Genomic DNA, 55155 nt, shown 5'->3' on the forward strand with positions numbered 1-55155 from the left:
GCCTTCCTCTACCTCGCATCGATTCCGATGTGGCTGGAATGAATGTCGATTCGCCCTAGCGCGGTCGTCAGCCTGGTCGGGAAAAGGAGCGGGGAGCCCGCCCGGCATGACCGGGCCGCACCGCCGATGGATTGGCGGCAAGGGTGCGGGATCGGGCGGCCGCATGCGGAGGGACCGAGGCGCGCCGCGCAGGCCGTTGCCTGCCCGCCGGAACGAAAAAAGGCCGCCCTTGCGGGCGGCCCTTTCGTCGACGCCGGAAGCCAGCGCGGAGTCTCGTGGTGGGCGGTACAAGGTTCGAACTTGTGACCCTTGCCGTGTGAAGGCAATGCTCTACCGCTGAGCTAACCGCCCCAAGAGGGCGCGCATCTTAAGCGCCGCATGGTCCGAGGGTCAAGCGATTCGCCGCACCTGCGCATCGCCTAGACTTGCGGGATGTCCGACGACCTCATCCTTTACCACAACCCGCGCTGCTCCAAGTCCCGCGCCGCACTCGACCTCCTGCAGGCGCGCGGCCTCGCCCCCCGGATCGTCCGCTATCTGGAGACGCCGCCGACTGCGGCCGAACTCGAGCGGCTCCTGGGCCGCCTCGGCCTCGACGATCCGCGTGCGCTCATGCGCCGCGGCGAAGCCGAGTACGCCGAGCTCGCGCTCACAGCACCGGAGCGCACCCGCGCCGAGCTGCTCGAAGCGATGGCGGCGCACCCGCGCCTCATCGAGCGTCCCATCCTCGTCCGCGGTGAGCGCGCCGTGGTCGCCCGCCCGCCGGAACGCGTGGCGGAACTGCTCGACTGAAGCCTGCCGTCGTGCATCCGGCCGCGGAGAACGCCGCTCCGGATGCCGCAGGCGCTATCCTCTCGCCACCGCGACATCCGCCCGGATGGCGAAATCGGTAGACGCAGGAGACTTAAAATCTTCCGGCCGCAAGGTCATGCCGGTTCGAGTCCGGCTCCGGGCACCAAGGCGCACTTCCTGCTGACGATGCAGGATCGCGTGACCGGGAGCCTCGGGATCGACCGTTTGGCGAGCAGCTTGCCGCACGGCAGCTCTGACCGGATGTCATGCTGGGCGTTGCTCATCCGTGGCAGTGGCGGCTCATCCAGAAGCCCGCGAGGTCCATTCTGATCTGTTCGGTTTACGGACAGTGACCGATCCGGGTAGGGGCGGCGTTGCCGCCCCTGACGAGGTTACGGAATGATGCAGCCGTTACTCTGCATGCATGCCGTGTACTCGAGCCAGCAGAGGTGGATGTTCTCGCTGGTGCTGGATGCCTCGCACGCGATGCGCTGCATTTCGCACTCGCGGCACGAACTCGACGTCGCGCTTGCGGCGCCGGCACCGAAGGCGACGACGAGGCCGAACAGAGCTACTTTCATCTTCCTGGACATACGGATCTCCTGAGCTGCCGGCCGCAGGCGCGGCGATCGCGGGCCTGAAGCGGGCGAGGGACATCTCGGACCGGCATTGCACCGGGTGCCGCTCCATGCGGCGGTTCGAAGCTAGGAGCAGCGCGCCGCAGCATTCCGTGACCGGCGTCGCAGACGCGACACCACGCCGCTCGCGGCGGTCGCGAAGGCGCGCGCGCAGCGGGCACCCGGGTCGAAGAACGAAGCCGCACCGGGCCCTGCCCGGGCGTTCAGCCGATGCGGCGCAGCAGGGGCCGGGCCGGTGGCACCACGGCGGGGCCCAGGGTTTCGGGGCGGGTGAGTTCGCGGGCGATCTCGCGGCGGACGTGGCGGAGCGCCTGCTCGCCTTCGGCATTGAGGTGGACGCGGTCCCCTGCCCGCTCGATCAGCGGCGTGCCGCGTTCGAGGACGTCGAGCACGCTGCGGGGCAGCGCTTCGCCCTCGTCGACCGCCTGCAGCAATGCGCAGAAGGCGGTCTGGTACTTCGTCAGCATCATGGTCTCCGGCAGCCGGAGCTGCTCCGGCGTCTGCTGCGCATTAGCCGCGATCGGACGTGCAGGCGCAGTCACGGGTGGCGCCCGCGCCGCTCAGCCCTGGGCGCCGCCGGGGAAGCGCATCACCGAGGCGATGTTCGACTTGACCTTGGCATAGCCGAGGATCGCGCTGGAGGCGGCGGAGTCCTTCCATTCGGCGTACTGGCGGTCGAGGTCGGCGCGCTCGTCGGGCGAGAAGTGACGCTCGAAGGCCTGGAAGAAGTCGTTCTCCTCCTCCTCGATGTGGTGGCTCAGCAGTTCGCGCAGGACGTTGACGGAGCCGGCGAACTGGCGCGAGTCGATGTCGATCGCCTTGATGTCGGGCAGGACGGCCATCTCCACCGCCCGGTGCTCCTGCAGGGCCTCGGCGTACAGCAGCAGCTCCTCGTGGGAGGCGCGTTCGGCGAAGGCGGGATAGAAGACGATCTCCTCCCACTTCGCGTGCGGGACCAGGTGGGCTTCGATCCGGCGGAGGAGATCCTTGCGGCGGTCCTTCTCCCGGTCCTCGGTGCTGCAGATCTCCGAGAGGAGCGCGAGGAGGTCGCGGTGGTCGGACTTCAGGGTGTCGAGGATGTCGCCCATGGCTGCGTGGCTCTGGCTCGGGGATGCCGCACCTTCCCAGCGCCGCCGTGAATGGGCCGTGCCCGGCGGGGCACCCGCCATCACGGGACAGGCCGCCCGGAGGCGGCCTGTCGTCGTGTCGGTACCGGGATGCGGGCTCAGGTGTCCGCGGGCTCCGGATCCGCCGCCGGCGGCTCGGTGCCCACCGGCGCATCCTCGCCCGCCGCCACCGCCTCGTCCTCGAGGTCGGTCGGCAGTGCGTTGACGCGCTCCACCGCCTGCAGGCGCTCGTTCTCGCCGAGGCGGATGAGGGTGACGCCCTGCGCGTTGCGGCCGACGTGCGAGACCTCGGAGGCGCGGGTGCGGACCAGGGTGCCGCCGTCGGAGATCAGCAGGATCTCGTGCTCCTGGGTGAGCTGGATGGCCCCGACGAGCTGGCCGTTGCGGGCCGTCGTCTGGATGGCGATGACGCCCTGGGTGCCACGGCCCTTGCGCGGGTACTCGGATTCCGAGGTGCGCTTGCCGTAGCCGTTCTCGGTCGCGGTGAGGATGTCGCCGTTGCCGTCGAGCACGATCAGGCTGCGGACCGTCTCGCCCGGCACGAGCTTCATGCCGCGCACGCCGGTCGCGGTGCGGCCCATCGGGCGCACGCCGTCCTCGGAGAAGCGCACCGCCTTGCCGTTCGAGGCGAACAGCATCACGTCGCGGGTGCCGTCGGTGAGCTGGGCATCGACCAGCGCATCGCCCTCTTCCAGGTTGATCGCGATCTTGCCGCGCTGCAGCTGGTAGGCGTACTCGGTCAACGGGGTCTTCTTGACGGTGCCGTTGGCCGTGGCGAAGAACACGAAGCAGTCCTCGCGGTACTCGCGCACCGGGAGCACGGCCTGCACCTGCTCGCCCTCGGCGAGCGGGATCCAGTTGATGATCGGCCGCCCGCGCGCGTTCGGGCCGGCCTCCGGGATCTGGTAGACCTTGAGCCAGAACACCCGGCCGGTGCTGGTGAAGGTCAGCAGCGTGTCGTGGGTGTTGACCAGCCACAGGCGGTCGATGAAGTCCTCTTCCTTGGTCGCCGCCGCCGCGCGGCCGCGGCCGCCGCGCTTCTGCGCGCGGTAAGCGCTGACCGGTTGGCGCTTGGCGTAGCCGGCGTGCGAGAGCGTGACCACCACGTCCTCGGGCGCGATGAGGTCGAGCATGTCGAGATCCTCCTCGGCCGGGCGGATCTCGGTGCGGCGCGCGTCGCCGAACTCGGCCTTGAGGTTCTCCAGCTCCTCGCAGATGACCTCGAGCAGGCGCTCGGGGTTCTCGAGGATCTCGATCAGGCCGCGGATGGTCTCCAGCAGCTGGCGGTACTCGTCGGTGAGCCGTTCCTGCTCCAGCCCCGTGAGGCGGTGCAGGCGCATCTCCAGGATCTCCTTGGCCTGGACCTCGGTGAGCTGGTAGCCGCCCTCCAGCAGGCCCACGCCCGCCGGCAGGTCTTCCGGCTTGGACGCGTCGGCGCCGGCGGCGTCGAGCAGGCTGCGCACCATGCCCGGCTCCCAGCGCCGCGCCAGCATGCGCTCGCGCGCCTCCTGCGGGTTCGACGAGGTCTTGATCAGCTCGATCATCTCATCGATGTTGGCGAGCGCGACCGTCAGCCCCTCGAGGATGTGGGCGCGGGCGCGGGCCTTGCGCAGCTCGAAGATGGTGCGGCGGGTCACCACCTCGCGGCGGTGGCGTATGAAGGCCTCGATGATCTGCTTGAGGTTCAGCAACTGCGGGCGGCCGTCGACCAGCGCCACCATGTTGATGCCGAACACGGACTCCATCGGGGTCTGCGCGTAGAGGTTGTTCAGCACGACCTCGGCCGACTCGCCGCGCTTGACCTCGATGTAGATGCGCATGCCGTCCTTGTCGGACTCGTCGCGCAGCTCCGAGATGCCCTCGATCCGCTTTTCCTTGACCAGCTCGGCGATCTTCTCGATCAGCCGCGCCTTGTTGACCTGGTAGGGGATCTCGGTGACCGCGATCGCCTCGCGGCCGGTCTTCTCGTCCACCTCGATCTCGGCGCGGGCGCGCATGCGCACGCGGCCACGGCCGGTCTGGTAGGCCAGGTGGACGCCAGAGGTGCCGTTGATGATGCCCGCGGTCGGGAAGTCGGGGCCCGGGATGTACTGGATCAGGTCGTCGATCGACAGCTCGGGGTCGCGGATCAGCGCGAGGGTGGCGTCGATCACCTCGGAGAGGTTGTGCGGCGGAATGTTCGTCGCCATGCCGACCGCGATGCCCGCGGAACCGTTGATCAGCAGGTTCGGCGCCCGCGAGGGCAGGACGCTCGGCTCGAGCTCCTTCTCGTCGTAGTTGGGCTGGAAGTCGACGGTTTCCTTGTCGATGTCGGCGAGCAGCTCGTGCGTGAGCCGCGACATGCGCGCCTCGGTGTAGCGCATCGCCGCGGCGGAGTCGCCGTCGACCGAGCCGAAGTTGCCCTGGCCGTCCACCAGCATGTAGCGCAGCGAGAACGGCTGCGCCATGCGCACCAGCGTGTCGTACACCGACGCGTCGCCGTGCGGGTGGTACTTACCGATGACGTCGCCGACGATGCGCGCCGACTTGTAGTAGGGCTTGTTGCTGTGCGCGCCGAGCTCGTTCATCGCGTACAGGACGCGGCGATGGACGGGCTTGAGGCCATCACGAACATCCGGGAGGGCGCGGCCCACGATCACGCTCATGGCGTAATCGAGGTAGCTCCGGCGCATCTCGTCCTCGATGTTGACCGGAATGATTTCCTTCGCGTGCTCGACCATAGAAATCCGTTGTTGCGCAGGCACTTGCCTGCTCCCCATGCGGGTGGAAGACGCGCCTTCCGGAAAGGCCGGCGCGTCGACGTGCAAAGCGCGCGATTGTAGCACGCCGGGCCCTCCCGCCCGGTCGCGGAGCCGCGCCGGAGCGGGCTCCGCGGCGCGCGGATGCTGCGCCGCAGTACGTCCGGTGCGCGACCTCGGAGGGCGCACGCTCTACCATCGAGGGCTGACCATCGCCGCCCTCCCCATGACCGACGCCCTCTCCGGAACCGACGGCCTGCGCATCGAGCGCGACGGCGCCGTCGCCCGCCTCGTCCTCGCCCGCCCCGCCCTGCACAACGCCTTCGACGACGCCCTGATCGCGGCGCTGACGGCGGCCCTCTCCGCGCTCGATGCCGATCCGGACGTCCGCGCGGTGGTGCTCGCCGGCGACGGCCCCTCGTTCTCGGCCGGTGCCGACCTCAACTGGATGCGGCGCATGGCCGTGGCCTCCGAGGAGGAGAACCGCAGCGACGCTGAGGGCCTCGCGCGGCTGATGCGCAGCCTGGATGCGCTCTCCAAGCCGACCATCGCGCGCGTCCACGGCGCCGCCTTCGGTGGCGGCGTCGGCCTCGTCGCCTGCTGCGACATCGCGATCGGCGTGCCGGAGGCGAAGTTCGGCCTGACCGAGACACGGCTCGGGCTCGTCCCGGCCGCGATCTCGCCCTTCGTCGTGGCGGCCATCGGTGCACGCCAGGCCCGCCGCTGGTTCCAGACCGCCGAGGTCTTCGACGCGGCGGAGGCCCATCGGATCGGCCTCCTGCACCAGGTGGTCGAGCCGGACGCGCTCGACGCCGCGGTCGCCCGCCAGTGCGCGCTGCTCGCCAAGGCGGGGCCGCTGGCGGTCGCCGAGGCCAAGCGCCTCGTCGCACGCGTCGCCGCCGGTCCGGCCGCGCCGGGGATGGATGCCGCGAACGCGGCGCTGATCGCCCGCCTGCGCGTCTCGCCCGAGGGCCAGGAGGGCCTGGCCGCCTTCCTCGACAAGCGCGCCCCTGCCTGGACCCCGACCCCGTGACCACCGAACGCGGAGCCCGCATGTTCGACACCCTCCTCATCGCGAACCGCGGCGAGATCGCCTGCCGCGTGATCCGCACCTGCCGCCGGCTCGGCATCCGCACCGTGGCGGTCTACTCCGAGGCCGACGCCGACGCCCAGCACGTGCGCCAGGCCGACGAGGCGCACTGCATCGGCGGCCCGCGTCCGGCCGACAGCTACCTGCGCGGCGACGCCATCCTCGAGGTCGCCCGCGCCAGCGGCGCCCAGGCCATCCATCCCGGCTACGGCTTCCTGTCCGAGAACGCCGACTTCGCCGAGGCGGTCGAGGCCGCCGGGCTGGTCTTCGTCGGCCCCCGCGCCGCCTCCATGCGGAAGATGGGCAGCAAGGCGGGCGCCAAGGAGCTGATGCAGGCCGCGGGCGTCCCGGTCGTGCCGGGCTACACCGGCGAGGACCAGGACCCCGGGCGCCTCCGCGCCGAGGCCGACGCCATCGGCTATCCGCTGATGATCAAGGCCGCGCACGGCGGCGGCGGCAAGGGCATGCGCATCGTGCGCGCGGCGGAGGACTTCGCCGCCGCCCTGGAGAGCTGCCAGCGCGAGGCGCGGAACGCCTTCGGGCGCGACCGCGTGCTGCTGGAGCGCTACGTCGAGCAGCCGCGGCACATCGAGATCCAGATCTTCGGCGACGCCCACGGCGGGGTGATTCACCTCGCGGAGCGCGAGTGCTCGGCCCAGCGCCGCTACCAGAAGGTGCTGGAGGAGTCGCCCTCGCCCTTCCTGACGCCCGCCTTGCGCGAGGCCATGGGCGCGGCCGCGGTGCTCGCCGGCCGCGCGATCGACTACGTGAACGCCGGTACCGTCGAGTTCATCGTCGGCCAGGACGGCGGCTTCTACTTCATGGAGATCAACACCCGCCTGCAGGTCGAGCACCCGGTGACGGAGATGGTGACCGGGCTCGACCTCGTCGAGTGGCAGCTCCGGGTCGCCGCGGGCGAGGCCCTGCCCCTGCCGCAGGACGCGGTGACGCAGCGCGGCCACGCCATCGAGGTGCGCCTGTACGCCGAGGATCCCGACGCCGGTTTCCTGCCCGGCTCCGGGCGCCTCGACCGCCTGCGCCTGCCCGCACCGGACGCCCACGTGCGCATCGATGCCGGCGTGGTCGAGGGCGACACGGTGACCATCTTCTACGACCCGATGATCGCCAAGCTGATCGTCCACGACGCCGATCGCCCGCGCGCGCTGGCGCGCCTGCGCGAGGCGCTGGCGGCCTGCGAGATCGCCGGTCCCAAGTCCAACGTCGAGTTCCTCGAACGGCTGGTCCGGCACCCGGCGGTCGTCGGGGGCACCATCGACACCGGCTTCCTCGACCGCCACCTGGACGCCTTCGTCTCGACGGCCGGGGATGCCGATCGGGAGCTGCTGGTCGCCGCCGCGGTCGCGCGTCTCATCGATCAGGAGCGCGCGGCGCGGCGCGATGCCCTCGCCGCCGGCGAACCGGACTCGCCCTGGGCGCTCGGCGACGGCTGGCGGCTGGGCCATCGCGGCGGCCGCGCGCTGGCCTTCCTGCACCGCGACGCGCGCGTCGACCTGTACGCGCAGGGCAGCGGCGGCAGCTACCGCATCGAACTCGACGACGAGGTGGCGCAGGTGGACGGCGCGCGCCTGGAGGACGAGGTCCTCAGCCTGCGGATCGACGCGGTCGGCCGCCGCTTCCGGGTCGCCGACGGCGGGCGGCAACTGCTGGTGCACGACGGACGCCGGCGGTTGCGCGTGGAGGCGGTGCCGCTCCACCAGCAGGCTTCCGCCGCCGGCGGTGCGGGTGCCGACAGCGTGCTCGCGCCGATGCCGGGTCGGGTCGTGGTGGTGAAGTGCGCGCCCGGCGATGCCGTCGAGGCGGGTCAGGAGGTCATGGTCATCGAGGCCATGAAGATGGAGTTGAGCCTGAAGGCGCCCCGCGCCGGCGTCGTCGCCGAGGTGCGCGGCGCCGCAGGCGACTTCGTCGATGCCGACGCCGTGCTCGTCCGTCTGGACGCGCAGTGATCCCGCGCGCCCTCCCGCCCGTATGCCTTGCCGCCCTGCTCTCGGGCTGCATCGCCCTCGAGGTGCCGGCCGGGCGACTCGGCTGCGATGCGGACCTGGTGGGAGCCTGGCGGTCCGGCGCGCTCTCGCGGGTCATCGGCGGGAGCGAGAACGCCATCGTCACCGTCGACGCCGACTGCAGGATCGCGCTGCCGAACGGACGCGACGCGGTCCACGCGACGCTGCGCACCCTGCGGGTCGGGGACGCACGCTACTTCGCGCTGACGGCGGCGGATGCCGCGCGCCTGCTGGACGATCCACGGACCGTGGAGAGGCTCGGCGCGACGCGGATGCTGCTGCACCCTTACGCCCTCCGGGACGGCGCGCTGGTCGTCGAGGAGCTGGACGCGCAGGGCCTGACGGACGCTCTCGCCGCCGGCACGCTCGCAGGCGCGCGCCTCGGTCCGTGGACGGTGGCGCTCGATGCGGACGGCGACATCGACACGGTGCTGGCGTCGCTTCCGCCGATGCCCGCCGCGACGCGATCGTCCTGCAGCGCGCGGACCCGACCACGACATCCATCCCCGGAGCACAGCCATGAACGATTCCGTCCGCATCGTCGAGGTCGGCCCGCGCGACGGCCTGCAGAACGAGAAGACCATCGTTCCCGCCGCCGACAAGATCGCCCTGATCGACCGCCTCTCGGCGACCGGCCTGCGCAGCATCGAGGCGACCAGCTTCGTCAGCCCCAGGTGGGTGCCGCAGCTCGCCGACGCCGCCGAGGTCTATTCGGGCATCGCGCGGCGCCCGGGCGTGCGCTACCCGGTCCTGGTGCCGAACGAGACCGGCTACGACCGCGCGCGCGCGGTCGGCGTGGAGGAGGTCGCGGTGTTCACCGCGGCATCCGAGGCCTTCAACCAGCGCAACATCAATGCCAGCGTCGACGCCTCGCTCGAACGCTTCGCGCCGGTGCTGGAACGCGCGCGTGCCGACGGCGTGCGCGTGCGGGGCTACGTCTCGACCGTGCTCGGCTGCCCCTACCAGGGCGAGGTGCCGGTGGCCGACGTGGTGCGCGTGGCCGAGCGCCTGCATGCCATGGGCTGCTACGAGGTCTCGCTGGGCGACACCATCGGCATCGGCACCCCGCGCAGGGCGCGCGAGATGCTGCGTGCGGTGGCCGCGGCCGTGCCGATGCCGGCACTGGCGGTGCATTTCCACGACACCCGCGGCCAGGCGCTGGCGAACATCCTCGCCTGCCTCGAGGAGGGCGTCCGCGTCGTGGATGCGGCGGTGGCGGGCACCGGCGGCTGCCCCTACGCCACGGGCGCCAGCGGCAACGTCGCGACCGAGGACGTGGTCTTCATGCTCGACGGACTGGGCATGGCCACGGGCGTGGACCTCGACGGCCTCATCGACACCGGGCGCTGGCTCTCCGCCCTGCTGGGGCGGGAGAATGGCAGCAAGGTCGGTCGTGCCGGACGCTCGGGCACCGCCGGCTGAGCCGTCCGCCCGCAATGGGCTTCCCCGCGGAACTTCCCATGTCCGACACCCTTCCGCCTCCGGGCGCGCCGGCCGACGCCGCGGGCGACGCCGCGCCGCTGCTCCGCCACGGCACCATCCGCGTCGCGCAGGCGGGCGACGCGGAGGCGGTGCAGGCGATCTACGCGCCCTGCGTCCTCGATTCCGCCCTCACCTTCGAGACCGAGGTGCCGGACGTGGCCGCGATGCGCGCGCGCATGCTCGGGCGACTGGCGACGCATCCCTGGCTCGTTCTGGAGGAGGACGGTCGCGTCCTCGGCTACGCCTACGCCTCGCGCTTCCGCGAGCGCGCCGCCTACGACTGGATCGCGGAGACCTCCGTCTACACCCACCCGGACGCGCGCCGCCGCGGCGTCGCGCGGCGCCTCTACGCGGCGCTGTTCGACGCGCTCGCATTGCAGGGCATCACCGAGGCGGTGGGGGTGATCACCCTTCCCGGCCCCGGCAGCGTCGCGCTGCACGAATCGATGGGTTTCGCCGCTGCGGGCGTCTGGCGGGCCTGCGGCTACAAGCTCGGGCGCTGGCACGACGTGGGCGTATGGCAGAAGACCCTGCGCGCGCAGAGCGACCCGCCGTCGCCGGTGCGGCCCTTCGCGGCGCTGATGGACACCCCCGAACTGCTCGCCGCGCTCGCCTCCCGGTAACCGGGCGCCGGTGCAGGAGCGGCTTCAGCCGCGACCAGCCTTCCGTATGAAGGGCCGTCGGATCGCGGCTGAAGCCGCTCCCACGGAGGCGGACGCCGCCTATCGGTCGTCGTCGCCCATGATCGGCTGCACCGCCCGGCCCCCGTGGCGCACGCGGACGGTAGAATCCGCGCCCCACCGTCCGACAGGAACCGCCCATGCAGCTCGAAGCCGTCCGTGCCGTCATCACCGGAGGCGTCTCCGGCCTCGGTCTCGCCACCGCCGAGCACCTCGTCGCCCAGGGCGGACGCGTGGCGCTGTTCGACGTGAACGCCGAGAAGGGCGCGGCCGCGGTCGAGGCGCTCGGTGCCGACAAGGCGCGCTTCTTCGCGACCGACGTCACCGACGAGGCCGGCGTGGCCTCGAACGTCGCCGCCGCCAAGGACTTCCTCGGCGGGCTCAACGCCTGCGTCAACTGCGCCGGCATCATCGGCGCCGGCCGCGTCCTCGGACGCGAGGGCGCGATGCCGCTGTCCACCTTCAGCACCACGGTGATGGTCAACCTGGTCGGCAGCTTCAACGTCGCCAAGGCCTGCGCCGAGCACTTCCAGCACAACGAGCCCGGCGTCGACGGCGAGCGCGGCGTGGTCGTCAACACCGCGAGCGTGGCGGCCTTCGAGGGCCAGATCGGCCAGGCGGCCTACTCCGCGTCCAAGGCCGGCATCGTCGGCATGACCCTGCCGATGGCGCGCGAGTTCGCGCGCTTCGGGGTGCGCGTCATGACCGTGGCCCCGGGCATCTTCTGGACGCCGATGGTCGACGGCATGCCCGAGAACGTGCAGACCGCGCTGGCCGCCTCCATTCCGTTCCCTGCGCGCCTGGGCCGTCCGGAGGAGTTCGCGCGGACGGTGGCCTTCATCCTCGCCAACGGCTACCTCAACGGCGAGACCATCCGCCTCGACGGCGCCGTGCGCCTCCAGCCCAAGTAACCGACCCAGCCGAAGCACCGGATCCCCGCACCCATGAAAGCCTCCGAGATCAAGAAGGGCAACGTCGTCGAGCACAACGGCGGCGTCTACCAGGTCCGCGACATCGAGCGCAGCAGCCCGCAGGGCCGCGGCGGCAACGTGACCTTCCGCTTCACCCTCTACAGCGTGCCCGGCGGCACCAAGCTGGACCTGAGCCTGCGCGCCGAGGACGAGCTCCGGGAGATCGAGCTGAGCCGTCGTCAGGCCAACTTCTCCTACAAGGACGGCGATGCCTTCGTCTTCCTCGACGCGGAGGACTACACGCCCTACCAGCTGGACGCCGACGCGGTGGGCGAGGACGCCGGCTACATCACCGACGGCCTCGAAGGCTGCTACGTGCAGATCATCGACGACACGCCGGTCGCCCTGCAGCTGCCGCAGACCGTCGCGCTGCAGGTGACCGACACCCCGCCGGAACTGAAGGGCGGCACCGCGACCAAGCGGCCGAAGCCGGCGACCCTCTCCACGGGCATCGAGATCATGGTTCCCGAGTACATCACCAACGGCGAGACCATCCTGGTCAACACCACGACCGGCGAGTTCGCGGGTCGCGCCTGAGGAGCGCGAGGAGTGGGCAACGAGGGGACGCGTCGCGGCGCTGCACTCGTTTCTCACTCCTCTTCGTTCTCTCCTCGAACGCGCGCGAGGAACTTCTGCGCCATGCGCCGGATCGACGCATCCGCGCCCGGGTCGGCGGCGAGCGCTTCCACCGGGCGCCACGCCAGCGCCAGCGACTCCGCGTTCGCCTCGCATGCCTCGCCGGCGGTCGCGCGCACCACGTAGCGCACGTCGTAGTGCCAGTGCTCGGGTTCGTCGCCGCGGGCCGGGATGCGGTGGCGGTCGATGTCGAGGATCGGTCCCTCCAGGCGCAGGCCGTCCAGGCCGGATTCCTCCTCCGCCTCGCGCAGCGCCACGCGCTCGAGATCCGGATCGCCGTCGGCATGTCCCCCGAGCTGGAGCCAGCGGCCCAGCTTGCGATGGTGCATGAGCAGCACGCGGGCGCCGTCGGCGCTCACCACCCAGGCGGATCCGGTGAAGTGGCCGACCGCATGTTCGCGCCTGAAGACCTCGGCGGACGACGCAAGGAAACGCCGGAAGTCCTCGACCTGCAAGCGTTCTTCGGGATGGCGGCGCGCGTACTCGGCGAGCGCGGCGGCGAGCGGCAGGTGCTGTGGAGACATCGGGAGGCAGGTGCGGCAGGAACGACGCAGCGCAGCATACAGCCGTGTACCGCACCTTACGGCCTTGTGACCGTTTCCACGCTTGGGCTAAGGTCGGCCGGTTGCCTAACGCAACTTTCACGCTGCACTGCCAGCGCGGTCGTCACGCCAGCCGGGGAGCCCGATGTTCAAGAACCTTCTCATCACCAAGCCGATCGAGGCGCAGCCGCACGTCGACGCCGGCGAGCCTGTCGAAGGCAGCCTGCACGGCGAGGTCGCGCTCAAGCGCACCCTCGGCGCCAAGCACCTGGTCATGCTGGGCCTCGGGGCGGTGATCGGCGCGGGCATCTTCGTCATCACCGGCACCGCCGCCGCCAACCACGCGGGCCCAGCCATCATGCTGAGCTTCGTGATCGCGGCCTTCGCCTGCGCCATGGCGGGCCTGTGCTACGCCGAGTTCGCCGCGATGATCCCGGCCTCGGGCTCCGCCTACAGCTACACCTACGCGACGCTCGGCGAGGCGCTGGCCTGGTTCGTGGGCTGGAGCCTGGTGCTGGAGTACCTGTTCGCGGCCTCGACGGTCGCGGTCGGCTGGTCGGGCTACACCGTCAGCTTTCTGGAGAGTTTCGGCGTCCACCTGCCAGCGGCGCTCACGCAGGCGCCCATCGACTTCTGCACGCACGAGGACGCCTCGGCGGGCCTGTGCGAGTTCGGCAGCTTCGTCACCACCGGCGCCCTGTTCAACCTGCCGGCGGTGCTGATCGTCGGTGCGGTCGGCGCGCTGTGCTACGTCGGCATCCGCCAGTCGGCCTCGGTCAACGCCATCGTGGTGTCCATCAAGGTCCTGGTGATCCTGCTTCTGATCGCCTTCGGCGCGTTCTACGTGAACGCCGAGAACTGGCTGCCGTTCATCCCGGAGAACCAGGGCGGCGACCGCTTCGGCTGGGAGGGCGTCCTCCGCGGCGCCTCCATCGTGTTCTTCGCCTACATCGGCTTCGACGCGGTCTCGACCGCGGCGCAGGAGGTCAAGAACCCGCAGCGCGACATGCCCATCGGCATCCTCGGCTCGCTGGCGCTGTGCACCCTGCTCTACATCGCCGTGGCCGCGATCCTGACCGGCCTGGTGCCCTACACCGCCCTCGGCACGGCCAAGCCGGTGGCGACCGCGTTGGAGATGTACCCCAGCCTCGCCTGGCTCAAGACCTTCGTGGAGCTCGGCGCCATCGCCGGCCTCACCACGGTGATCCTGGTCATGCTGATGGGCCAGCCGCGCATCTTCTACTCGATGGCGAAGGACGGCCTGCTGCCGAAGTTCTTCGCGGCCGTGCACGCCAAGTTTCAGACCCCGCACAAGGGCACCGTGCTGGTCGCCATCGTCGCCGCGATCATGGCCGGCGTGCTGCCGATCCAGCTGCTCGGCGACGTGGTGTCGATGGGCACCCTGGTCGCCTTCGCCACCGTCTGCTTCGGCGTGATGGTGCTGCGCCGCACCCAGCCGAACCTGCACCGTCCGTTCCGCGTGCCGGCGGTGTATGTCGTGGGCAGCCTCGGCGTGGCGGCCTGCCTGGGCCTGGTCGCGATCATGCCGATGCTCAACTGGATCGTGCTGGTCTGCTGGACCCTGATCGGCTTCGCCATCTACTTCTCCTACGGCTACAAGCGCAGCAAGCTGCGCCTGGCCGGGCGGACGTCCCGCGACGTGGGCTGATCCCGCGGGGAATGGACACGACGACGGCGCGGACATCCGCGCCGTCGTCGTTTTCGGACCGGGAGCGACCAGGAAAGCGATTGCGCCTTCCGCGCCTGCACCGGCGCGACGGGCACGGGGCACGGGGGCACAGGACATGGGGGCACGCTGTGCTGCGCCCTAAGCCCTAAGCCCTAAGCCCTAAGCCCCAAATTCCACCTCAACGCTCGAAGCGCTCCAGGTCCGCGGGGCCGAGTTCGCGGACCAGGCGGAAGCCGACGTCGTCGAAGCCGTGCGGCACGTCAGCTTTGCCCGTCCCTGCTTTCGTCGCCGTCGTCGGGGTCCACGCCCAGGGCCTCGACGCCGAGCAGGTCCCGGGCGGACTCGACCGGCACCGCCTCCACGCCGCGCAGCCGGCGCTCGATGGCGCGCGTGCGCACGCCCGCGCTCTCGATGGAGTTGGTGGCGGCGGCGAGCTGCTTCTTCACCTTGTCGAGCACGCCGCCGAACTTGCCGAACTCGGTCCGGACCGCGCCCAGCACCTGCCAGACCTCGCTCGACCGCTTCTCGATGGCCAGGGTGCGGAAGCCCATGCGCAGGCTGTTGAGGATGGCCGCCAGCGTGGTCGGCCCGGCCACCACCACGCGGTGCTCGCGCTGGAGGCTCTCGATCAGGCCCGGACGGCGCAGCACCTCCGCGTAGAGGCCCTCGGTGGGCAGGAACAGCAGGGCGAAGTCGGTGGTGTGCGGCGGCTCGACGTACTTGGCGGCGATGGACCTGGCCTCCTCGCGCACGCGCCGTTCGAGCGCCGCGGCGGCGGCCGCGACCGCCTCGGCATTGGCGGCGTCCTGGGCCTCGAGCAGGCGCTCGTAGTCCTCGCGCGGGAACTTCGCATCGATCGGCAGCCAGCACGGCGCGTCGCCGTCGCCGGCCTCGCCCTGCCCCGGGAGCCGGATGGCGTACTCGACGCGCTCGCCCGAGCCCGGTCGCGGCGCCACGTTGGCGGCGTACTGGTCCGGCGTGAGCACGTGCTCCAGCACGCTGCCGAGCTGCACCTCGCCCCAGATGCCGCGGGTCTTGACGTTGGTCAGCACGCGCTTGAGGTCGCCGACGCCGGTGGCCAGCGCCTGCATCTCGCCGAGGCCCTGGTGGACCTGCCGGAGCTGTTCGGAGACGACCCGGAAGGACTCGCCCAGCCGCGCCTCCAGCGTGGACTGCAGCTTCTCGTCCACGGTCTGCCGCATCGACTCCAGCTTGGCGGCATTGTCCTGCTGGATGTCCTTCAGCCGCGCCTCGAGCGTCGCGCGCACCTCGGCGAGCCGCCGCTCGGTGCCCTCGCCCAGCCTGTCGAAGCGCGTCTGCAGCGTCTCGCCGAAGCGCCCCAGGGTCTGCGCCGCCTCGGCGCGCCCGGCCTGCGCGTCGCGCGTGAGGGTCTGCCGCAGTCCTTCCAGGCCGCCCTCGGTGCGTTCGGTGAACTGTCCCAGCCGTTGGTCGAAACCCTCCAGTCGCGCGCCCAGCTGGGCGGTGAGCTGCTCGAACTGGCGCTGCAGCTGGCCCTCGAACCGCGCCAGCTCGCCCTGAAGGTCGGCGCGGGCCTGGCGCTGCTCCTCCCGGAGGGTGCGCTCCAGCCGCTCGCCATCGCCCTTGAGCGCGTCCAGGCGGGCCAGCAGCGCGGGATCGGCCGGTGCCGGCCGCCGCCGCAGCTGCAGCGCGGCCAGGACCGCGACCGCGAGGCCCAGCAGCAGGCAGAGAACCAGGAGGAGGGAGACGTCGGGCATGGCGGGAACGGGTCGGGAGCCGGACAGAACAGTCTACGCGCGGCCGTCTCATCCCCTGCGACCGGGACGAAGCATTGCGCGTCCCGACGCCATGCGCACCGGCGCGCCGGTACACTGCGCGGCATGTCATCCCTCCCCTATTCCAAGGCCGCCTTCGACGAGGCGGCGCGCGCCCTCATCGCCACCACGGCGGAGCTGGCCGCGCTCGGCTGGACGCCGGCCACCAGCAGCAACTTCTCGCTGCGCCTCGACGACCGCCACGCCATCATCACCGCGTCCGGACGCGACAAGGGCCGCCTGACCGAGGACGACTTCCTCGTGGTGGACCATGCCGGCGCGCCCGTCGCCACCGCGCTCAGGCCCTCGGCCGAGACCCTCCTGCACACCCAGCTCTATGCGCGCGGCGCCGCCGGCTGCGTGCTGCACACGCACTCGCGCACCCAGACCGTCGCCTCGCGGCTGTTCGCCTCGGCGGGCGCGTTGCGCATCGAGGGCTACGAACTGCTCAAGGCCTTCAGCGGCAACAGCACCCACGAGACGGCGATCGAGATCCCGGTGCTGCCCAACACCCAGGACATGACGGTCCTGGCCGCCCAGGTCGAGCCGCTGCTCGACGCCGGCCCGCTGTGGGGCTACCTGATCGACGGCCACGGGCTCTATGCCTGGGGTCGCGACATCGCCGAGGCGCGCCGCCACCTCGACGCCTTCGAATTCCTGCTCGCCTGCGAGCTCGACCTGAGGAGACTCTCATGAGCCGTCTTCGCATCTTCGCCAACGACAACCCCGCCACGCCCGAACTGGACACCTCCGACCACGCCGTCATGGCGGAGGAGCTGAAGAAGATCGGGGTGCGCTTCGAGCAGTGGAAGGCCTCGCAGCCGGTGAAGGCCGGGGCCAGCCAGGAGGAGGTGCTGGCCGCCTACCGCGCCGACATCGATCGCCTGGTCGCCGAGAACGGCTTCAAGTCCGTCGACGTGGTCAGCATCGCTCCGGACAACCCGCAGCGCGAGGCCATGCGCGGCAAGTTCCTCGACGAGCACTTCCACAAGGAGGACGAGGTGCGGTTCTTCGTCGACGGCTCCGGCCTGTTCACCCTGCACGTCGACGGCAAGGTCTACGAGGTGGAGTGCGTCAAGGACGACCTGATCGCCGTGCCGGACGGCACCCGCCACTGGTTCGACATGGGGCCGGAGCCGTCCTTCGTGGCGATCCGCTTCTTCACCGAGCCGGACGGCTGGGTCGGCCACTTCACCGGTACCGACATCGCGCAGAAGTTCCCGCGCTACGAGCGCGGCGCCCGATGAGCGGCGGCAAGCGCACCATCCTCACCGACGTCGAGGGCACGACCAGCTCGATCGCCTTCGTCAAGGACGTGCTGTTCCCGTACGCGCGGCAGGCGCTGCCGGCCTTCGTGCGCGCCCGCGGCAAGGATCCGGAGGTCCGGCGCTGGCTCGACATGGCGGCGACGGACGCCGGCGGCCTGTGCAGCGACAACGTGCTGGTCGAGGTGCTGCAGGGCTGGATCGACGACGACCGCAAGCACACCGCGCTCAAGGCCCTGCAGGGGCTGATCTGGCGCGAGGGCTACGCCAGCGGCGCCTACGTGGCCCACGTCTACGACGATGCGGCGCACAAGCTGCGCGAGTGGCATGCCGCCGGGCATCCGCTGCACGTGTACTCGTCCGGTTCGGTCGAGGCCCAGCGGCTGTTCTTCGCGCACACCGCGGCAGGCGACCTGTCCGCGCTGTTCGGCCACCACTTCGACACCGCCATCGGCGGAAAGCGCGAGCCGGCGAGCTATGCGGCCATCGTCGAGACGCTGGGCGTGCCGACGGAGACCGTGACCTTCCTGTCCGACGTGGTCGAGGAACTGGACGCCGCGCGCGAAGCCGGGTTGGAGACCGTCCTGGTGGACCGTCGCGAGGACTATCCCGAACCGCGCGAGGGCACGGCGACCCACGGCCACCACCGCGTCGAGAGCTTCGCGGAGATCGATCCCAACGTGACGGTGCCCGACCCCGCGTGAGCGCCGTGCTGCCCGCCGGCGCGGACCGCGCCGGAACCGCCGGCGGACGCCTGCTCGCGCAGGCGCTGTCGCTCGGCATCCTGCGCCGCCCGCGGCGACGCCTGCCCGAGGCGGGCATCGGCACCGCGCTCGTGGCCGCGCTGGCGGCGGCGCTGCTCGCCTTCGGGCTCGACACCCTCGCGACGCCCGCGCCGCGGCTGTTCCTGCCGTACGCGATCCACGGCCATGCGCTGGACGCGCTGGCCGCCCTGCTGGCGGGCTGGCTGGTGGCGCGGATCCTGGGTCGCCCGACCCGCGCGCTGGCCATCGCCGCGGTCCTGCTGGTGGCGCAGTGGCCGGTGATCCTGCTGATGTGGGGCGCGGGCAGGATCGACGCGCTCGCGGGCCATGGCGAGCTGCTGTTCTGGAGCGGGGTCGCGCTGGACCTCCTGGTCCTCGCCTGCATCGTCGCGCACGCCGCGGCGGGCGCCGACATCCTGCGGCGGATGGCCGCCTGGCTCGTGCTCGTCCTGCTCTGGCTCGCGCCGTCGTTCGTGTTGCCCAACGAGGGCTTCTGGTACGCGCTCGACGAGGACCAGGCGCAGGGCGAGCCGGCCGGCGCGCCGGCCTTCGACGCGGAGGTCGCCATCTACCGCCAGCAGGCGCTGATCGAGGCCTCCCTGGCCGCGCTGCGCCCGCAGACGCCGGGACGGCCGGACCTCTACGCCATCGGTCTCGCCGGCGACGGGCGCGAACGCGTCTTCCGCAACGAGGTGGACTTCCTTTCGGGGCTCCTGGGCGCCCGCTTCGGCGCCGAGGGGCGCGTCCTGCGCCTGGTGAACTCGCCGGAGACGGTGGACAGTCTGCCGCTGGCCAGCCTCGGCGCGCTCCGGCAGGCGGTCCAGGGCGTGGCGGCGCGGATGGACCGAGAGGAGGACATCCTCCTGCTGTTCATGACCAGCCACGGGCTGCCCGGCGGCCGCTTCCACATCGACATGGCCCCGCTGCCGCTGGTGCCGATCACGGCACCGGACCTGCGCGCCGTCTTGGACGATGCAGGCATCCGCTGGCGGGTGATCGTGGTCTCGGCCTGCTATTCCGGCGGCTTCATCGACGCCCTCGCCGATCCCCGCACCCTGGTCGTCACCGCGGCCCGTGCCGACCGCACCTCCTTCGGCTGCGGCACCGAGTCCGACATCACCTGGTTCGGCCACGCCTTCCTGTACGAGGGGCTGAACCGCAGCACCTCCTTCGCCGAAGCCTTCGCGCACGCGCGCGGGCGGATCGCGGAATGGGAGGCCCGCGAGGACATGGAGGCCTCGCATCCGCAGTACGTTGCGGGCGCCGAGATCGAGGCGCACCTCGAGGCGTGGCGGAGGGGGTTGCCGGATGCGCCCCCCGTGCCCTACGTCGTGCCGCTGCCCGACGAGGCCGCCGTGGCCACCGCCGGCGACTGACGGCGGACGGCGGTTTGCAGGCGGCGCGCACGCGCCTACCCTATCCCGCCCCCACCCAGCAGGTCCGCACGCATGCCTTCCTTCGACATCGTCTCCGAAGTCGACAAGCACGAACTGACCAACGCGGTCGACCAGGCCAACCGGGAGCTCGGCAACCGCTTCGATTTCAAGAACGTCGACGCGAAGTTCGAGCTGGAGGAGTCGATCATCACCCAGAGCGCGCCCAGCGAGTTCCAGCTGCAGCAGATGATGGACATCCTGCGCGCCCGGCTGATCGCGCGCGGGATCGACGTGCGCGCGCTGGACGTGGCCGAGCCGGAGACCAACGTCGCGGGCAGCCGGCAGAGGATCACGGTCAAGCAGGGCATCGAGCAGGCCACGGGCAAGAAGATCGTCGCCGCGATCAAGGCCGCCAAGCTCAAGGTCGAGGCGCAGATCAACGGCGACAAGCTGCGCGTCACCGGCAAGAAGCGCGACGACCTGCAGGCCGTCATCGCCCTCCTGCGCCAGTCGGACTTCGACGTCCCGCTGCAGTTCGACAATTTCCGCGACTGACCCGGGGTGCCGGGCCTCGATGCCTGGCATCTCCGCGCGGCGTGCGATGTAATCGTTTACACCGCCTACAGGAGTGCATGGATGACCCGTGATCCCCGGATCGAAGATCTCATCGCGCGCATGACGCTGGAGGAGAAGGTCGGCCAGCTCGGCATCTTCGCCGACGCGCTGCGCCCGTTCGCGCCGGACGTCAATCCCGAGGTCAATGCGCGGGGGGCGGCGGAGGTGCTGGAGCAGATCCGCGCCGGCCGGGTGGGCGCCCTGTTCAACGGCGTGGGCGCGGCCGAGGGGCGCGAGGCGCAGCGGGTCGCGGTGGAGGAGAGCCGGCTCGGGATTCCGCTCCTGCTCGGCGCCGACGTCATCCACGGCATGCGCACGGTGTTCCCGATCCCGCTGGGCGAGGCGGCGAGCTTCGAGCCCGCGCTGGCCGAGCGGACAGCCCGCGCCACCGCGGTCGAGGCGACCGCGGCGGGCATCCACTGGACCTTCGCCCCGATGGTGGACGTGGCCCGCGACCAGCGCTGGGGCCGCGTGGCGGAAGGATCGGGCGAGGATCCCTTCCTCGGCGCCGCCATGGGCGCAGCCCGCGTGCGCGGCTTCCAGGGCGCCGACCTGCGCGCGGACGACAGCCTGCTCGCCACGCCCAAGCACTTCGCCGCCTACGGCGCGGTGAGCGCGGGGATGGACTACAACAGCGTGGACATCTCGGAAGCCGCGCTGCGCGACATCCACCTGCCGCCGTTCAAGGCGGCCTTCGACGCGGGCGCGCTGACGGTCATGAGCGCCTTCAACGACATCGCCGGCGTGCCCGCCTCCGGCAACCGCTGGCTGATGACGGACCTGCTGCGCGGCGAATGGCGCTTCGAGGGCTTCGTGGTCTCGGACTACACCGCCGACTACGAGCTGGTCGCCCATGGCTACGCCGCCGACGAGCGGGACGCCGCCCGCATCGCCTTCACCGCGGGCGTGGACATGAGCATGCAGAGCGGGCTGTACGCCACTCACCTGCCCGACCTGGTCGCGCGCGGCGAGGTGCCGATGGAGGTGGTGGACGAAGGCGTGCGCCGCGTGCTCGGCGTCAAGGCTGCGATCGGCCTGTTCGACCGCCCCTACCGCTCCCTGGACCCGGCCCGCGAGGCGGATCGCGTTTATCTTCCTGCGCACGACGCGCTCGCCCGCGAGGCGGGACGGCGCTCCATCGTGATGCTGCGCAACGACGCAGGGCTGCTGCCGCTGCGCCGCAGCGGCCAGCGCATCGCCCTGATCGGCCCCTTCGCGCAGGACCGCGACAACATCGAGGGCTGCTGGACGCTGTTCGGCGAGCGGTCGCGCTACGTCGACCTGGAGACCGGCATCCGCGCGGCGCTCGACGATCCCGGCTCCCTGCTCGTCGTCCCCGGCTGCGGGTTCGAGTCTCCGCTCGACGGCGGCATCGAGGCCGCCGTCGCGGCGGCGCGCGCGGCGGACGTGGTGTTGCTGGCCATCGGCGAACCGCAGGGCTATTCCGGCGAGGCCCAGTCCCGCACCGCCATCGTCGTTCCGCCGGCGCAGCAGGCGCTGGCCGAGGCCGTCGCCGCGACCGGTACGCCGATGGCGGTGCTGCTGCGCAACGGCCGCGCACTGGCGCTCGCGGGCGCGGTGCGCGAGGCGCAGGCCATCCTCGTGACCTGGTTCCTCGGCACCCAGACCGGCCACGCCGTGGCCGACGTGGTGTTCGGCGACTACAGCCCGTCGGGCCGGCTGCCGGTGAGTTTCCCGCAGGACCCGGGACAGCAGCCCTACTTCTACAACCACCCGCGCACCGGGCGTCCGGAGCTGCCGGAGCAGCCCCCCGCCTTCAAGGCGCGCTGGCGCGAGGTGCCGCACGCCCCGCTCTATCCCTTCGGCCACGGCCTCGGCTATGCGCGGTTCGAGTACGGTCCCCCGCGGTTGAGCGCGAGCCGCCTGGCCTGGGACGCCACGCTCACCGTCGCCGCCTCGGTACGCAACACCGGCGACCGCGCCGCCGAGGAGGTCGTGCAGCTCTACGTCCACGACCGGGTGGCGAGCCGCGTCCGGCCCGTGCGCGAACTGAAAGGCTTCCGAAAGCTGCTGCTGCAACCCGGCGAGACGGCCGAGGTGGCCTTCGCCCTCGACCGCCACGCGCTGGGCTTCCATGGCGTGGACGCGCGCTGGCGGGTCGAGCCCGGCCTGTTCGACGTCTGGATCGCGCCCTCCTCGGCGGCCGGCGATCCCGCCCGCTTCGAACTGCTGCCTCCCGAACCGTCGCAGGCCGGGTAGGCGCGGCTTCGGCCGCGACCGGCACGTGCATCCGGGCGGCCACGAGGGTCGCGGCTGAAGCCGCTCCTACACCGACACGGCGTTTCTAGGGCTCCGCGTCGTCCAGGCGGTAGCGCGTCTGCGCGCGCAGTTCGCCGCGCCAGCGGTCGAAGGCGCGGACCTCGACCACGTGCACGCCCGACGCCAGGTCGGTCGGCAGCATGGCGCGCCAGAGATGGGTGGACGGGACGGCCTGGGGCACGCGGTCGAAGCCGCGCAGGCTGCCGGCCGCGTCGTCGGCGAGGTTGATGCGCACCACGTGTGGATCGGGCTCGTCCACGCGCGTCATCGGCGTCCAGTCGCCGTCGCCGATGCGCATCTCGACGCGATCGCCGTCGATGCCCATGAACACGTTCGCGTAGACCGGCACGCCCGGGTAGGCGCCGCGCCGCAGCACGCGCGGGCCGTACAGCCGCAGCCCTGCCTCGGGGTCGCCCTTGGCCGGCACGTAGCGCAGGCTGTAGCCGCCGTCGGCCTCCACGCGCATCAGCGCATGGCCGTTGGGCGTACCGTCGGCCATCACCGCGTCGGGAACGCCGCGGGCGTCCTTCGCGCCGCCCCAGAAGCCGCCGCACACCGCGCCGACGTTGTACTCGTGCAGCGGGGACGCGCCGCGCCAGCCGTCCTCCGCACCGTGGAAGTAGTGCTGCTGGACGTGCGTGTGCGCGCTCAGCACCAGCACGTTGGGAAAGGGTTCGAGCAGGCGGTACAGGCGCTCGCGGTCCGCCGCGCGGAAGGTCTCGCGCTTGCCCGCGGGCGTGAACAGCGGGATGTGCATGGCCAGCACCACCAGCCGCTCGCGCGGGAGCTGGCCGAGGTAGGCCTCCAGGAAGGCGAACTGGTCCTCGCGGAGCCCGCCGACGTAGGCGGGACGCTCCCCGGGGCGGTAGATTACGTCGTCCAGGACGAGCAGGCTCACCGGCCCTTCCTCGTAGGCCAGGGTGTCGGGTCCGTAGGTGCGGCGGAAGTTGGTCAGCGAGGCGGTGTCGTGCGCGGCGTCGAAGTCCATGTCGTGGTTGCCGGCGGCGTGCAGCCAGGGGATGCCGAGCTGCGCCGTGACCGCGTTGAGTTCCGGGTACAGCGACAGCCTGTCGTTGACCACGTCGCCCAGGGTGACGCCGAAGCGCGCCTCCCGGCCCGGACTGCGGCCGGACAGGATGGGCGCCACGATGTCCTCTCTGTAGTAGCCCACGTCCTCGCTGCGGGTGACCTGGGTGTCGCCGAAGACCAGGACGTCGAAGGGCGGCGCGGCCGCCGGGACGCTGCAGTCGAGCGCGAAGTCCCAGGAGGCGTCCGCCGGCGTCGGCGCGATGCCGCCGTAGCGCAGCGTGGGCGTGCCCTCCGGCAGGTAGTGCCGCCAGAAGACGGGCAGCCCGTCCTCGCCGGTCGGCAGTGCGCACTGTGGCGGCTTGATCACGAAGACCGTCTGGCCGTCCTCGACGTCGATCCGGTAGCGACCGTCCGCGTCGGTGCGCACCAGCGTCTCGCCGTTGGAGACGAGCACCCCGCCGACGCCGCGTCCGCCGTCGTGGACCCGCCCGGCGATCTCCACCGCCTGGACGGGAAGCGCGAGAACGAGGGAGGACAGCAGCACGGAGAAACGGGGCATGGCGGGACGGCGGACGCGGTGGAGGCGGCGATTATCCTGCATGCGGGGTGTGACAGGCTCTCGGGGCCTGGGGCCTGGGGCCTGGGGCTTGGGCTCAGGGCTTGGAGGTTGGGGGCTGGGGCTTGGGTGGGTCAGGCGCGGTGTCGCGCGCGCAGGACGGTGCGCACGTCCTCGAGCGACAGGCCGCGGGCGCGCAGGAGGACGGTGAGGTGGAACACGAGGTCCGCGGCTTCGCCGAGCAGGGCCGTGTCGTCCTGCGCGACCCCGGCCAGGGCCGTCTCCACGCCCTCCTCGCCGACCTTCTGCGCGATGCGTCGCAGGCCGTCCTCGAACAGGCGCGTCGTGTAGCTGGCCTCCGGCCGCTCGCGTTCGCGGCGGGCGACGAGGGCGTCGAGCTCGGCGAGGAAGTCCGCGGGCGCGTCCGGGAAGCAGCTGGCCCGCCCGAGGTGGCAGGTCGGTCCGTGCGGACGCGCGAGCACCAGTAGGGTGTCGCGGTCGCAGTCCGCGTCGATCGACACCAGGTCGAGTACGTGGCCGGACGTCTCTCCCTTGGTCCACAGCCGCTGCCTGCCGCGGCTGTAGAAGGTCACCCGCCCGCTCGCGCGGGTGGCCGCCAGCGCCTCGGCGTTCATGTAGCCCAGCATCAGCACGCGCAGGGTGTCGGCGTCCTGCACGATGGCGGGCAGCAGGCCGTCCGGGGCCTTGCCCCAGTCGAGGCGTTCGATGTCGTTCATGCCGCTGCTCCGTCGCGGACCTCGATGCCCGCCGCGCGCAGGTGGCGCTTGAGGTCCGGGATGCGCAGGCTGCCGTCGTGGAAGGCCCCGGCCGCGAGCGCCGCGTCCACGTCCGCCTGCACGAACGCCTCGACGAAGTGCGCGGCCGTCCCCGCGCCGCCGGAGGCGACCAGCGGCACCCGGCAGACATCGCGCACCGCACGCAGCTGCGCGATGTCGTAGCCGCGGCGCACGCCGTCCGAGCCCATGCAGTTCAGCACGATCTCGCCCGCGCCCAGCCGCTGCGCCTCCACCACCCAGTCGAGCGTGGTGCGCGCCAGGGCGCGGGTCGCCTCCGGGTCGCCGGTATGGCTGCGCACCCGCCACACGCCGTCGGCGTCCCGCAGGGAGTCCACGCCGACCACCACGCACTGCACGCCGAAGGCCTCGGCGAGTTCCGCGACCAGCGCCGGCCGTTCCAGTGCCGGCGTGTTGACCGAGATCTTGTCGGCGCCGGCGTGCAGGATCTCGCGGGCCGCCGCGACGCTGCGGATGCCGCCGGCGACGCAGAACGGGATGTCGAGCACGCGCGCGACCCGCTCGATCCAGCCGCGGTCCACGGTGCGCCCCTGCGGGCTGGCGGTGATGTCGTAGAACACCAGCTCGTCTGCCCCGGCCTCGCGGTAGCGCAGCGCCAGATCGACGATGTCGCCCATGTCCACGTGGTCGCGGAAACGCACGCCCTTGACCACCCTGCCCTCGCGGACGTCGAGGCAGGGCACGATGCGGCGGCTCAGCACGACGGCCTCCCGGCGGCGACCAGCGCCTCGCCCAGGTCGAACCGTCCTTCGAGCAGGGCGCGGCCCAGCACCGCCCCGGCGCAACCGGCCGCGCGCGCGGCGGCGATGTCGGCGAGCCCGCGCACGCCGCCCGAGGCCTGCACCGCGAGCGAGGGGAATTCCGCTGCGAGGCCGGCGTACAGGTCCAGGTTGGGGCCGGCGAGCATGCCGTCGCGGTCGATGTCGGTGCACAGCAGGTGGCGCAGCCCGGCGTCGGCGTAGCGCGCCGCCAGTGCGCCGAGGAGGGGCGCATCCGCGTCGGCGCGGGTCCAGCCGTGGGTGGGGAGGATCCAGCGGCCGTCCGCGTCGCGGCGGGTATCGAGGGCGACCACGATCCCTGCCGCACCGTGTCGCGCGATCCAGCCGCACACCCGCTCCGGCTCGCGCACCGCCAGCGAACCCACGACCGCGCGCGTCACCCCGGCGTCGAACATCCGCGCCAGCGTCTCCTCGTCGCGGATGCCCCCGCCGGCCTGGACGCGCAGGCCGCCGTCGCGCAGCGCCCGCACCAGCGGCGCCAGGCTCCAGCCGCCGTCGCGCGCGGCGTCCAGGTCGACCAGGTGCAGCCAGGTCGCGCCCGCTGCGGCGAAGCGCTCGGCGACGGCGACCGGGTCGTCCGCGTAGCGCGTCTCGCGCGCGTAGTCGCCCTGGGCGAGGCGGACCACGCGGCCGCCGCGCACGTCGATGGCGGGATACAGGGTGAAGTCGCTCATGCCGGGGTCCAGCGCAGGAAGTTCTCGAGGAGGCGCGCCCCGACCTCGGCCGAGCGCTCCGGGTGGAACTGGGCGCCGGCGACGTTGCCGCGCACCACCATGGCGGCGAACGGCTCGCCGTGCACGCTGGCGGCGACGCAGTGCTCGCCCGCCGGGGCCGCGTAGCTGTGCACGTAGTAGGCCCAGCTCCCGGCCGGGATGCCGTCGAGCAGCGGGCTGTCGATGCGCGGCTGCAGGCGGTTCCAGCCCATGTGCGGGACGCGCACGCCCGGGGCCTCGGGCAGGCGGCGGACGCGACCCGGGATCAGCCCGAGGCAGGCCGCATCGCCCTCCTCCGAGGTCTCGAACAGGATCTGCATGCCCACGCAGACGCCGAGCAGGGGCGTGCGCAGCGTGCGCAGCGTGTCGATCAGGTCCAGCTCGGCGAGGCGCGCCATCGCCGGGCCCGCCGCGCCGACGCCGGGCAGGATCACCCGCTCGGCGCGCAGGATGTCCTCGCGCCGGTCCACCAGTGGCGCCTCGACGCCGAGCCGTTGCAGGGCATAGCGCACGGAGCCGAGGTTGGCGCCGCCGGAATCGACCAGGACCAGGCTCACAGCGTCCCCTTGGTGCTCGGCAGGTCGGTGCCGCCGCTGCGCGCGACCGCGGTCCGCAGCGCGCGCGCCACCGCCTTGAAGCAGCCTTCGACCATGTGGTGGGCGTTCTCGCCCCGCACCGACAGGTGCAGGGACATCAGCGCGGTCTCGCAGAAGGAGCGGAAGAAGTGCGGCACCAGCTCCGTCGGCAGCCCCCCCACCCTCTCGCGCGGGAAGCTGCCGTCGAACACGAAGTACGGCCGGCCGGACAGGTCCAGCGCGGCGCTGGCGAGGCTTTCGTCCATCGGCACGCGCACCCTGGCCGTCCCCGCCGGCGCGGCGTCCGGCACCGTCGCGTCGGCGTCGCCGTAGCGGCCGATGCCGCGCTTGTCGCCCAGCGCCTCGCGCAGCGCCTGGCCGAGGGCCAGCGCGCAGTCCTCGACCGTGTGGTGCTCGTCGACCTCCAGGTCGCCCTCGCAGCGGATGGCGAGTGCGATGCCGGCGTGCTTGCCGATCTGCTCGAGCATGTGGTCGAAGTAGCCGATGCCGGTGTCGGCGCTGGGCTCGGCGCTGCGGTCGAGATCCAGGTCCACCGCGATCCGCGTCTCGCGCGTCGCGCGGCGCACCCGGGCGGTGCGCGGCCGGTCCACCAGGGCATGGACGATGGCGTCCCAGCCGAGCTCCGGCCCGATGCGGAAAGCGCGCACGCCGAGGTTGGCGGCGAGCTGCACGTCGCTCTCGCGGTCGCCGATCACCGCGGAGGCCGCCCGCGACCAGCCGTCGTCGGCCAGATAGTGGCGCAGCATGCCGGTCGCCGGCTTGCGGTTCGGCGAGTTCTCCGTGGGCAGGCTCGGGTCGACCAGCACCTCGGCGAAGCGCACGCCCTGTGACTCCAGGAGCTGCATCAGCAGGCCGTGCGGGCCGTCGAAATCGCGCTGCGGGAAGGCGTCGGTGCCCAGGCCGTCCTGGTTGCTGACCATCACCAGGGTGTAGCCCGCCGCCTGCAGGCGCAGCAGCGCCGGCAGCATGCCCTCGACGAAGCGGATCTTGGTGTAGCAGTCGATCTGGAAGTCCGGCGGCTCGTGGATGAGCGTGCCGTCGCGGTCGACGAACAGGATCTTCCTCATGCCGCACCCGCCGCCGGCGCCAGCGCCGCGATCACCGCATCGTTCTCGGCGGGCGCCCCGATGCTGATGCGCAGTGCGTCGCCGAGGTCCGGCAGGTGCCGCATGTCGCGCACCACCACGCCCGCCCGCGCCAGGGCGGCGAGCGCGGCGTCGGCGTCGGCGAAGCGCACCAGCAGGAAATTGGCGTCGGACGGATGCACCGCCACGACCTCCGGCATCGCCGCGAGCGCGGCGGCCAGGCGCGCGCGCTCGTGCACCACCTGCGCCACGCGCGAGCGCGTCGAGGCCAGCGGGAGCGTGTCGAGCGCCTGCAGCGCCAGCGCGACCGAGGGCGCCGGCAGCGGGTACGGGGCCGAGATGTTGCGCAGCACCCGCACCAGGGCAGGATCGCCCAGCACCACGCCCACCCGCGCGCCGGCCAGGGCGTGCGCCTTCGACAGGGTGCGCAGCACGACGAGGTTGGGGTGGGCGTCGAGCAGCGCCAGCGCGCTGCGCTCGGGCGGCGCGTATTCCCCGTAGGCCTCGTCCACCGCCACCACGGCCTGCCCGCCGAGCGCGCCGGCGATGCGCGCCACCGTCGCCAGCGGCACCGTCTCCCCGGTGGGGTTGCCGGGCGAACACAGGAACACCAGCCGCGCACCCTCGTGCCGCGCTGCGGCCACGACGGCCTCCGCATCGACGCGCCAGTGCAGGCCCTCCCGCACCAGCGGAACCGTCCGCAGAGGGGCGTTCTGCACCCGCGCGGCGACCGCGTACATGCCGAAGGTCGGCGGAGCGACCAGCACCGCATCCTCGCCGGCGCGGCAGAGCGCGCGGACCAGCAGGTCGATGCCCTCGTCGCTGCCGCGGGTCGCCGCGAGGCGCTCGCGCCCGACGCCGTAGAACGCCGCCAGGCGCTCGATCAGCGCCGGCGGCTGCGGCTCCGGATAGCGGTTGAGCCCGACCGGCGCGGCGTCCCGCCCCACGTCCATGTCGACATCGGAGCGCCACGGGGACTCGTTGGCGTTCAGCCACACGCGGCCGCGGCCGCCCTCCCGCCGCGCGGAGACGTAGCCGCCGAAGTCGCGGAGGTCCGGTCGCACCAGGTCGAGCACGCCGCTCATCGGGCGTTCTCCGCGTCGAGGCGGATCGAGATCGCCCGCGCATGCGCCGCCAGCCCCTCCGCCGCCGCGATGCGCAGCGCGCAGGGGCCGATGGCGGCGAGCCCGGCGGGGCTGACGTGCTGCACGCTGATGGCCGTCTGGAAGCTCGCCACCGAGACGCCCGACAGCGCGCGCGCCGTCCCCGCGGTCGGCAGCACGTGGTTGGTGCCGCTGCAGTAGTCGCCCAGCGCCTCGGGCGCGGCATCGCCGCAGAACACCGAGCCCGCCGCGGCGACGCGGTCGAGCCAGGCCTCCGGCTCGCGCAGTTGCAGGATGAGGTGCTCGGGCGCGTAGTCGTTGCTGATCGCGAAGGCGTCGTCCAGCGCGCCCACGTGCAGCAGCAGCGAGGCGTCCAGCGCCTGCGCGGCGATGTCCGCGCGCGGCAGCGTGGCGAGCTGGGTCTCCAGTTCCCGCGCCACGCGTTCCAGCAGCGCGCGGTCGTCGCTGATCGCGATGGTCTGCGAGTCGGGGCCGTGCTCGGCCTGCGACAGCAGGTCCGCGGCGACGAAGGCGGGGTTCGCCTGCGCATCGGCGATCACCAGCACCTCGGAAGGCCCGGCGGGCATGTCGATGGCGGGCCCGCCGGTCTCCTGCGCGACCATCTGCTTGGCGGCGGTGACGTAGGCGTTGCCGGGCCCGAACAGCTTGTCGCAGGCGGGCACGCTCCCGGTGCCGTAGGCCATCGCGGCGATGGCCTGCGCGCCACCGATGCGGAACACCCGCTGGATGCCGGCGATGGCGCAGGCGGTCAGCACCACGGGATCGACGCGGCCGTCGGCGCGCGGCGGCGAGCAGGCGACGATCTCCCGGCAGCCGGCCAGGCGCGCCGGCACGCCCAGCATCAGCGCGGTCGAGGGCAGCGGTGCGCTGCCTGCCGGGACGTACAGGCCCACCCGCCGGATGCCGCGCAGAAGGCGCCCGCAGCGCACGCCGGGCGCGGTCTCGATCTCGAACTCGCCGGCCATCCCGGCACGGTGCCAGGCCTCGATGCGCGCGGCGGCCTCCTCCAGCGCACGGACCAGGTCCGGCGGCACCTCGGTGCGGGCGCGCGCGAATTCGTCCGCGGAGACCTCGATGGCGTCGAGTTCGACATGGTCGTAGCGACGGGTCAGCGCACGCAGGGCGCCGTCGCCGTCGGCGCGGACCTGGGCCAGGGTGCGTCGGACGGCGGTGTCCACCGCCGCCGCGAGCCGCGCCGTGGGTCGGCGCAGCAGGGCGGCGCGGGCGTCGGCGTCGAGCGCGCGCCAGTCGGTCACCCGCGGCAGGGTCGGCGTGGTGTCGTTCATGCCAGCATCCTCTCGACCGGGAGCACCAGCAGGCCGCGCGCGCCGGCGCGCTTCATGTCCTCCAGGTGCTGCCAGGTGACCGCGCTGCGGCAGACCGCCTGCAGCGCGACCGCGTCCTCCTCGCCGTCGAGGCGGGTCACGGTCGGCGGTTCGGCGTCCGGCAGCATGCCGATCAGCGCCTGCAAGGCAGCGCGCGGCGCCTGCAACAGGAGCAGCTTGCTGTCGCGCACCCGCAGGACCCCGTCCAGCCGGCGCAGGAACAGCGCGGCCAGCTCGGCACGGGCGTCGTCGAAGCCGGCGGGCGGCCCCGCCAGCACCGCCTCGCTCTCGAACACCACCTCGGTCTCGCGCAGCTGGTTGGCGGCGAGCGTGCCGCCGGTGGAGACCAGATCGCAGATGGCCTCCGCCTTGCCGAGGCGCGGCGCGATCTCGACCGAGCCTGAGAGCAGCACCACTTCGGCGTCGACGCCGCGTGCGCGCAGGAAGGCCTCCAGCAGGCCGGGATAGCTGGTGGCGATGCGCCGGCCGGCAAGGGCCGCCAGCGGCGCGTCGGCCTGTTCCTGCGGCACCGCGATGGACAGCCGGCAGGCGCCGAAGCCGAGCGCCCTCAGTTCCCGGTAGGCCTCCGGCTGCCCGGCGGCGCGGCGGTTCGCGGCCTGCTCCGCGAGCACGTTGCGACCGACGATGCCCAGGTCGCAGGTGCCTTCCGCGATCAGGCCGGGGATGTCGTCGTCGCGGACGAGCAGCAGGTCGATGGGCAACGACTCCCCGTAGCAGAACAGGCGGTCGCGGCTCTCGCGGAAGGAGAGCCCGATCCGCGCGAGCAGTTCGCGGGCGGGTTCGGCCAGGCGGCCGGATTTCTGGATGGCGATGCGGAGACGGTCGCGCGCCTTCATGGCGACTCCGGGAAGCGATGGAAGGAGGATCGGGACGACGGATGCGGGGCCAGGCGGTGCAGCCGCGCACCGCGCCCCGTCAATGCGAATGCGGACGATGTCCGAGGCGGCGTGCAGCCACCGCATAGCCGCCCTCGCCGGTGGCGAGGGTGCGCGCGACGCGGGTGATGGTCGTGGTGCTGACCGCCGTCCGCTCGTGGATCTCGCGGTACGGCAGGCCCTGGATCAGGAACGGCACCACGCGCCAGCGGTCGCACAGCGCCTGCAGCTCCGCAGGCGTGCACAGGTCGACGAGAAAGGCGCGCACCTCCTCGGCCGTCCGGAGCTTGCACAGGGCCTGTGCAAGCGCGTCGAGCGCGGGTTCGCCATCGAGGGCGCTGTCGAGGGTGCGGCGCTTCATGAGGAGCGCGATGGTACGTGTTAACGCGTTAACACACAACAACAGCGCGAGCGGGGCCGGCGTGGCGCGCGGGCGTCCTCGACATCCTCACGTTGTTGAACGGCGCCCCCTGCCCGCGCCGGGGCCGACGACGGGCGGATGTCGCCGGGCGCGTTGGAACCGGTACGCAGACAGCCGGAGAGGCCCCATGAAGCACCTGCTCGCCGTCGCCTTCGCCGCCGCCCTGGTCGCGGTCCCCCATGTCGCCGACGCCCAGTCCGGCCGCGGCCACGAGCGCGCCGCACAGCACGAGCGCGGTCCGCAGCGTGCGCAGGGGCGGGGCCATCATGACCGCGGCCCCCGCTCGACCCAGGCACCGCGTGGGAGCACGCGCCAGCGCGAGGCGGCACCGCCCCGTTCGGCCCGGCATCGCCCGGCCCCGCCGCGGGCCGTCCAGGCCCGTCCGGCGCCTCCGCCCCGGGTGGTCCATGCGCGCCCCGCCCCGCCGCCGCGCACGGTCCACAGCCGCCCGGTTCCGGTGCGCGCGGTCCCGGCCCGTCCGGCACCCCAGCGCTACCGGGCGCCGGTCCGCTACGTCGCCCCTCCGGGCTACCAGGCCCGCCGCTGGTCCACGGGATACAGGCTGCCGCCCGCCTACTACGCCCGCCCCTACTACGTCGACTACCGCCCCTACGGGCTCGCGCCGCCGCCGCGCGGCTACCAGTGGGTGCGGGTGGACAACGACGTGGTGCTCGTCGCGCTCGCCACCGGCCTGATCAGCCAGGTCATCGCGGGGTTGTTCTACTAGCGTGCCGATGGCCCGCCTCCGGCATCCCGGATCCCCGGGGTGCCGCATCGGCCTCACGTCGCCATGGCGAAGCGCGTCCTAGTTTTCCGGGGACAGGCGCGGGGACGGTCCCCGCCCATCACCGGAGCGTTCCGAAATGGCGGTCAAGACACTCGAGGATCTCTTCATCCACGAACTCTCGGACATCTACAGCGCGGAGAAGCAGCTCACCAAGGCGCTGCCGCGCCTGGCGCGCGCGTCCAGCAATCCCGAGCTGGCCAAGGCCTTCGAGACCCATCTCGAGGAGACCCAGGGCCAGATCGAGCGCATCGACGAGGTCGTCTCCAGGCTCGAGATCAAGCTCAAGCGCATCAAGTGCGCGGCCATGGAAGGCCTCGTCGAGGAAGGCAAGGAGGTGATCGAGGAGATCGAGAAGGGCCCCGTGCGCGACGCGGCGCTGATCGGCGGCGCCCAGAAGGTCGAGCACTACGAGATCGCCTCCTACGGCACCCTCTGCGCGCTCGCCAAGCAGCTGGGCTACGACGACGCAGTGAAGCTGCTGAAGGAGACCCTGGAGGAGGAGAAGGCCACCGACGGCAAGCTGACCATGCTCGCCGAGAGCGGCGGCAACCAGGAGGCCGCGCAGGCCGGGGGCAAGAGCAAGTAGCCCTCTCCTCGCCGCGGCTCCCCGCGGGGCCGCGGCTCAGGCGAGCCGGACCGCCTCGAAGCGTTCGGAGGGCCCCGGGATCTCCCCGCGCGCCTGGACCAGGGGCAGGTCGCGGTCGCCCGCCGGCATGCGCCGGATCAGGCCGTACAGCGCGCTCACCGTCCGCGCCAGCGCCTCGGGCGCGGGTTCGCCGCGCAACAGCCACGACAGCAGCACCGCCGAGAACACGTCGCCCATGCCGTTGGGCAGCGGCGAGAGGTCGACGAAGGGCGTCTGCACCGTCCATGCCGAATCCACGTCCACCGCCAGCGTGGTCAGGGACGCCGGCGACAGGTCGGGCGTGCGCAGGCTGGTCACGACCACCAGGCGCGGGCCTTCGTCCTCGTGCGTGCGCAGCAGGGCGCGGGCCATGTCCACCGCGTCCTCCAGCGACCCCGCCGCGCGCCCGCACAGCAGCTCGAACTCGAACTGGTTGGGCGTGACGATGTCCGCCCGCGCCAGGGCGCGCCGGCGCAGGAAGTCCGGGATGGCCGGGCGCACGAACACGCCGCGGCCCACGTCGCCCATCACCGGGTCGCACAGGTAGACGAGGCCGGGGCGCGCCGCCCTCAGCTCCTCGACGGCGTCGAGGATGACCTCGCCGATCGCCGCATCGCCCAGATAGCCCGAGAGCACCGCATCCACCCGCGCGAGCACGCCGCGCGCGCGCAGCCCCTCGATCACGTCGCGGATGTGTTCCGCGCCGAACACCTGCCCCTTGAACTCGCCATAGCCGGTGTGGTTCGAGAACTGCACGGTATGCACCGGCAGCGGCTGCACGCCCAGGAGCTGCATCGGGAGCACGGCGGCGGCGTTGCCGACGTGGCCGTAGGCCACGTGCGACTGGATGCTCAGGACCAACGGCGGGCGTTCGCGCATGACGGGTCTCCGGGGCGCGGCCGGGTCAGCCCGCGGCGACGGCGGAGCGCGCCGCGTCCAGCAGCACGCCCTCCTCCACCAGCCGCACCGCCGCGGCCACGTCGCCGTCCATCGCGCGGTCGCGCCCCATGAAGGGAATCCGCGCGCGCAGCGCAGCATGCGCCGCCGCGACCGCGGTGCCCGGGCGGAACGCCTCGGCCTCCGCCAGCTCGACGCGCAGCGCCTCGACTTCCTGCATGAACACCGCGTGCAGCGGGTGGCCCTGCGCCGGCCCGTGGATCTTCGCGGCGAGCGCGGCGGCGTCGCCGGTACGCGCCAGCGCACGGGCGGCGTTGATCATGTCGCGGCGGAAGTCGAGCGCCTGCGCGGCGGTGTAGAGTTCCAGCGCCAGGACCCGTCCCAGGTCGGCGGTCATGTCGAGCACGTGCCGGGCCTCGTTCGCGCCCATGGAGACGTGGTCCTCGGCGTTCGCGCTGGTCGGCACCGAGTAGACGCTCGCGGGCATCGCGCGGCTGGCCAGGTCGTTGACGATGGCCGCGGCGGTGTACTGGACGATCATGAAGCCGGACTCGGTCGCGTCCTCGTTGCCGATCAGGAAGGCCGGCAGCCCGTCATTGGTCGCCGGGTCGAGCAGCTTGTTGAGGCGGCGCTCCGAGATGGAGGCGAGCACGGGGATGGCCGCCTTCACCGCGCTCATGGCGAGCGCCAGGGGCATGCCGTGGAAATGCCCGGCCGACACCACGCGCGCCTCGATGGGCGTGTCGCCGTCCTGCTCGCTCTCGAAGGAGGGGAAGATCAGCGGGTTGTCGGTGACGGCGTTGAGCTCGATGTCGATCACGCGCTTGGCGTGCTCGATGGCGTCGCGGACCGCGCCGTGCACCTGCGGCACGCAGCGCAGCGAGTAGCTGTCCTGCGGCTGGTGCTTCTTGCCGCCCTTGAACGGGCGGAAGCGCGCATAGAAGGTCTCGCGGCCATGGCGCTGGTCCGCCGGCACCCAGTCCCAGCCGATGTCGAAGCGCAGCTGCGCGGCCTCGCCGTCCCAGCTCCCGGGAAGCCAGGCGCGCGCGCGGGGCACCAGGTGGTAGGCGATGTCCGAGAGCGTGGAGCCCGCCAGCAGCCGCCGCAGGTTCGCGGCGACGGCCACTTGGCCCGGATGCGGGCGCAGGGCGTGCACGTCCTCGCGGAAGGCACTGAGGCGACCGGCGAAGGCGTCCAGCGTGGTCGCGGCGGCGAGGTCCGCGGTGTCGAGCAGGTCGTCGAGCGCGGCCAGCGCCAGCACGGCCGTGGCCAGCATCTGCGCGGTGCCGTTGTTGAGCGCGAGCCCCTCCTTGTACGACAGCCGCACCGGTTCGAGCCCGGCCGCCGCCAGCGCCTCGGCGCCGGGCATGCGCCGCCCCTGGTGGAAGGCCTCGCCGCCGCCGAGCAGCACGATCGCGAGGTGGGACAGCGGCGAGAGATCGCCGCTCGCGCCGACCGACCCGAGCCGGGGCACCACCGGCACGACGCCCGCGTTCATGAGGTCGACCAGCGCCTGGAGGGTGGAGACGCGGATGCCGCTGTGCCCGCGCATCAGGGTGTTGATGCGGATGACCTGCATCGCCCGCACCACCTCGGCCGGGAACGGCTCGCCGACCGAGACGGCGTGGGTGACGATGAGGTTGCGCTGCAGCTCCTCGTGCAGGCTGCCGTCCTCGCCCGCCTCCGGGCGCAGGCGGTGCGCGCCGAGCAGGCGGTCGGCATTGCTGCCGAAGCCGGTGGAGACGCCGTAGATCGGCTCCTGGCGCGCGACCTGCTCGACCAGGAAGTCCGCGGCACGCGCCACGGCCTCGAGCTGCGTCGGACACAGGACGACCTGCGCGCCGCGGGCGACCGCGACGACGTCGGCACGGGTGAGGGAGCGGCCGTCGAGACGGATGGGGTGCATTGCGTGGGATCCTGGAGGTTCGGCGGGTGGCGCCGGCGGTGCCGCGGTCGCGGACGTCGCCGGCGGGCCTGCGATGACGGAGAGGCGGGTGACGCGGGACGGACGGCGGAAGGCGCTCAGCGGCCCCGGGTCGCCCGCCACTGTTCGAGTTCGACCCGCAGCGCCTGGGCCAGTTCCTCCCGCGGCACCTCGAACTGCTCGCCGCGCTTGAGGTCCTTGACCGTCACCGCGCCGCGCGCCAGCTCGTCCGCGCCCGCGAGCACCACGAAGCGGATGCCCGCACGGTCGGCGTACTGGAACTGCTTCGCGAGCTTGCGCGGCTCCATCTGCGCCTCGGTGTTGATGCCGCCGGCGCGCAGGCGGCGCGCGATGTCGAGAGTGTGGCCGAGGCCGTCCTCGTCCATCAGCGCGACCAGGGCCTCGACCGAGCTTTCCGCGGTCTGCACCAGACCCGCCTCGCGCAGCTGCCAGAACAGCCGCGTCAGGCCGATGGAGATGCCGACGCCCGGCAGCTTCGACTTCGTGTACTGCCCCGCGAGGTCGTCGTAGCGGCCGCCCGAGCAGATCGAGCCGATCTGCGGGTGGTCGTCCAGCGTGGTCTCGTAGACGGTGCCGGTGTAGTAGTCCAGGCCGCGGGCGATCGAGAAGTTGAGGATACAGTCCGACTCCGGCACGCCGAAGTCGCGCACCCGCGCGAGCACCTCGCGCAGCTCCGCGACGCCCGCGTCCAGGGTGGCGTTGCTGCCGGTCAGGCGGTCCAGCCGCGCGAACGCGTCCTCGTAGCCGGTCGAGCGCACCGCGACGAAGTCGAGCAGCAGGCGCACGGCGGTGGCGTCGAGGCCGAAGGGCTCGGAGACCAGCGTCTCGCGCACCGCGTCGACGCCGCGCTTGTCGATCTTGTCCACCTCGCGCAGCACGTCGGTCTGCAGCGCCGGTTCGCCGATGCCCAGGCTCTCGAAGAAGCCGCGCATCAGCTTGCGGTTGTTGAGCTGGATGGTGAACGGACCGATGTCGAGCTCGGAGAACACCGCATGGATGACCGCGGGCATCTCCGCGTCGAAGCGCACCGACAGGCTGTCCTTGCCGATGACGTCGATGTCGCACTGGTAGAACTCGCGGAAGCGCCCGCGCTGCGCGCGCTCGCCGCGGTAGACCCGCTGCATCTGGTAGCGGCGGAACGGGAAGGCGAGATCGTGCTCGTGCTCGGCGACGTAGCGCGCCAGCGGCACCGTGAGGTCGAAGCGCAGGGCGTGCTCGGGCAGGCCGCCGGCCTCCTTCTCCAGCGCGCCGGTGGACTGCACGAAGTACACCTGGCGCTCGGTCTCGCCGCCGGTCTTGGTCAGCAGCACCTCGGAGAGCTCGATCACCGGCGTCTCCACGGGGAGGAAGCCGAAGCGCTCGTAGTTGCGGCGGATCGTGTCCAGCATGCGCTGGAAGGCGATCTGGTCACGGGGCAGCAGCTCCATGACGCCGGGCATGGTACGGGGCTTGATCAAACGGGACTCCTGGGACTGTCTTTCTGCGGCGCGGACCGCCGATTCTACCGGTGCGCGGGGCCAGGACGGCGCGTGGGCGTATCATGTGCGGCGGACTCGGACCGGCTCACCCCATGTCAAGATTCTCCAGCCCGATGCCGCAGCGCGCAGCGTCCGACTGCCCGGGGCCCGCAAGGGGCGCCCCGGTGGACTGCACGACCTGCCGCATCCGCCATCTGTCCGTCTGCGCGGCGCTCGGCGACGAGGAAGTGAGCGCACTGGAGGCCGTGGTCTCCTCGCTGCACCTGCAGCCCAACAGCACCCTGGTGCGCGAGGGCGATCCGCGGCGCCAGGTCTACAGCGTCACCGCGGGCGCGCTGCGGCTGGTGAGGCTGCTTCCCGACGGGCGCCGCCAGGTTGCCGGCTTCCTGCTGCCGGGCGACTTCCTCGGTCTGTCCACCGCGGAGACGCACCGCCACGACGTCGAGGCGGTCACCGAGACCATGCTCTGCCGCTTCCGGGCGGAGGACATGCAGGCGCTGCGCGAGCGCTTCCCCGACCTGGAGCGCAAGCTGCTGTCGCGCGCCATGACCGAGCTCGATGCGGCGCGCGAGACCGCGCTGGGCCTGGCGCGCCTGAACCCCATCGAGCGGCTCGCCGCCTTCCTGCTCGACCTGTCCGAGAAGCGCGCGCGCTGGGGGCGCACCGAGCAGCTCATGGTGCTGCCCATGGGCCGCGCGGACATCGCCGACCATCTCGGCCTGACCGTGGAGACGGTCAGCCGCAGCTTCACCCGCCTGCGCCACGACGGCGTCATCGCCCTGCACGACATCCACGGCGTCGAACTGCTGGACCGCAAGCGGCTGGTCGACCTCGCCGCCGGGCGCGGCTGAGTCCGCCCTCCGGGGCGCCGCACGGCGTCCCTACGCCCTAGCTAGGTCCCATCCGGCAGGGCGTCCTCGCCCGGCGCCGGGGCGGCCGCAAGCCGGCCCTCCTCGACGCGATGGACGCGCTGCACCAGCCCCGGCGGAAGCCTGCCGTGGGTGATCAGCACCAGGCTGCGCCCGTCCAGCGCCTGCGCGAGGTCGCGCAGCAGGGCGTCCGCCGTCGGATGGTCGAGGCCCTCGGTCGGCTCGTCGAGCACCATCAGCTCGGCCGGCTTCAGCAGGGCCCGGGCCAGCGCCAGGCGCCTCCCCTGCCCGCCCGACAGCGTCGCACCGTTCTCGCCGACCCACGCGTCGAGGCCGCCGATGGCCTCCACGGTCGCGTCCAGGCGGACGCGCCGCAGCACCGCCCACATGGCTTCCGCATCGGCCGCGGGATCGCCCAGCGCCAGGTTCTCGCGCACGCTGCCGGCGAACACCGGCGCGTTCTGCGGCAGCCAGGCGATGCGCGCGTGCCAGTCGGCCTGGGCCACGTCGCGCAGATCGACGCCGCCGTAGCTGACGCGTCCCGCCGCAGGATCCCAGAGGCGCAGCAGCAGGGCCGAGAGCGTGGACTTGCCCGAGCCGCTGTCCCCGCAGAGGGCGATGCGCTCGCCGGGGCGCAGTTCGAGATCCACGCCGTCCAGCGCAGGGCGCTCCGCGCCGGGCCATGCGAAGCGCAGGTTCTCCACGCGCAGCGGCTGCGGCCCCGCGGGCAGGGCCTGCGGCACGTCGGGATCCTGCACCGGGACCGGCTGGCCGGCGATGGCCCGCACCCGCTGCAGCGAGGCCAGGCCCGCCTGCAGCGCCTGCCATGCCGCCCCGACGCCCGCCCAGATCTCCAGCACCGCCACGGTCAGGAAGAACAGCGCCGCCGCCGTGGCGGGCGCGAGCGTGCCCGCATGGGCCGCGCCGGCGACGACCCAGAGCATGCCGACCAGGCCCGCCGCGACCGCCAGCGCATGCAGCGCCTGCCCCGCGGTGAGGCGACGCCGGCGCCGCGCGTCGGCATCCGCGAGCGCCCCGGCCTCGGCCTGCACGCGCGCCGCCCAGAGGCCGCCGGCATCGAGTGCGGCGAGATCCCCGGCGCCTTCGAGGCCTTCGTAGGCCAGCGTGCGCAGGCGGCCGCGGATCCCGGCGCGCCGGTGCTCCTGGCGCTGGCGGCCGAGCGCCACCACCAGCGGCACCGCCACGCCGACGACGAACGCGAGGGCGGCCAGCAGCCCGCCCGCCGGCGGATGCAGCAGGGCCGCCACGCCGATGGCCGCCACGCCCATCGCCATCAGGGCGACGAGCGGCCCCAGCGCCCGCACCAGCAGGCCGTCCACCGCCTCGATGTCCGAGACCAGCCGGGCGACGAGGTCGCCGGTGCGCAGCGCGCCGAGGCGCGCCGGAGCCAGCGGGAGCGCGCGGCGCACGAACCACAGCCGCAGGTCGCGCGCGATGCGCAGCGTCGCGTCGTGGCCCACCAGCTTCTCGCCGTAGCGCGAGACGATGCGCGCGGCGGTCAGGCCGCGGATGCCCGCCGAGGGCATGAACAGGTTGAAGCCACCGGCGATGCCGCCGACCGCCAGCGCCGCCGCGGTGAGGAAGCCGCCCGAGACCGCGAGCAGGCCGACGCCCGCGAGCATCGTGGCGAGCAGCAGCACGACCGTGGCGAGCACGCGCCAGCGATGCGCGAGCACGATCCGCAGCAGGCCGTCGCGCGGTGCGTTCATGCCGGCACCTCCGCCGCGCGGGCCCGCATGCGGCCGCCCGGCAGCTCCAGCACATGGTCCGCCAGCCTCAGCGCGGTGGTGCTGTGGGTCGCCATCACCAGGGTGCGGCCTGCGAGGAAGCGGTCGAGAGCCGCCAGCAGGTCCGCCTCCGTGGCGGGGTCCAGGAAGGCCGTGGGCTCGTCGAGGAGCACCAGGGCCGGGTCGCGCAGGAACAGCCGCGCCAGGCCCACGCGCCGCGCCTCGCCGCCGGAGAGGCCGAAGCCGCGCTCGCCGATCACGGTGTCCAGTCCGCGCGGCAGGCGGGCAGCGAAGCGCATCACCTGCGCCGCCTCGGCCGCCGCCACCAGTTCGGCATCGCTTGCGTCCGGCCTGGCCAGGCGCAGGTTGTCGGCGATGGAGCCCGGGAACAGGTAGGGCTGCTGGCTCGCATAGCCCATCCGCGCCGCGGGCTCCATGCGGACGCCGCCAGCCTCCGGCTCCAGCCAGCCGGCGAGCGCTTCCAGCAGGGTGGTCTTGCCGCATCCGCTGGGGCCGACGACCGCGAGCCGCGTGCCCGGCGCCAGGGCGAATCCGAGCGCCTCGACCACGCGCTGCGGCGCGCCCTCCGGGCGCAGCGCGAGATCCTCGACCACGAGCCCCGGCGCGGGCCCGCGGGCCCGCGGCGCTGCCGCTCCCGCTGCAGGCTCCGGCAGGGCGTCGAGCCGCTCCTCGATCTCCGCCGCCGCGGCCAGCGCCCCGGCGCGGTCGTGGTAGTGCGCGGCCAGCCGGCGCAGCGGCGCGAAGAACTCCGGCGCCAGCAACAGGCAGAACACGCCGACGCCGAGGCTGAGCGGCGCGCCGCCGCGGAGGTCGATCATGTCCAGGTAGGTGAGGCCCAGGTAGAGGGCGACCACCGCGACGCTGACCGACGCGAAGAACTCCAGCACCGTGGACGACAGGAAGGCGATGCGCAGCACCCGCAGGGTGCGCACGCGCACGCCCTCGACGGCGTGGCGGATGCCCTCCAGCTCCTCGCGCGCCCGCCCGTAGAGGCGGATCAGGCCCAGCCCCTTGAGGCGGTCGGCGAAATGGCCGCTCATGCGCGCCAGCTCCCCGAGCTGCTCGCGCCCCGCCGCCTCGGCGCCCCAGCCGACCAGCATCATGAACAGCGGGACGAGGGGCGCGGTGAGCAGCAGCACCAGGCCGACCACCCAGTCCACCCAGAACACCGCGAGCAGCAGCACCGGGGGCACCGCGAACACCTCGATGCGGGTCGGCAGGTAGCCGGCGTAGTAGCCGTCGAGGGCGTCGGTGTGGGTCTGCATCAACTCCGCGAGTTCGCCGCCCCGCCGGCGGCGCAGCCAGCGCGGCCGGGCGTCCAGCAGGCGTGCGTAGAGGCGCGCCCGCAGCTCGCGCCGGATGGTCTCGGAGGCGGCGCCCGCAGCGTTCTGCCCCGCCCACGCCAGCAGCGCGCGCAGCACCAGCACGCCGCCCAGGAGCGCGAAGGCCGGCAACAGCCCCCCCGGCGCCAGACCCTCGACCAGCACGCCCTGGATCACCCAGGCGATGGCCGCCGCCTGCGGCACCAGCAGCCACCCCGCCAGGGCAAGACAGAGCCCCGCCACCGCCAGACGCCGCCGGGCCGGCGCCGCCAGCGCCCCCAGCCAGCGCTCCCGCCGACGCCGCGCCTGCACCTCGGCGGCACGCGCCGCCAGCGGGTCGGTCATGGGGAGATCGGGGGGACGCAGGGCATGGCGGACATTGTAGGGCCTGGTTCGGGCTTGGGGCTTGGGGCCTGGGGCACAGGGAATGGGGCACAGGGCACAGGGGACTGAGCCCGCCCCTTGCCCCTTGCCCCTTGCCCCTTGCCCCACGCCCCATGCCCCACGCCCCAAGCCCCACGCCCCATGCCCCACGCCCCAAGCCCCAAGCCCCACGCCCCAAGCCCCAAGCCCCAAGCCCCAAGCCCCAAGCCCCAAGCCCTAAGCCCTGAGCCTGATTTGATCCAGATCAATGTCCCCCGCCCCACCCCGCCCGACCATGCGCGCCGTGGATTCACCACGCCGCGCCGGGCAGCTCCCGGCGCGCACGAAAGGACATGCACCGCCATGTGGTATTTCGCCTGGCTCCTCGGCATCGGCGCCGCCGCCGGCTTCGCCGTGCTCAACGGAACGTGGCTCGAACAGCGGGAGCAACGCGATGAACGCGGCGATCGCATCGTTTGAGACGCGGCCCTGCACGGACGACGACGCCGCGCTGCCGCCCAGCCTCCTCGCCCGCTACGGCCGGCCCGTTCCGCGCTACACCAGCTATCCCACCGCGGTGCAGTTCGGGCCGCTGCGTCCGGGCACCTACGCCGCATGGCTGGCCGCGGTGCCGGCGGAGGAGGCGGTGTCGCTCTACCTGCACGTGCCCTACTGCGCGGCGCTGTGCTGGTACTGCGGCTGCCGGACCCAGGCCACCCGCAACCACCGCGAGCGCGTCAGCGTCTACGTGGACGACCTGATCGCCGAGATCGACCTGGTCGCCGCCGCGCTCGGCCGGCGCCAGCCGGTCGCGGCGGTGCACTTCGGCGGGGGCACGCCCAACCTGCTGTCGCTCAACGACCTGGAGCGCCTGCTCGACCACCTGCGCCTGCGCTTCGCCATCGCCGACGACGCGGAACTGGCGATGGAGATCGACCCGCGCGAGCTGGGCGCCGAGTACGCGGACGCCCTCGGGCGCGCCGGCTTCCGGCGCATCAGCCTGGGCATCCAGGACTTCGATGCCGAGGTGCAGCGCCTGATCCACCGCGAGCAGCCCTACCCGCTGGTCGAGCAGTCCGTCGAATGGCTGCGTGCCGCGGGCGTCGAGGGCATCAACTTCGACCTGATCTACGGCCTTCCGGGGCAGACCGAGGAGAGTGTGCGGGAGACGCTGCGCCTGGTCTCCGCCCTGCGTCCGGACCGCATCGCCCTCTACGGCTACGCGCACCTGCCCCAGCGCCAGCGGCATCAGCGCCTGATTCCAGAGGACCGTCTGCCGGATGCGGCGCTGCGCCACCGCCTGCAGCGGCTGGCCCAGGACGAGCTGGCGGCCCAGGGTTACGTCGCGGTGGGGATGGACCATTTCGCCCTGCCCCACGACCGGCTGGTCCATGCCCGCGTGCGCAACTTCCAGGGCTACAGCACCGATACCGCCCGCACCCTGGTCGGGCTCGGTGCCTCCGCCATCGGCCAGTTCGCCCAGGGCTATGCGCAGAACCAGCCGGCGACCGCGCTCTGGCGCGATGCGGTGCGCAACGGCAGCCTGCCGACCGCACGCGGCCTCGCGACCACCGCCGACGACGTCGCGCGGCGCGCCGTGATCGAACGGCTGATGTGCGACCTTGAGGCGCCGCTCGAGGCCATCGCCCGGGAACACGGCTTCGAGGCCGGCGCGCTCATCGAGGACCCGCAGCTGATCGCCGACCTCGTCCGCGACGGGCTTGCCTGGATCGCGGACGGCCGCATCGGGTGCACGCCGCGTGGCCGCAGCCTGGTGCGGACGCTCTGCTCCGCCTTCGATCGCTACGCGCACGGCGGCGCCCGGCACGCACCGGCGGTATGAGCCCCGGATTCGCATCCGGCGCTTGCCGGACGCCAAGCGGTGCGGGTATCATGCGCGGCTCACGAATCGGGGTGTAGCTCAGCCTGGTAGAGCGCTACGTTCGGGACGTAGAAGTCGCAGGTTCAAATCCTGTCTCCCCGACCAAGATTCGACGAAGAAGCCGGCCCCGCGCCGGCTTTTTCGTGTCCGGACGCCGCCTTCCCCGCGCCGCGCGGGCGCACGTCCTCGACGACGAAGCCGCTGGCGGGAAGCGTCGGCATGCGGCCGAGGTCGATGCCCAGATCCTGCGCCGGCACCGCGTAGTCGATCTCGCCGGCCAGCCGCCGCATCAGCCGCATCATGATCTCCACCGTCGCACGTTCGCCGGGGCACCGATGGGTGACGCCGAGTTCGCCGCCGCCCTGCGGGACGAGCGTGTACGGGTCCGGCTGCCAGTCCCGGAAGCGCTCGGGGTCGAAGCGCTCCGGATCGTTCCAGAGGCGCGGGTCGCGGTTGCTGCCGTAGAGGTCGAGCATGACCCAGTCGCCCTTGCGGAACCGGTGGCCCTGCCACTCGAAGTCGTGGGTGGCACGGCCGCCGACGGCCGGGAAGAAGGGGTAGAACCGCCGCACCTCCTGCGCGAAACGCTCCAGGTCGCCGCGGTCGCCCTGCGCCAGGCGGGCGCGCCATTCCGGATGCGCGTGCAGGGCCAGGGCGCCGAAGGTCAGGAAGCGCGCCACGGCCACGGTCGGGCGCAGCAGGTTGAGCAGTTCGATCGCGGCGATCTTCACCGGCAGCGGTTCGCCATCGGGGTCGCAGTGGGCCGCGACCGCGGCCAGGGGCGAGCCGCTGCCCGGGTCGAGGCTGCCGTCGCGCACCGCGCGGACCAGGCCGCGCGCCCAGCGCTCGCAGCGCGCGCGCAGCAGCAGGCCGCGCCAGTTGCGCGGTCCGACCGCGCCGGCGCCGTCGATCATCGCCGCGAATTCGCGGGTGCGCCGAGGAAGGTCGGCCTGCGCCTCGGGAATCCCCGCCCAGCGGCAGGCGGCGCGGCAGAGCAGCGCCTGGAAGGCGTCGTGCAGGACGACGCGCCCGGTCCAGGCCGGCACCTCGCGCGCCCAGGCGTCCTCCGCCGCCGTGGCGAGGTCCGCGGTGCCCTGCACGTCCAGCAGGCCGGTGAACAGGCGCTTGCGGCTGCGGTGGGCGGCACCGTCCTTGAGCTGCACGCTGCCGTAGTCCTGCAGCAGGGCGACCGCGGAGGGCGGCAGCGCACCTTTCCGCGTGAAGCGGTCGGGCTGGTAGAACATGCGGGCGGCATCCGGGCCGCCGACGAAGATGGCCTTGCGCAGCATGATGCGCGCCTGGAACAGGTCGCTGCCGTAGCGCGCCCGCCGCCGCGGGATGAACGCATAGCCCTCGCGCATGAAGGCGATCGAGCTGTCGAAGGCGGAGTCGCGCGGAATCCCGGGCATCGCTGGCTCCCTGTGGTGCATCGGAGAAGAGCGCGGCCGCAGCCGCGTCGCCAGACTAGGCAGGAACCGGTCGCGTGCCGGTGAATCCCGCGCCTCAGTCCCGCGCCTGCGCGCGCAGCAGGTCCATCAGCGCGCGTGCGTCGAACGGCGCGCGCACCTTGCTGTCGTTGTCGAAGTAGCAGTACACGTCGCGCGGCACCGGCGACGGCGCGCCCGGCCGCACCGTACGGGCGTCCTCCACCTGCCCGCCGTCGGCCCAGGCGCGGATGCGCCGCGCCCAGTCCGCCAGCGCCGCGGCGTCGTAGCCGCTGGCGTAGAGCTCGGTCGCGCCGTGCAGGCGCAGGTACATGAAGTCGGCGGTGACGTCCTCGGCATAGGGCCACTCGGCCGCGGCGTCGGCCACGACGAGGGCGGCGCCGTGGTCCCGCAGGAGATCGAGGAAGGCCTCGTCGAGGAAGCTCGCATGCCGGACCTCGAAGGCATGCCGCAGCGGACGCACGGCGTCGATGGCCAGCGCCGTGCGCCCGCGCATGATCGCGGTGTCGCGCCGCTGGGCCAGCGCCCGCGCCTCGCCGGTGTCGCGGGGCAGCAGCGCGAGGAAGTCCGCCAGCAGCCCGCGGTCGAACTTCAGGCTGGGCGGCAGTTGCCACAGCACCGGACCGAGCTTGCCGCGCAGGCGCAGCACCCCCGAGGCGAAGAAGTTGGCGACCGCCTTCTCCGCGTCGCGCAGGCGGCGCATGTGGGTGACGAAGCGCGGCGCCTTCACCGCGAACACGAAGTTCTCCGGCGTGGCGTCGTGCCAGGCCGCCCAGCTCTTCGGCGTCTGCAGGGAATAGAAGGAGCCGTTGATCTCGACGCTGCCGAAGCAGCGTGCGGCGTAGGCCAGTTCCTCGCGCTGCGGCAGCCCCTCGGGATAGAACACGCCGCGCCACGGCGCGTAGCGCCAGCCGGAGATGCCGATGCGGATGCCCATGCGGCGCACGCTAGGCGTTCCGCGGGCTGCACCGGGTGAAGCCGGATCAGCCGGCGCCGCGCGACGCCGGGTGCCGCACCTGGCCCTCGCCGCGGACCACGAAGCGCTCGATGGTCAGGGCCTCCGCACCCATGGGCCCGTAGGCGTGCAGGCGCGTGGTGGAGATCCCGATCTCGGCGCCGAGGCCCAGCTCGCCGCCGTCGGAGAAGCGCGAGGAGGCGTTCACCATGACCACCGCCGAACGCAGCGCCGCGACGAAGCGCGAGGCGGCGTCGGGGTCTGTCGTGGCGATCACCTCGGTGTGGTCCGAGCCGTGGCGCCGGATGTGCGCGACCGCCGCGTCGAGATCGTCCACCACCCGGACCGCGAGCACGAGATCGAGGAACTCGGCGCCGTAGTCCTCCTCCGCGGCCGGGCGGACGGTGGGCAGCCGCGCACGGGTCGCGGCGTCGCCGCGCAGCTCGACCCCGCGGGCGGACAGCGCTGCGGCCGCCCGCGGAAGGAAGGCGTCGGCGACGTCGGCGTGCACCAGCAGGGTCTCCAGCGCGTTGCACACGCCGGGCCGGGAGGTCTTGCCGTCCACGAGCAGGTCGAGCGCCAGCCCCAGGTCGGCGGCGCGGTCGACGTAGAGGTGGCAGACGCCCTTGTAGTGGCGGATCACCGGCACGCGCGCGTGCTCCGCGACGAAGCGGATCAGGCCTTCGCCGCCGCGCGGAATGGCGAGGTCGACCAGCTCGTTCTGCCGCAGCAGTTCGACCATGGCCTCGCGGCGCAGGTCGGTCAGCAGGTTCACCGCGGCCTCCGGCACGCCCTCCCCGCGCAGGGCGCGTCGCAGCGCCCCGGCGATGGCGGTATTGGAATGGATGGCCTCGCTGCCGCCGCGCAGCACCACGGCGTTGCCGGCCTGCAGGCAGAGCGCGGCGGCGTCCGCGGTCACGTTCGGGCGCGCCTCGTAGATCATGGCGACCACGCCCAGCGGGATGCGCACGCGTTCCACCACCAGGCCGTTGGGGCGGGTTTCCCGCCGTGTCGTGCGCCCCACCGGGTCCGGCAGCGCGGCGACGCCGCGCACCCCGGCGGCGATGCCGTGCAGGCGGTCCGGGTCGAGCCGCAGGCGGTCGCGCAGGGCCGGGCCGATGCCGCGGGCGTCGGCCGCGGCCAGGTCGCGGGCATTCGCATCGAGGATGTCCGGCGCGGCGGCCTCGATGGCGTCGGCCATCGCTTCCAGCAGGGTCCGCTTGCGCGCCGCATCGAGGGCGGCGACGCCGGCCGCGGCCGCGCGGCAGGCGCGCAGGGCCTCGACCAGTGCGCTCCCGCCCTGATGCGGCTCGCTCACAGCAGCACCAGGTCGTCGCGGTGCACGACGCTCTCGCCGTAGTTGTAGCCGAGCAGCAGGTCGATGTCGCGGCTGTGGCGCCCCGCGATGCGCCGCACGTCGGCCGCGGCGTACTGCACGAGGCCGCGGGCGACAGCACCGCCCCCGGCGTCCCGCACCTCGACCACGTCGCCGCGCGCGAACTCGCCCACGACCTCGCGGACGCCGCCCGCGAGCAGCGAGGCGCCCCGCGTCCGCAGGGCCTCCACCGCGCCGGCATCGACCGCCAGCGCGCCGCCGACCGGCGCGTTGCGCAGCCAGTGCTTGCGCGCGGCGGGGCGGCTGCGTTCCGCCTGGATGCGCGTGCCGAGCAGGCGGTCCTCGGCGAGCAGACGGTGCACGTCCTGCCGCGTGCCGTTGAAGATCACGGTGTCCACGCCGGCAGCCGAGGCGCGGGCGGCGGCTTCGAGCTTGGTGCGCATGCCGCCCGTCCCCGAGCGCGTCCCTGCCCCGCCGGCGAAGCCCATGAGCTCGGGCGAGACCCCGAGCGTCGCCTGCACCGGCTGGGCGACGGGATCGAGCCGCGGATCGGCGCTGTAGAGGCCGTCCACGTCGCTGGCGATGAACAGCACGTCGGCGTTGACCAGGGCCGCGACGATGGCGGCGAGGTTGTCGTTGTCGCCGAGCTTGAGCTCGTCCACCGAGACGGTGTCGTTCTCGTTCACCACCGGCAGCGCGCCCAGGCGCAGCAGTTCGAGCAGGGTCGCACGGGCGTTGAGGTAGCGGCGGCGGTTGCGCAGGTCGTCGTGGGTCAGCAGCACCTGGGCGACCGGCACCTCGAAGAAGCGCTGCCAGAGCGCCATCAGGCGGGCCTGCCCGAGCGCCGCGAGCGCCTGCCGCGCCGCCATCGGCGCGCCGGCCTCGGGCGCCCGCGGCACCAGCGTGCGGCCGGCCGCCACGGCGCCGGAGGAGACGATCACCACCTCGCGCCCCTGGGTGCGGCTGGCCGAGACGAACTGCGCGAGGCCCAGCGCGTGGCGTGGGCTGAGCCCGTGCGCGTCGGCCGCCAGCAGGCTGCTGCCGACCTTCAGTACCGCGCGGCGCCAGGGCGGCAGGCGCTGCTCGCGGAATGCGCTCATGCGCGTCCCTCCCCGGCCGCGGCCGCGCCCGCGCCGCACGGAACGTCAGGTCGCCAGGGCCGGGGCATGCGCATGCGCCTAGTCCAGCGCCCGCAGCCGCTCGCGCAGCACGTCGAGGCGGAGGTCGCCCGCCGCACCGGGCGAGGTGCGCGCGGCGAGACTGGTCTCGGGCGTACGCCCCTGCCCCGCCTCGGAGGCGCTGTCGGCCGCGGCGCGGTAGGCGTCGCGGAAGGGGACGCCCGCGACGGCGGCCTCGATGGCCACGTCGGTCGCGTACATCGACGGTTCGATGGCCGCGCGCATCGCGGTCTCGTTCCACTGCAGGCGCGCGAGCAGGTCCGGCAGCAACGCCAGGGCGTCCAGGCCGTGGCGGAAGCCGTGGAAGATCGAGCCCTTGCTGAGCTGCAGGTCGCGCTGGTAGCCGGACGGCAGGGACAGCAACTGCTCGATCTCGGTGCGCGCCGCGGCGACCGGCGCGTAGCTGGCGCGCATCAGCTCGACCACGTCCGGGTTGCGCTTGTTCGGCATGATCGAGCTGCCGGTGGTGAACTCCGCGGGCAGCGTCACGAAACCGAACTCGGCCGTGGTGAACAGCGACAGGTCCCAGGCGATGCGGCGCAGGTCGAGCACCGCGGCGCCCAGGGCATCGAGCGCGGCGATCTCGAACTTGCCCCGCGAGAGCTGGGCGTAGATCGGGCTGACCTGCATGCGCCCGAAGCCGAGCGCGCGCGTGGTGTGGTCGCGGTCCAGCGGCAGGTTGACGCCGTAGCCGGCGGCGGTGCCGAGGGGATTGGCGTCGACCAGGGCCAGGGTCTGGTCGGCGCGCTGCGCATTGTCGATGAAGGACTCGGCGAAGCCGGCGAACCACATCGCCGTCGAGGACACCACCGCGCGCTGGACGTGGGTGTAGCCCGGCATCGGCAGGGCCTCGACCTCGGCCCGCGCCAGGCAGACCTCGGCGACGCTGCGGGCCACGTCGGCCAGCTCGCGCAGCCTGGCCTTCAGCCACAGGCGGCTGGCGACCAGTACCTGGTCGTTGCGGCTGCGGCCGGTGTGCACGCGCCTGCCGCTGTCGCCCAGGCGTTCGGTCAGGCGCGCCTCGATGGCGGAATGGCCGTCCTCGAAGCGCTCGTCGAGCACGAAGGCCCCGCTGCGGAAATCGTCGGCCAGGCTGGCCAGCTCGCGCCGGATGGCCCGGGCCTCGTCCTCGCTCACGATGCCGATGTTGGCCAGCCCGCCGACGTGCGCCGCACTGGCCTCGATGTCGTACAGGAACAGCTCGCGGTCGAGCACCACGTCGTCGCCGGCGAGGAAGCGCATGATGCGCGCGTCGGTCGCGACGCCGGACTTTTGCCACAGGAGATCGGTCATACGGCAGGAATGGGCGGGGAGGCGTGTGTGAAGGGAGGTGGAGGAGCGAGAGTAGTGAGGAATGAGAATATGAGGAAGCCACGGCCGGCGTGAGGGCCGTTCCTCACCCCTTCCCGCCCTCGCCCCGACCGCCGAGGGCGGTCAGCTCCCCGCAGCCCAGGGCGATGTTGATGTTCTGCATGGCCTGGGTGGCGGCACCCTTGAGCAGGTTGTCCAGGGTGGCGACCACCACCACCCGCCTGCCGCCCGGCGCGACCGCGAAGCCGCCGATCTCCACGCCGTGGCGGCCGGCGATGCGGCTGACCCAGGGGGCGTCGTCGAGCACCTTCACCAGCTTCTCGCCGGCGTAGCGCTGCACGTAGCGGGTGTGGATGAAGTCCCGCTTCATCGGCGCCTGCAGCCACATGTTGACGGTCATGGTGATGCCGCGGAAGTGCGGCGCCACGTGCGGCATGAACTCCACGGGCACCCCGAGGTGCCGGCTCACCTCGCGCTCGTGCAGGTGGTCGACCAGGGCGTAGGGCATCAGGTTGTCGCGCAGCAGCTCGACGTTGTTCTTGTCCGAGGGCGTGGTGCCGGCGCCGGAGTAGCCCGACACGCCGAAGCACTGCGGCGGCCCGGCGAGGTCGGCCAGCATCGGCGCGATCGCGAGCTGCATGGCGGTGGCGTAGCAGCCGGGATTGCTGATGCGGCGCTGGCCGGCGTAGCGGTCGCGGGTGAGCTCGGGCAGGCCGTAGTACCAGCCGGCGTCGAACCGGTAGTCCGCGGACAGGTCGACCACGAGGGTCTCCGGCGCGGCGGCGTCGATGGCCTCCACGTAGGCACCCGCCTTGCCGTTGGGTAGGGCCAGCACGACCACGTCGGCGCCCTTGGCGGCGACCGCCGCGGGCTCGAGGTTCTCGAAGCGCAGCTCGCCGCGCCAGGCGTCGTTGTGGTCGGCCACGCGCTGGCCGGCCAGTTCCCGCGAGGAGACGAAGGCCAGGTCGAGCGCGGGGTGGGCGGCGACCAGCCGGATCAGCTCTGCGCCGGTGTGGCCGCGCGCGCCGACGATGCCGAGGGTGAAGGTCCTGTTGCTCATGCGTATGCGTCCAGTCGGGACAGCAGGTGGTTGCGAACCCCCGGCCATTCCGTGTCGATGATGGAGAAGGCGACGGTGTCGCGGGGCGTACCGTCGGCGTGCCAGAGCCGGTCCAGGCCGCTGCCCGCCAGGGCGTCGCGCAGCGCGTCGGCATGCCCGGCGTGCAGTGGCTCCAGCGCGGCATGCCCGGCGTGCAGTGGCTCCAGCGCGGCATGCCTGCCGTGCAGCGCGGGCGCCTCGCGCCAGGCCGCGGGCAGTCCATCCGTCGCCACGCTCAGCCCACCAGGGTCGCCGGCCGCACCGCGCAGTGCGCGACGCAGGCCTGGATCTCGTCGAAGCCGTCGAGGCCGTACCAGAACACCTTCCACTTCTCCTGCTTGAAGCAGCCGTCGGATTCCGCGTAGTAGAAGATGTTGACCTGGTTGTTGTGCCGCGAGCGCCAGAACAGCTTCGGCGTCTCCTCGCGCATGACGTTCCAGACCGCCCGTCCCAGGCCCTCGCCCTGCGCGTCGTCCAGCACCGCGAACTTGTCCAGGTAGGTGAACGCGCCCTCGCGGGTGAGGACGATCGCCGCGCGGTAGTTCTCGCTGACGTAGGCGCGCTCCAGCGTCGTGCGTTCGAAGTAGTCCTCGACCAGGGTGCGCCCGAAGCTGGACTCGATCAGGGTGCGCAGGCGCGGCAGGTCGAGTTCGTCCCAGGCGTTCACGCGCAGGACGCGCTCGCCGCGGCGCACCAGGGTGCCCGAACCCTTGTGGGTGAAGAGTTCTTTCGCCAGGTCCGCAGGCCGCGTGATCGAGACCGAGGAGGTCAGTGGCAGACGGTCGAGCAGGTCCTTGATCTGCTCGACCTTGACCCGCATGCCGCCGTTGATCCACGGCTGCGCCATGAGGTGCTCGTACTCGGTGGACAGGTTGATCGAGTCGATCACCCTGCCCCGCTCGTCGAGCAGGCCGCCGGTGCCGGTGAGGAAGATGATCTTGTACGGCTGCAGCACCTGGACCAGTTCGTTCGCCGCGAAGTCCGCGTTGACGTTGAGGATCTGCCCGCCCGCGGTCTCGCCGAGGCTGGCGATGACGGGGATGGAGCCGGCGTGCAGGCTCGCCTCGATCGGCGCGAGGTTGACGCCCCTGACCTCGCCGACGAGGCCGTAGGTGTCGCGGTCGAGGTAGTCGGCCTCGAACACGCCGCCGGTGATCGAGGTCGCGCGCGCGCCCTCCTGCTGCAGGGCCTCGACCAGGCGCAGGTTCGACGCCTGGAACACCCGGCGGACGATGGCCAGCGCCTCCGGCGAGGTCACCCGCAGGCCCTTGACCGTGGTCTTCTCGATGCCTGCGGCGGCGAGTTCCACATCGAGCTGCGGGCCGGCGCCGTGCAGGACGATGGGCGTCAGGCCCACCTCCTGCAGGAAGGACAGCGACGAGGTGAGCGCGTCGAGATCGTCGCGCAGCACCGCGCCGCCCACCTTCACCACGGCGAAGCGCTTGGCGTCGAGCTGCGAGAAACGCTTGAGGTACTGCGAGATCTCCTTGGCGCTGGCCATGCTCGAGAGCAGGCGCACGATGGTCTGGCGGGTCTGGACGTTGGCGGGCATCGACGGAGTCTTGCGGAGCGCGCGCGGCGGCGCAGGGGTGGCGGGATCGGCGAGGAACATCAGGCGGTCCGTTCGAGGATGCGGACGACGGAATGGGCGTAGCGGTCGAGCTGGTCGAGCGCGACCCACTCGTCGGCGGTATGCGCCTGGGCGATGTCGCCCGGGCCGTAGACGAAGGTGGTGTAGCCGCCCTGCGAGAACAGCGAGGCCTCGGTCCAGAAGTCCACCGCGTTGCCGATCGGAAGCCCCAGCGCGTCGGCCGCGTCGCGCGCGGCCAGCCGCTTCTCCTCCGCACCGGCGATGTCGCCCGCCGGCAGGCTCGGCCCGCGGAAGGTCTCGGTGAACTCGGCGGCCGCGGGCTCGGCGAGGCCGGCGAAGGTCGCGAGCAGGTCGTCGATGTCCATCGACGGCAGCGGCCGGAACCCGAAGCGCAGCTCGGCCGACGGCGCGATCATGTTGGCCTTGATCCCGCCCTCCACCCGGCCGATGTTGAAGCGCAGCCCGGTCAGTCCGCCGAAGCGCGCATGGGCCAGCGACTCGACGTGGTCGAGCGCGCGGGCGCCCCAGCGCATGGCCTGGTGGAGGGCGCTGGCGGCGGGATCCTGGCGTCCCGAGGCGTGCCCGGCGCGACCCGCGAAGCGCATCAGCACCGAGCTGATGCCGCGATGGGCGAGCACCGCCTCCGCCATGGTGGGTTCGGCGACGATCACCGTCTCGAAGGGCAGCTTCCGGGCCAGGAAGGCCGCGATGCAGCGCGCGTCGTTGGCCTCCTCGTCGGTGGTGAACAGGAAGGCCGCGTCGCCGCGGGTCGCGGCCGCCGCGGCCAGCAGCGCGGCGGCCGCGCCCTTGATGTCGCAGGCGCCGAGGCCGATCGCACGCTCGCCGTCCACGCGCAGCACGTGCGGGTCCGCGGACCAGTGCGGCGAGTCCGGCACGGTGTCCAGGTGCACGTTGAACAGGATCTTCGGCGCACCGCGCACGGCGAGGCAGCTCACTGCCCCCGCGCCGTGGTCGGTGACCTCGACCCGGAAGTCCGGCAGCGCCGCGCGGATGACGTCGAAGATGCCGCCGGTCCCGATCTCCCGCGGCGGATTGCGGGTGTCGCAGGCGACCAGGGCACGGAGGTGGTCCAGGGTGGTGTCGAGGAGGGGCATGGCGTTCAGGAACTGCGGGAATCGGGAAGGGGGAAACGGGAACGGCTGGATGTCGAGGGAGCGGGCCGGAGGATCGGGGACGGACGGCGTGCCGAGGCTGCACTACCAGGACGACCCTCGGGTCCCCCTTCCCGATTCCCGCTTCACCCTTCCCGCCTCACCCGATCAGCGATTCACCTCCGCCCACAACGTCGAGCTCATTCCGAACAGCTTGATGAAGCCTTCGGCTTCCTCGACGCCCCAGTCGGCCGACTGGGCGTAGACCGCGCCCTTGGCGTTGAGGATGTGCGGGGAGCGGATCTCGACCGCGTCCACGCGGGCGCCGCTGGTCTCCAGCACGACGTCGCCGTTGACCGTCGCCTGGCTGGAGGCGAGGAAGGCCTCCAGGTCGGTCTTCACCGGGTCGTGGAAGAAGCCCTCGTAGACGACCTCCACCCACTTGCGCGCGACCTCGGGCTTGAAGCGGTTCTGCTGCTTGCTGAGCACTGCCTCCTCGAGCGCGCGGTGCGCGGTGAGCAGGGCCACGATGCCCGGCGCTTCGTACACGATGCGGCCCTTGAGCCCGATCGTGGTGTCGCCGGTGTACATGCCGCGACCCACGCCGTAGGCCGCGAACAGGCCGTTGAGCTTCGCCAGGAGCTGGGCGCCGGGCATGCGCTGGCCGTCCAGCGCCACCGCCTCGCCCTTCTCGAAGGTCAGGGTGACCCGCAGCGCATCCTCCGGCCATTCGCTGCGCGGCCTGCACCAGCCGCGCGCGCCGGCGCCCGGCGCCTTCCAGTGGTCGATCTCGCCGCCGGAGAGGGTCACGCCCAGCAGGTTCTCGTTGATGGTGTAGCTCTTCTGCTTGGCCCGCACCTCGAAGCCCCGCTCCTCCAGGTAGGCCTGCTCGTAGGCGCGGGTCTGGGTGTGCTCCTTCTGGATCTCGCGGATCGGCGCGACGATGCGGTAGCTGCCGCGCGCCTTGACCGCGAGGTCGAAGCGCACCTGGTCGTTGCCCATGCCGGTGCAGCCGTGGGCGATGGCGTTGGTCCCCAGCTCGGCCGCGCGCGCGAGCGCCGCGTCGACGATCAGGTAGCGGTCCGAGACCAGCAGCGGGTACTGCCCCTGGTAGCCCTCGCCGGCCCACACGAACGGCTTGACGAAGCCGTCCCAGATCGCCGGGCCGCCGTCCACGGTGACGTGGCTCGCCGCGCCCAGCTCCTTCGCGCGCTGCTCGATGTAGGCCCGCTCCTCCGCATCCACCCCGCCGGTATCGGCGAAGACCGTATGCACGGCCCACCCCCGCTCCTGCAGGTAGGGAATGCAGAAACTGGTGTCGAGGCCGCCGGAGAAGGCGAGGACGATGGCGT

The 55155-nt window shown here is 72.7% G+C and carries 50 protein-coding genes and 3 tRNA genes (1 of these 53 only partly in view); 21 read left to right on the forward strand and 32 right to left on the reverse strand.

The window, feature by feature from the left end; genetic code table 11:
• Positions 1-276 precede the first annotated feature (276 nt).
• Positions 277-351: transfer RNA gene (locus ACFO3Q_RS11615), tRNA-Val, on the reverse strand.
• 81 nt (positions 352-432) lie between these two features.
• On the opposite strand from ACFO3Q_RS11615, the gene arsC reads away from it, so the two are divergent.
• Positions 433-792 (forward strand): arsenate reductase (glutaredoxin), encoded by a 360-nt coding sequence (gene arsC / locus ACFO3Q_RS11620; RefSeq protein WP_377004888.1) that lies wholly within the window; start codon positions 433-435, stop codon positions 790-792.
• Between the two features lie 79 nt (positions 793-871).
• Positions 872-958, forward strand: a tRNA-Leu gene (locus tag ACFO3Q_RS11625).
• 226 nt (positions 959-1184) lie between these two features.
• Here the strand turns inward: ACFO3Q_RS11625 and ACFO3Q_RS11630 are convergent.
• The 4 genes from ACFO3Q_RS11630 to gyrA all read right to left on the reverse strand — a co-directional run bounded on the left by ACFO3Q_RS11630 (position 1185) and on the right by gyrA (position 5277).
• Complete coding sequence (locus ACFO3Q_RS11630; RefSeq protein ID WP_377004889.1) at positions 1185-1385, reverse strand: hypothetical protein; 201 nt, start codon at positions 1383-1385, stop codon at positions 1185-1187.
• A gap of 248 nt (positions 1386-1633) precedes the next feature.
• A complete protein-coding gene (locus ACFO3Q_RS11635; RefSeq protein WP_377004890.1) occupies positions 1634-1972 on the reverse strand; it encodes a hypothetical protein in 339 nt (112 codons plus the stop codon).
• Positions 1973-1990: 18 nt separating this feature from the next.
• Positions 1991-2518, reverse strand: coding sequence for a hemerythrin domain-containing protein (locus ACFO3Q_RS11640; RefSeq protein WP_377004891.1), 528 nt, complete (start codon positions 2516-2518; stop codon positions 1991-1993).
• A 137-nt stretch (positions 2519-2655) separates the two neighbouring features.
• Positions 2656-5277 (reverse strand): DNA gyrase subunit A, encoded by a 2622-nt coding sequence (gene gyrA, locus ACFO3Q_RS11645; protein WP_377004892.1) that lies wholly within the window; start codon positions 5275-5277, stop codon positions 2656-2658.
• A gap of 244 nt (positions 5278-5521) precedes the next feature.
• Between gyrA and ACFO3Q_RS11650 the strand changes: the two genes are divergently transcribed.
• The 6 genes from ACFO3Q_RS11650 to yeiP all read left to right on the forward strand — a co-directional run bounded on the left by ACFO3Q_RS11650 (position 5522) and on the right by yeiP (position 12076).
• A complete protein-coding gene (locus ACFO3Q_RS11650) occupies positions 5522-6328 on the forward strand; it encodes an enoyl-CoA hydratase-related protein (protein WP_377004893.1) in 807 nt (268 codons plus the stop codon).
• A gap of 20 nt (positions 6329-6348) precedes the next feature.
• Positions 6349-8349, forward strand: coding sequence for an acetyl/propionyl/methylcrotonyl-CoA carboxylase subunit alpha (locus tag ACFO3Q_RS11655; protein WP_377004894.1), 2001 nt, complete (start codon positions 6349-6351; stop codon positions 8347-8349).
• A gap of 576 nt (positions 8350-8925) precedes the next feature.
• Positions 8926-9828, forward strand: a complete 903-nt coding sequence (locus ACFO3Q_RS11660; protein ID WP_377004895.1) for a hydroxymethylglutaryl-CoA lyase — start codon at positions 8926-8928, stop codon at positions 9826-9828.
• Between the two features lie 38 nt (positions 9829-9866).
• Positions 9867-10511, forward strand: coding sequence for a GNAT family N-acetyltransferase (locus ACFO3Q_RS11665; protein WP_377004896.1), 645 nt, complete (start codon positions 9867-9869; stop codon positions 10509-10511).
• Positions 10512-10708: 197 nt separating this feature from the next.
• Complete coding sequence (locus tag ACFO3Q_RS11670) at positions 10709-11479, forward strand: SDR family NAD(P)-dependent oxidoreductase (protein ID WP_377004897.1); 771 nt, start codon at positions 10709-10711, stop codon at positions 11477-11479.
• Between the two features lie 33 nt (positions 11480-11512).
• A complete protein-coding gene (yeiP, locus tag ACFO3Q_RS11675) occupies positions 11513-12076 on the forward strand; it encodes an elongation factor P-like protein YeiP (RefSeq protein ID WP_377004898.1) in 564 nt (187 codons plus the stop codon).
• A gap of 53 nt (positions 12077-12129) precedes the next feature.
• Here the strand turns inward: yeiP and ACFO3Q_RS11680 are convergent, their stop codons facing one another.
• Positions 12130-12699 carry an NUDIX hydrolase gene (locus ACFO3Q_RS11680; RefSeq protein ID WP_377004899.1) on the reverse strand — a complete coding sequence of 190 codons (570 nt, stop codon included), beginning with the start codon at positions 12697-12699 and terminating at the stop codon, positions 12130-12132.
• 163 nt (positions 12700-12862) lie between these two features.
• Here ACFO3Q_RS11680 and ACFO3Q_RS11685 point away from each other — a divergent pair, with 163 nt between their 5' ends.
• The gene (locus ACFO3Q_RS11685) at positions 12863-14386 is read left to right on the forward strand and encodes an amino acid permease (protein WP_377004900.1); all 1524 of its coding nucleotides are present in this window, start codon (positions 12863-12865) and stop codon (positions 14384-14386) included.
• 281 nt (positions 14387-14667) lie between these two features.
• On the opposite strand, the gene ACFO3Q_RS11690 is transcribed toward ACFO3Q_RS11685, so the two are convergent.
• Positions 14668-16143, reverse strand: a complete 1476-nt coding sequence (locus ACFO3Q_RS11690) for a DNA recombination protein RmuC (RefSeq protein WP_377004901.1) — start codon at positions 16141-16143, stop codon at positions 14668-14670.
• Positions 16144-16266: 123 nt separating this feature from the next.
• On the opposite strand from ACFO3Q_RS11690, the gene ACFO3Q_RS11695 reads away from it, so the two are divergent.
• The 6 genes from ACFO3Q_RS11695 to ACFO3Q_RS11720 all read left to right on the forward strand — a co-directional run bounded on the left by ACFO3Q_RS11695 (position 16267) and on the right by ACFO3Q_RS11720 (position 22440).
• The gene (locus ACFO3Q_RS11695) at positions 16267-16896 is read left to right on the forward strand and encodes a methylthioribulose 1-phosphate dehydratase (RefSeq protein ID WP_377004902.1); all 630 of its coding nucleotides are present in this window, start codon (positions 16267-16269) and stop codon (positions 16894-16896) included.
• Positions 16893-17447, forward strand: coding sequence for a 1,2-dihydroxy-3-keto-5-methylthiopentene dioxygenase (locus ACFO3Q_RS11700; protein ID WP_377004903.1), 555 nt, complete (start codon positions 16893-16895; stop codon positions 17445-17447). The genes ACFO3Q_RS11695 and ACFO3Q_RS11700 overlap by 4 nt, the downstream gene beginning before the upstream one ends.
• Positions 17444-18169, forward strand: coding sequence for an acireductone synthase (gene mtnC, locus ACFO3Q_RS11705; RefSeq protein WP_377004904.1), 726 nt, complete (start codon positions 17444-17446; stop codon positions 18167-18169). The genes ACFO3Q_RS11700 and mtnC overlap by 4 nt, the downstream gene beginning before the upstream one ends.
• Positions 18166-19605, forward strand: coding sequence for a C13 family peptidase (locus ACFO3Q_RS11710; protein WP_377004905.1), 1440 nt, complete (start codon positions 18166-18168; stop codon positions 19603-19605). The genes mtnC and ACFO3Q_RS11710 overlap by 4 nt, the downstream gene beginning before the upstream one ends.
• 72 nt (positions 19606-19677) lie before the next feature.
• Positions 19678-20160, forward strand: coding sequence for a YajQ family cyclic di-GMP-binding protein (locus tag ACFO3Q_RS11715; protein ID WP_377004906.1), 483 nt, complete (start codon positions 19678-19680; stop codon positions 20158-20160).
• Positions 20161-20241: 81 nt separating this feature from the next.
• Positions 20242-22440: a glycoside hydrolase family 3 N-terminal domain-containing protein gene (locus tag ACFO3Q_RS11720; protein ID WP_377004907.1), complete on the forward strand. Its 2199-nt coding sequence runs from the start codon at positions 20242-20244 to the stop codon at positions 22438-22440.
• Between the two features lie 85 nt (positions 22441-22525).
• Here the strand turns inward: ACFO3Q_RS11720 and ACFO3Q_RS11725 are convergent, their stop codons facing one another.
• From ACFO3Q_RS11725 to ACFO3Q_RS11770, 10 genes are all read right to left on the reverse strand, one after another.
• The gene (locus ACFO3Q_RS11725) at positions 22526-24088 is read right to left on the reverse strand and encodes a calcineurin-like phosphoesterase C-terminal domain-containing protein (RefSeq protein ID WP_377004908.1); all 1563 of its coding nucleotides are present in this window, start codon (positions 24086-24088) and stop codon (positions 22526-22528) included.
• 131 nt (positions 24089-24219) lie between these two features.
• Complete coding sequence (gene hisIE / locus ACFO3Q_RS11730; RefSeq protein ID WP_377004909.1) at positions 24220-24822, reverse strand: bifunctional phosphoribosyl-AMP cyclohydrolase/phosphoribosyl-ATP diphosphatase HisIE; 603 nt, start codon at positions 24820-24822, stop codon at positions 24220-24222.
• Positions 24819-25601 (reverse strand): imidazole glycerol phosphate synthase subunit HisF, encoded by a 783-nt coding sequence (gene hisF / locus ACFO3Q_RS11735; RefSeq protein WP_377004910.1) that lies wholly within the window; start codon positions 25599-25601, stop codon positions 24819-24821. The genes hisIE and hisF overlap by 4 nt, the downstream gene beginning before the upstream one ends.
• On the reverse strand, positions 25595-26353 hold the full coding sequence (locus tag ACFO3Q_RS11740; protein ID WP_377004911.1) for a 1-(5-phosphoribosyl)-5-[(5-phosphoribosylamino)methylideneamino]imidazole-4-carboxamide isomerase: 759 nt from the start codon (positions 26351-26353) through the stop codon (positions 25595-25597). Before ACFO3Q_RS11740 ends, hisF begins: the two co-directional genes overlap by 7 nt.
• Positions 26350-26949, reverse strand: a complete 600-nt coding sequence (gene hisH, locus ACFO3Q_RS11745) for an imidazole glycerol phosphate synthase subunit HisH (RefSeq protein ID WP_377004912.1) — start codon at positions 26947-26949, stop codon at positions 26350-26352. Before hisH ends, ACFO3Q_RS11740 begins: the two co-directional genes overlap by 4 nt.
• Positions 26946-28055: a bifunctional histidinol-phosphatase/imidazoleglycerol-phosphate dehydratase HisB gene (gene hisB / locus ACFO3Q_RS11750; RefSeq protein ID WP_377004913.1), complete on the reverse strand. Its 1110-nt coding sequence runs from the start codon at positions 28053-28055 to the stop codon at positions 26946-26948. Before hisB ends, hisH begins: the two co-directional genes overlap by 4 nt.
• On the reverse strand, positions 28052-29158 hold the full coding sequence (hisC, locus tag ACFO3Q_RS11755) for a histidinol-phosphate transaminase (RefSeq protein ID WP_377004914.1): 1107 nt from the start codon (positions 29156-29158) through the stop codon (positions 28052-28054). Before hisC ends, hisB begins: the two co-directional genes overlap by 4 nt.
• Positions 29155-30483 (reverse strand): histidinol dehydrogenase, encoded by a 1329-nt coding sequence (gene hisD / locus ACFO3Q_RS11760; RefSeq protein WP_377004915.1) that lies wholly within the window; start codon positions 30481-30483, stop codon positions 29155-29157. Before hisD ends, hisC begins: the two co-directional genes overlap by 4 nt.
• On the reverse strand, positions 30480-31379 hold the full coding sequence (gene hisG, locus ACFO3Q_RS11765) for an ATP phosphoribosyltransferase (protein WP_377004916.1): 900 nt from the start codon (positions 31377-31379) through the stop codon (positions 30480-30482). Before hisG ends, hisD begins: the two co-directional genes overlap by 4 nt.
• Positions 31380-31458: 79 nt before the next feature.
• Complete coding sequence (locus tag ACFO3Q_RS11770) at positions 31459-31779, reverse strand: YerC/YecD family TrpR-related protein (protein WP_377004917.1); 321 nt, start codon at positions 31777-31779, stop codon at positions 31459-31461.
• 187 nt (positions 31780-31966) lie between these two features.
• Here ACFO3Q_RS11770 and ACFO3Q_RS11775 point away from each other — a divergent pair, with 187 nt between their 5' ends.
• Both ACFO3Q_RS11775 and ACFO3Q_RS11780 read left to right on the forward strand, forming a co-directional pair.
• On the forward strand, positions 31967-32566 hold the full coding sequence (locus ACFO3Q_RS11775; protein ID WP_377004918.1) for an RcnB family protein: 600 nt from the start codon (positions 31967-31969) through the stop codon (positions 32564-32566).
• 136 nt (positions 32567-32702) lie between these two features.
• Positions 32703-33212, forward strand: coding sequence for a YciE/YciF ferroxidase family protein (locus tag ACFO3Q_RS11780; protein WP_377004919.1), 510 nt, complete (start codon positions 32703-32705; stop codon positions 33210-33212).
• Between the two features lie 36 nt (positions 33213-33248).
• On the opposite strand, the gene pdxY is transcribed toward ACFO3Q_RS11780, so the two are convergent.
• The 3 genes from pdxY to hisS all read right to left on the reverse strand — a co-directional run bounded on the left by pdxY (position 33249) and on the right by hisS (position 37550).
• Positions 33249-34130 (reverse strand): pyridoxal kinase PdxY, encoded by an 882-nt coding sequence (gene pdxY, locus ACFO3Q_RS11785; RefSeq protein WP_377004920.1) that lies wholly within the window; start codon positions 34128-34130, stop codon positions 33249-33251.
• A gap of 25 nt (positions 34131-34155) precedes the next feature.
• On the reverse strand, positions 34156-36054 hold the full coding sequence (locus ACFO3Q_RS11790; protein WP_377004921.1) for an HAL/PAL/TAL family ammonia-lyase: 1899 nt from the start codon (positions 36052-36054) through the stop codon (positions 34156-34158).
• 116 nt (positions 36055-36170) lie between these two features.
• Positions 36171-37550 carry a histidine--tRNA ligase gene (gene hisS / locus ACFO3Q_RS11795; RefSeq protein WP_377004922.1) on the reverse strand — a complete coding sequence of 460 codons (1380 nt, stop codon included), beginning with the start codon at positions 37548-37550 and terminating at the stop codon, positions 36171-36173.
• Between the two features lie 113 nt (positions 37551-37663).
• Between hisS and ACFO3Q_RS11800 the strand changes: the two genes are divergently transcribed.
• Positions 37664-38422, forward strand: coding sequence for a helix-turn-helix domain-containing protein (locus ACFO3Q_RS11800; RefSeq protein ID WP_377004923.1), 759 nt, complete (start codon positions 37664-37666; stop codon positions 38420-38422).
• A 41-nt stretch (positions 38423-38463) separates the two neighbouring features.
• On the opposite strand, the gene cydC is transcribed toward ACFO3Q_RS11800, so the two are convergent.
• Together cydC and cydD are read right to left on the reverse strand one after the other, a co-directional pair.
• Entirely contained in the window at positions 38464-40170 is a 1707-nt protein-coding gene (cydC, locus tag ACFO3Q_RS11805) for a thiol reductant ABC exporter subunit CydC (protein ID WP_377004924.1), read from the reverse strand.
• Positions 40167-41876: a thiol reductant ABC exporter subunit CydD gene (cydD, locus tag ACFO3Q_RS11810; RefSeq protein WP_377004925.1), complete on the reverse strand. Its 1710-nt coding sequence runs from the start codon at positions 41874-41876 to the stop codon at positions 40167-40169. Before cydD ends, cydC begins: the two co-directional genes overlap by 4 nt.
• Positions 41877-42149: 273 nt before the next feature.
• Here cydD and cydX point away from each other — a divergent pair, with 273 nt between their 5' ends.
• From cydX to ACFO3Q_RS11825, 3 genes are all read left to right on the forward strand, one after another.
• Positions 42150-42374 carry a cytochrome bd-I oxidase subunit CydX gene (cydX, locus tag ACFO3Q_RS11815; protein WP_377004926.1) on the forward strand — a complete coding sequence of 75 codons (225 nt, stop codon included), beginning with the start codon at positions 42150-42152 and terminating at the stop codon, positions 42372-42374.
• A complete protein-coding gene (hemN, locus tag ACFO3Q_RS11820; protein ID WP_377004927.1) occupies positions 42349-43737 on the forward strand; it encodes an oxygen-independent coproporphyrinogen III oxidase in 1389 nt (462 codons plus the stop codon). The genes cydX and hemN overlap by 26 nt, the downstream gene beginning before the upstream one ends.
• A 67-nt stretch (positions 43738-43804) precedes the next feature.
• Positions 43805-43881: transfer RNA gene (locus ACFO3Q_RS11825), tRNA-Pro, on the forward strand.
• On the opposite strand, the gene ACFO3Q_RS11830 is transcribed toward ACFO3Q_RS11825, so the two are convergent.
• The 10 genes from ACFO3Q_RS11830 to ACFO3Q_RS11875 form a co-directional block, all read right to left on the reverse strand.
• Positions 43860-45185 (reverse strand): cytochrome P450, encoded by a 1326-nt coding sequence (locus tag ACFO3Q_RS11830; protein ID WP_377004928.1) that lies wholly within the window; start codon positions 45183-45185, stop codon positions 43860-43862. The two genes, ACFO3Q_RS11825 and ACFO3Q_RS11830, sit on opposite strands and share 22 nt — an antisense overlap.
• 94 nt (positions 45186-45279) lie before the next feature.
• Positions 45280-46158 carry a DUF72 domain-containing protein gene (locus tag ACFO3Q_RS11835; RefSeq protein ID WP_377004929.1) on the reverse strand — a complete coding sequence of 293 codons (879 nt, stop codon included), beginning with the start codon at positions 46156-46158 and terminating at the stop codon, positions 45280-45282.
• 46 nt (positions 46159-46204) lie between these two features.
• On the reverse strand, positions 46205-47494 hold the full coding sequence (locus ACFO3Q_RS11840) for a glutamate-5-semialdehyde dehydrogenase (protein WP_377004930.1): 1290 nt from the start codon (positions 47492-47494) through the stop codon (positions 46205-46207).
• Positions 47491-48612 (reverse strand): glutamate 5-kinase, encoded by a 1122-nt coding sequence (gene proB / locus ACFO3Q_RS11845; protein ID WP_377004931.1) that lies wholly within the window; start codon positions 48610-48612, stop codon positions 47491-47493. The genes ACFO3Q_RS11840 and proB overlap by 4 nt, the downstream gene beginning before the upstream one ends.
• Before the next feature lie 78 nt (positions 48613-48690).
• Positions 48691-49983, reverse strand: coding sequence for an argininosuccinate lyase (gene argH, locus ACFO3Q_RS11850; RefSeq protein ID WP_377004932.1), 1293 nt, complete (start codon positions 49981-49983; stop codon positions 48691-48693).
• 103 nt (positions 49984-50086) lie between these two features.
• Positions 50087-51061 carry an N-acetyl-gamma-glutamyl-phosphate reductase gene (gene argC, locus ACFO3Q_RS11855; protein WP_377004933.1) on the reverse strand — a complete coding sequence of 325 codons (975 nt, stop codon included), beginning with the start codon at positions 51059-51061 and terminating at the stop codon, positions 50087-50089.
• On the reverse strand, positions 51058-51333 hold the full coding sequence (locus ACFO3Q_RS11860) for a hypothetical protein (protein ID WP_377004934.1): 276 nt from the start codon (positions 51331-51333) through the stop codon (positions 51058-51060). The genes argC and ACFO3Q_RS11860 overlap by 4 nt, the downstream gene beginning before the upstream one ends.
• A gap of 2 nt (positions 51334-51335) precedes the next feature.
• Entirely contained in the window at positions 51336-52652 is a 1317-nt protein-coding gene (locus ACFO3Q_RS11865) for an acetylglutamate kinase (protein ID WP_377004935.1), read from the reverse strand.
• A 59-nt stretch (positions 52653-52711) separates the two neighbouring features.
• Positions 52712-53806, reverse strand: coding sequence for an acetylornithine deacetylase (locus ACFO3Q_RS11870; protein ID WP_377004936.1), 1095 nt, complete (start codon positions 53804-53806; stop codon positions 52712-52714).
• A 165-nt stretch (positions 53807-53971) separates the two neighbouring features.
• A protein-coding gene (locus ACFO3Q_RS11875) for an argininosuccinate synthase (protein WP_377004937.1) crosses the window boundary here: on the reverse strand, positions 53972-55155 show its 3' portion. It continues 22 nt past the right edge of the window; 1184 of the gene's 1206 nt are visible here — the last part of the coding sequence; its start codon lies beyond the right edge, outside the window; the stop codon is at positions 53972-53974.

The organism is Coralloluteibacterium thermophilum, assembly GCF_042654365.1.
Taxonomy (GTDB): Bacteria; Pseudomonadota; Gammaproteobacteria; order Xanthomonadales; family Xanthomonadaceae; genus Coralloluteibacterium; species Coralloluteibacterium thermophilum.

Excerpts from the sequence above, each read along its gene's own strand:
- ACFO3Q_RS11780 (WP_377004919.1), top strand. The coding sequence starts at position 32,703 with ATGGCGGTCAAGACACTCGAGGATCTCTTCATCCACGAACTCTCGGAC.
- hemN (WP_377004927.1), top strand. The coding sequence starts at position 42,349 with ATGAACGCGGCGATCGCATCGTTTGAGACGCGGCCCTGCACGGACGAC.
- ACFO3Q_RS11690 (WP_377004901.1), bottom strand. The coding sequence starts at position 16,143 with ATGCCCGACGTCTCCCTCCTCCTGGTTCTCTGCCTGCTGCTGGGCCTC.
- ACFO3Q_RS11835 (WP_377004929.1), bottom strand. The coding sequence starts at position 46,158 with ATGGGCATCCGCATCGGCATCTCCGGCTGGCGCTACGCGCCGTGGCGC.
- ACFO3Q_RS11800 (WP_377004923.1), top strand. The coding sequence starts at position 37,664 with ATGTCAAGATTCTCCAGCCCGATGCCGCAGCGCGCAGCGTCCGACTGC.
- argH (WP_377004932.1), bottom strand. The coding sequence starts at position 49,983 with ATGACCGATCTCCTGTGGCAAAAGTCCGGCGTCGCGACCGACGCGCGC.
- ACFO3Q_RS11725 (WP_377004908.1), bottom strand. The coding sequence starts at position 24,088 with ATGCCCCGTTTCTCCGTGCTGCTGTCCTCCCTCGTTCTCGCGCTTCCC.
- hisC (WP_377004914.1), bottom strand. The coding sequence starts at position 29,158 with ATGAGCGGCGTGCTCGACCTGGTGCGACCGGACCTCCGCGACTTCGGC.
- yeiP (WP_377004898.1), top strand. The coding sequence starts at position 11,513 with ATGAAAGCCTCCGAGATCAAGAAGGGCAACGTCGTCGAGCACAACGGC.
- cydD (WP_377004925.1), bottom strand. The coding sequence starts at position 41,876 with ATGACCGACCCGCTGGCGGCGCGTGCCGCCGAGGTGCAGGCGCGGCGT.
- ACFO3Q_RS11680 (WP_377004899.1), bottom strand. The coding sequence starts at position 12,699 with ATGTCTCCACAGCACCTGCCGCTCGCCGCCGCGCTCGCCGAGTACGCG.
- hisD (WP_377004915.1), bottom strand. The coding sequence starts at position 30,483 with ATGAACGACACCACGCCGACCCTGCCGCGGGTGACCGACTGGCGCGCG.
- hisIE (WP_377004909.1), bottom strand. The coding sequence starts at position 24,822 with ATGAACGACATCGAACGCCTCGACTGGGGCAAGGCCCCGGACGGCCTG.
- ACFO3Q_RS11720 (WP_377004907.1), top strand. The coding sequence starts at position 20,242 with ATGACCCGTGATCCCCGGATCGAAGATCTCATCGCGCGCATGACGCTG.
- ACFO3Q_RS11665 (WP_377004896.1), top strand. The coding sequence starts at position 9,867 with ATGTCCGACACCCTTCCGCCTCCGGGCGCGCCGGCCGACGCCGCGGGC.
- ACFO3Q_RS11715 (WP_377004906.1), top strand. The coding sequence starts at position 19,678 with ATGCCTTCCTTCGACATCGTCTCCGAAGTCGACAAGCACGAACTGACC.
- ACFO3Q_RS11650 (WP_377004893.1), top strand. The coding sequence starts at position 5,522 with ATGACCGACGCCCTCTCCGGAACCGACGGCCTGCGCATCGAGCGCGAC.
- ACFO3Q_RS11655 (WP_377004894.1), top strand. The coding sequence starts at position 6,349 with ATGTTCGACACCCTCCTCATCGCGAACCGCGGCGAGATCGCCTGCCGC.
- pdxY (WP_377004920.1), bottom strand. The coding sequence starts at position 34,130 with ATGCGCGAACGCCCGCCGTTGGTCCTGAGCATCCAGTCGCACGTGGCC.
- proB (WP_377004931.1), bottom strand. The coding sequence starts at position 48,612 with ATGAGCGCATTCCGCGAGCAGCGCCTGCCGCCCTGGCGCCGCGCGGTA.
- ACFO3Q_RS11775 (WP_377004918.1), top strand. The coding sequence starts at position 31,967 with ATGAAGCACCTGCTCGCCGTCGCCTTCGCCGCCGCCCTGGTCGCGGTC.
- ACFO3Q_RS11640 (WP_377004891.1), bottom strand. The coding sequence starts at position 2,518 with ATGGGCGACATCCTCGACACCCTGAAGTCCGACCACCGCGACCTCCTC.
- hisB (WP_377004913.1), bottom strand. The coding sequence starts at position 28,055 with ATGAGGAAGATCCTGTTCGTCGACCGCGACGGCACGCTCATCCACGAG.
- ACFO3Q_RS11670 (WP_377004897.1), top strand. The coding sequence starts at position 10,709 with ATGCAGCTCGAAGCCGTCCGTGCCGTCATCACCGGAGGCGTCTCCGGC.
- ACFO3Q_RS11865 (WP_377004935.1), bottom strand. The coding sequence starts at position 52,652 with ATGCCCGCCAACGTCCAGACCCGCCAGACCATCGTGCGCCTGCTCTCG.
- gyrA (WP_377004892.1), bottom strand. The coding sequence starts at position 5,277 with ATGGTCGAGCACGCGAAGGAAATCATTCCGGTCAACATCGAGGACGAG.
- mtnC (WP_377004904.1), top strand. The coding sequence starts at position 17,444 with ATGAGCGGCGGCAAGCGCACCATCCTCACCGACGTCGAGGGCACGACC.
- ACFO3Q_RS11870 (WP_377004936.1), bottom strand. The coding sequence starts at position 53,806 with ATGCCCCTCCTCGACACCACCCTGGACCACCTCCGTGCCCTGGTCGCC.
- argC (WP_377004933.1), bottom strand. The coding sequence starts at position 51,061 with ATGAGCAACAGGACCTTCACCCTCGGCATCGTCGGCGCGCGCGGCCAC.
- arsC (WP_377004888.1), top strand. The coding sequence starts at position 433 with ATGTCCGACGACCTCATCCTTTACCACAACCCGCGCTGCTCCAAGTCC.
- ACFO3Q_RS11740 (WP_377004911.1), bottom strand. The coding sequence starts at position 26,353 with ATGAGCGACTTCACCCTGTATCCCGCCATCGACGTGCGCGGCGGCCGC.
- cydC (WP_377004924.1), bottom strand. The coding sequence starts at position 40,170 with ATGAACGCACCGCGCGACGGCCTGCTGCGGATCGTGCTCGCGCATCGC.
- hisG (WP_377004916.1), bottom strand. The coding sequence starts at position 31,379 with ATGAAGGCGCGCGACCGTCTCCGCATCGCCATCCAGAAATCCGGCCGC.
- ACFO3Q_RS11790 (WP_377004921.1), bottom strand. The coding sequence starts at position 36,054 with ATGCACCCCATCCGTCTCGACGGCCGCTCCCTCACCCGTGCCGACGTC.
- ACFO3Q_RS11770 (WP_377004917.1), bottom strand. The coding sequence starts at position 31,779 with ATGAAGCGCCGCACCCTCGACAGCGCCCTCGATGGCGAACCCGCGCTC.
- ACFO3Q_RS11700 (WP_377004903.1), top strand. The coding sequence starts at position 16,893 with ATGAGCCGTCTTCGCATCTTCGCCAACGACAACCCCGCCACGCCCGAA.
- ACFO3Q_RS11660 (WP_377004895.1), top strand. The coding sequence starts at position 8,926 with ATGAACGATTCCGTCCGCATCGTCGAGGTCGGCCCGCGCGACGGCCTG.
- ACFO3Q_RS11695 (WP_377004902.1), top strand. The coding sequence starts at position 16,267 with ATGTCATCCCTCCCCTATTCCAAGGCCGCCTTCGACGAGGCGGCGCGC.
- ACFO3Q_RS11685 (WP_377004900.1), top strand. The coding sequence starts at position 12,863 with ATGTTCAAGAACCTTCTCATCACCAAGCCGATCGAGGCGCAGCCGCAC.
- ACFO3Q_RS11830 (WP_377004928.1), bottom strand. The coding sequence starts at position 45,185 with ATGCCCGGGATTCCGCGCGACTCCGCCTTCGACAGCTCGATCGCCTTC.
- ACFO3Q_RS11630 (WP_377004889.1), bottom strand. The coding sequence starts at position 1,385 with ATGTCCAGGAAGATGAAAGTAGCTCTGTTCGGCCTCGTCGTCGCCTTC.